General features: G+C 71.7%; 53 protein-coding genes (2 of these 53 only partly in view). 34 read left to right on the forward strand and 19 right to left on the reverse strand.

Translation table 11 applies throughout. From position 1 onward, the window contains the following. Nucleotides 1–27 carry the beginning of an MFS transporter gene (locus BLR90_RS11270; RefSeq protein ID WP_218029450.1) on the reverse strand. The gene continues 1245 nt to the left of window position 1, outside the view, so only the first 27 of its 1272 coding nucleotides appear in the window; the start codon lies at nt 25–27; the stop codon falls past the left edge of the window. A 54-nt stretch (nt 28–81) separates the two neighbouring features. On the opposite strand from BLR90_RS11270, the gene BLR90_RS11275 reads away from it, so the two are divergent. Next, the gene (locus tag BLR90_RS11275) at nt 82–579 is read left to right on the forward strand and encodes a DUF427 domain-containing protein (RefSeq protein WP_091025317.1); all 498 of its coding nucleotides are present in this window, start codon (nt 82–84) and stop codon (nt 577–579) included. A 3-nt stretch (nt 580–582) separates the two neighbouring features. Here the strand turns inward: BLR90_RS11275 and BLR90_RS11280 are convergent, their stop codons facing one another. Continuing rightward, the gene (locus BLR90_RS11280; RefSeq protein ID WP_091025318.1) at nt 583–1623 is read right to left on the reverse strand and encodes a glycoside hydrolase family 6 protein; all 1041 of its coding nucleotides are present in this window, start codon (nt 1621–1623) and stop codon (nt 583–585) included. 134 nt (nt 1624–1757) lie between these two features. On the opposite strand from BLR90_RS11280, the gene BLR90_RS11285 reads away from it, so the two are divergent. From BLR90_RS11285 to BLR90_RS11310, 6 genes are all read left to right on the forward strand, one after another. After that, entirely contained in the window at nt 1758–2168 is a 411-nt protein-coding gene (locus BLR90_RS11285) for a YciI family protein (RefSeq protein WP_091025319.1), read from the forward strand. 17 nt (nt 2169–2185) lie between these two features. Next, complete coding sequence (locus BLR90_RS11290) at nt 2186–3436, forward strand: RNA polymerase sigma factor (RefSeq protein WP_091025320.1); 1251 nt, start codon at nt 2186–2188, stop codon at nt 3434–3436. 35 nt (nt 3437–3471) lie between these two features. Then, complete coding sequence (locus BLR90_RS11295) at nt 3472–5382, forward strand: M3 family metallopeptidase (protein WP_218029453.1); 1911 nt, start codon at nt 3472–3474, stop codon at nt 5380–5382. Between the two features lie 162 nt (nt 5383–5544). Then, nucleotides 5545–6279 carry a PadR family transcriptional regulator gene (locus BLR90_RS11300; protein ID WP_091025321.1) on the forward strand — a complete coding sequence of 245 codons (735 nt, stop codon included), beginning with the start codon at nt 5545–5547 and terminating at the stop codon, nt 6277–6279. Nucleotides 6280–6412: 133 nt separating this feature from the next. Continuing rightward, a complete protein-coding gene (locus tag BLR90_RS11305) occupies nt 6413–7393 on the forward strand; it encodes a hypothetical protein (RefSeq protein WP_143016193.1) in 981 nt (326 codons plus the stop codon). 84 nt (nt 7394–7477) lie between these two features. Next, nucleotides 7478–8692, forward strand: a complete 1215-nt coding sequence (locus tag BLR90_RS11310) for an acyl-CoA dehydrogenase family protein (RefSeq protein WP_091025323.1) — start codon at nt 7478–7480, stop codon at nt 8690–8692. Here the strand turns inward: BLR90_RS11310 and BLR90_RS11315 are convergent, their stop codons facing one another. After that, complete coding sequence (locus BLR90_RS11315) at nt 8693–10324, reverse strand: LamG domain-containing protein (RefSeq protein WP_091025324.1); 1632 nt, start codon at nt 10322–10324, stop codon at nt 8693–8695. Nucleotides 10325–10475: 151 nt separating this feature from the next. On the opposite strand from BLR90_RS11315, the gene BLR90_RS11320 reads away from it, so the two are divergent. Beyond that, complete coding sequence (locus tag BLR90_RS11320) at nt 10476–11084, forward strand: hypothetical protein (RefSeq protein ID WP_174812382.1); 609 nt, start codon at nt 10476–10478, stop codon at nt 11082–11084. 53 nt (nt 11085–11137) lie between these two features. On the opposite strand, the gene BLR90_RS11325 is transcribed toward BLR90_RS11320, so the two are convergent. The 4 genes from BLR90_RS11325 to BLR90_RS21020 all read right to left on the reverse strand — a co-directional run bounded on the left by BLR90_RS11325 (nt 11138) and on the right by BLR90_RS21020 (nt 13989). Continuing rightward, entirely contained in the window at nt 11138–12127 is a 990-nt protein-coding gene (locus BLR90_RS11325) for an LLM class flavin-dependent oxidoreductase (RefSeq protein ID WP_091025326.1), read from the reverse strand. A gap of 46 nt (nt 12128–12173) precedes the next feature. Continuing rightward, complete coding sequence (locus BLR90_RS11330) at nt 12174–13103, reverse strand: GNAT family N-acetyltransferase (protein WP_091025327.1); 930 nt, start codon at nt 13101–13103, stop codon at nt 12174–12176. Nucleotides 13104–13182: 79 nt separating this feature from the next. Beyond that, nucleotides 13183–13755 carry a YceI family protein gene (locus tag BLR90_RS11335; protein ID WP_091025328.1) on the reverse strand — a complete coding sequence of 191 codons (573 nt, stop codon included), beginning with the start codon at nt 13753–13755 and terminating at the stop codon, nt 13183–13185. Nucleotides 13756–13842: 87 nt separating this feature from the next. After that, complete coding sequence (locus BLR90_RS21020) at nt 13843–13989, reverse strand: hypothetical protein (RefSeq protein WP_170254368.1); 147 nt, start codon at nt 13987–13989, stop codon at nt 13843–13845. 270 nt (nt 13990–14259) lie between these two features. On the opposite strand from BLR90_RS21020, the gene BLR90_RS11340 reads away from it, so the two are divergent. The 3 genes from BLR90_RS11340 (at nt 14260) to BLR90_RS11350 (ending at nt 18221) form a co-directional block, all read left to right on the forward strand. Beyond that, nucleotides 14260–14532: a hypothetical protein gene (locus tag BLR90_RS11340; protein WP_091025329.1), complete on the forward strand. Its 273-nt coding sequence runs from the start codon at nt 14260–14262 to the stop codon at nt 14530–14532. A gap of 10 nt (nt 14533–14542) precedes the next feature. Then, a complete protein-coding gene (glmS, locus tag BLR90_RS11345; RefSeq protein ID WP_091025330.1) occupies nt 14543–16360 on the forward strand; it encodes a glutamine--fructose-6-phosphate transaminase (isomerizing) in 1818 nt (605 codons plus the stop codon). Nucleotides 16361–16436: 76 nt separating this feature from the next. Further along, a complete protein-coding gene (locus BLR90_RS11350) occupies nt 16437–18221 on the forward strand; it encodes a DEAD/DEAH box helicase (RefSeq protein WP_091025331.1) in 1785 nt (594 codons plus the stop codon). Between the two features lie 65 nt (nt 18222–18286). Here BLR90_RS11350 and BLR90_RS11355 read toward each other — a convergent pair whose 3' ends face one another. After that, nucleotides 18287–19246 (reverse strand): NAD(P)/FAD-dependent oxidoreductase, encoded by a 960-nt coding sequence (locus BLR90_RS11355; RefSeq protein WP_091025332.1) that lies wholly within the window; start codon nt 19244–19246, stop codon nt 18287–18289. A 58-nt stretch (nt 19247–19304) separates the two neighbouring features. On the opposite strand from BLR90_RS11355, the gene BLR90_RS11360 reads away from it, so the two are divergent. The 4 genes from BLR90_RS11360 to BLR90_RS11375 all read left to right on the forward strand — a co-directional run bounded on the left by BLR90_RS11360 (nt 19305) and on the right by BLR90_RS11375 (nt 25523). Continuing rightward, nucleotides 19305–19745 carry a helix-turn-helix domain-containing protein gene (locus BLR90_RS11360; protein WP_091025333.1) on the forward strand — a complete coding sequence of 147 codons (441 nt, stop codon included), beginning with the start codon at nt 19305–19307 and terminating at the stop codon, nt 19743–19745. 72 nt (nt 19746–19817) lie between these two features. Next, nucleotides 19818–20828, forward strand: a complete 1011-nt coding sequence (locus BLR90_RS11365; RefSeq protein WP_245715264.1) for an SGNH/GDSL hydrolase family protein — start codon at nt 19818–19820, stop codon at nt 20826–20828. Between the two features lie 25 nt (nt 20829–20853). After that, the gene (locus BLR90_RS11370; RefSeq protein WP_091025334.1) at nt 20854–22737 is read left to right on the forward strand and encodes a penicillin-binding transpeptidase domain-containing protein; all 1884 of its coding nucleotides are present in this window, start codon (nt 20854–20856) and stop codon (nt 22735–22737) included. Nucleotides 22738–22808: 71 nt separating this feature from the next. Continuing rightward, nucleotides 22809–25523 (forward strand): helix-turn-helix transcriptional regulator, encoded by a 2715-nt coding sequence (locus tag BLR90_RS11375; protein ID WP_091025335.1) that lies wholly within the window; start codon nt 22809–22811, stop codon nt 25521–25523. A gap of 7 nt (nt 25524–25530) precedes the next feature. Here BLR90_RS11375 and BLR90_RS11380 read toward each other — a convergent pair whose 3' ends face one another. Then, entirely contained in the window at nt 25531–25899 is a 369-nt protein-coding gene (locus BLR90_RS11380) for a DUF1622 domain-containing protein (RefSeq protein ID WP_091025336.1), read from the reverse strand. Nucleotides 25900–26035: 136 nt separating this feature from the next. Here BLR90_RS11380 and BLR90_RS11385 point away from each other — a divergent pair, with 136 nt between their 5' ends. Together BLR90_RS11385 and BLR90_RS11390 are read left to right on the forward strand one after the other, a co-directional pair. Next, complete coding sequence (locus tag BLR90_RS11385) at nt 26036–27940, forward strand: M4 family metallopeptidase (protein WP_091025337.1); 1905 nt, start codon at nt 26036–26038, stop codon at nt 27938–27940. A gap of 232 nt (nt 27941–28172) precedes the next feature. After that, complete coding sequence (locus BLR90_RS11390; RefSeq protein ID WP_091025338.1) at nt 28173–29630, forward strand: NAD-dependent succinate-semialdehyde dehydrogenase; 1458 nt, start codon at nt 28173–28175, stop codon at nt 29628–29630. A 7-nt stretch (nt 29631–29637) separates the two neighbouring features. On the opposite strand, the gene BLR90_RS11395 is transcribed toward BLR90_RS11390, so the two are convergent. Next, entirely contained in the window at nt 29638–30606 is a 969-nt protein-coding gene (locus BLR90_RS11395; RefSeq protein ID WP_091025339.1) for a hypothetical protein, read from the reverse strand. Between the two features lie 163 nt (nt 30607–30769). Here BLR90_RS11395 and BLR90_RS11400 point away from each other — a divergent pair, with 163 nt between their 5' ends. Next, nucleotides 30770–32077, forward strand: coding sequence for an MFS transporter (locus tag BLR90_RS11400; RefSeq protein WP_091025340.1), 1308 nt, complete (start codon nt 30770–30772; stop codon nt 32075–32077). A 122-nt stretch (nt 32078–32199) separates the two neighbouring features. Beyond that, the gene (locus BLR90_RS11405) at nt 32200–32964 is read left to right on the forward strand and encodes a nucleoside phosphorylase (protein WP_091025341.1); all 765 of its coding nucleotides are present in this window, start codon (nt 32200–32202) and stop codon (nt 32962–32964) included. A 3-nt stretch (nt 32965–32967) separates the two neighbouring features. Here the strand turns inward: BLR90_RS11405 and BLR90_RS11410 are convergent, their stop codons facing one another. From BLR90_RS11410 to BLR90_RS11430, 5 genes are all read right to left on the reverse strand, one after another. After that, entirely contained in the window at nt 32968–33969 is a 1002-nt protein-coding gene (locus BLR90_RS11410; RefSeq protein ID WP_091025342.1) for a LuxR C-terminal-related transcriptional regulator, read from the reverse strand. A gap of 10 nt (nt 33970–33979) precedes the next feature. Then, entirely contained in the window at nt 33980–34594 is a 615-nt protein-coding gene (locus BLR90_RS11415) for a TIGR03086 family metal-binding protein (protein WP_091025343.1), read from the reverse strand. After that, nucleotides 34591–35619, reverse strand: a complete 1029-nt coding sequence (locus BLR90_RS11420) for a sigma-70 family RNA polymerase sigma factor (protein WP_245715265.1) — start codon at nt 35617–35619, stop codon at nt 34591–34593. Before BLR90_RS11420 ends, BLR90_RS11415 begins: the two co-directional genes overlap by 4 nt. A gap of 173 nt (nt 35620–35792) precedes the next feature. Next, the gene (locus BLR90_RS11425) at nt 35793–37349 is read right to left on the reverse strand and encodes a glycerol-3-phosphate dehydrogenase/oxidase (RefSeq protein ID WP_091025345.1); all 1557 of its coding nucleotides are present in this window, start codon (nt 37347–37349) and stop codon (nt 35793–35795) included. Continuing rightward, the gene (locus BLR90_RS11430; protein ID WP_091025346.1) at nt 37346–37945 is read right to left on the reverse strand and encodes a TetR/AcrR family transcriptional regulator; all 600 of its coding nucleotides are present in this window, start codon (nt 37943–37945) and stop codon (nt 37346–37348) included. Before BLR90_RS11430 ends, BLR90_RS11425 begins: the two co-directional genes overlap by 4 nt. A 17-nt stretch (nt 37946–37962) precedes the next feature. Between BLR90_RS11430 and BLR90_RS11435 the strand changes: the two genes are divergently transcribed. From BLR90_RS11435 to BLR90_RS11445, 3 genes are read left to right on the forward strand one after another with little or no spacing between them, the layout of a single operon-like run. Then, nucleotides 37963–39543: an FAD-binding oxidoreductase gene (locus BLR90_RS11435; protein ID WP_245715266.1), complete on the forward strand. Its 1581-nt coding sequence runs from the start codon at nt 37963–37965 to the stop codon at nt 39541–39543. Next, a complete protein-coding gene (locus tag BLR90_RS11440) occupies nt 39540–40460 on the forward strand; it encodes a diacylglycerol/lipid kinase family protein (RefSeq protein WP_091025347.1) in 921 nt (306 codons plus the stop codon). The genes BLR90_RS11435 and BLR90_RS11440 overlap by 4 nt, the downstream gene beginning before the upstream one ends. Before the next feature lie 33 nt (nt 40461–40493). Next, nucleotides 40494–40679 carry a hypothetical protein gene (locus BLR90_RS11445; RefSeq protein WP_091025348.1) on the forward strand — a complete coding sequence of 62 codons (186 nt, stop codon included), beginning with the start codon at nt 40494–40496 and terminating at the stop codon, nt 40677–40679. Nucleotides 40680–40716: 37 nt separating this feature from the next. On the opposite strand, the gene BLR90_RS11450 is transcribed toward BLR90_RS11445, so the two are convergent. Next, entirely contained in the window at nt 40717–41325 is a 609-nt protein-coding gene (locus tag BLR90_RS11450; RefSeq protein ID WP_091025349.1) for a helix-turn-helix domain-containing protein, read from the reverse strand. Nucleotides 41326–41496: 171 nt separating this feature from the next. Between BLR90_RS11450 and BLR90_RS11455 the strand changes: the two genes are divergently transcribed. The 4 genes from BLR90_RS11455 to BLR90_RS11470 all read left to right on the forward strand — a co-directional run bounded on the left by BLR90_RS11455 (nt 41497) and on the right by BLR90_RS11470 (nt 44455). Then, the gene (locus BLR90_RS11455) at nt 41497–42219 is read left to right on the forward strand and encodes a GAF and ANTAR domain-containing protein (protein WP_143016194.1); all 723 of its coding nucleotides are present in this window, start codon (nt 41497–41499) and stop codon (nt 42217–42219) included. 42 nt (nt 42220–42261) lie between these two features. Then, a complete protein-coding gene (locus BLR90_RS11460; RefSeq protein WP_091025351.1) occupies nt 42262–42975 on the forward strand; it encodes a GAF and ANTAR domain-containing protein in 714 nt (237 codons plus the stop codon). A gap of 112 nt (nt 42976–43087) precedes the next feature. Further along, complete coding sequence (gene trhA, locus BLR90_RS11465; protein ID WP_245715267.1) at nt 43088–43858, forward strand: PAQR family membrane homeostasis protein TrhA; 771 nt, start codon at nt 43088–43090, stop codon at nt 43856–43858. Nucleotides 43859–43864: 6 nt separating this feature from the next. Next, complete coding sequence (locus tag BLR90_RS11470; protein ID WP_091025562.1) at nt 43865–44455, forward strand: sigma-70 family RNA polymerase sigma factor; 591 nt, start codon at nt 43865–43867, stop codon at nt 44453–44455. A gap of 22 nt (nt 44456–44477) precedes the next feature. Here BLR90_RS11470 and BLR90_RS11475 read toward each other — a convergent pair whose 3' ends face one another. Continuing rightward, nucleotides 44478–45146 carry a pirin family protein gene (locus BLR90_RS11475; protein WP_170254369.1) on the reverse strand — a complete coding sequence of 223 codons (669 nt, stop codon included), beginning with the start codon at nt 45144–45146 and terminating at the stop codon, nt 44478–44480. Between the two features lie 15 nt (nt 45147–45161). Here BLR90_RS11475 and BLR90_RS11480 point away from each other — a divergent pair, with 15 nt between their 5' ends. The 6 genes from BLR90_RS11480 to BLR90_RS11505 all read left to right on the forward strand — a co-directional run bounded on the left by BLR90_RS11480 (nt 45162) and on the right by BLR90_RS11505 (nt 53565). Further along, nucleotides 45162–46508 carry a GH1 family beta-glucosidase gene (locus tag BLR90_RS11480; protein WP_091025354.1) on the forward strand — a complete coding sequence of 449 codons (1347 nt, stop codon included), beginning with the start codon at nt 45162–45164 and terminating at the stop codon, nt 46506–46508. Nucleotides 46509–46584: 76 nt separating this feature from the next. Continuing rightward, nucleotides 46585–48321, forward strand: coding sequence for a hypothetical protein (locus BLR90_RS11485; RefSeq protein WP_091025355.1), 1737 nt, complete (start codon nt 46585–46587; stop codon nt 48319–48321). After that, entirely contained in the window at nt 48318–49949 is a 1632-nt protein-coding gene (locus BLR90_RS11490; RefSeq protein WP_170254370.1) for a glycosyltransferase, read from the forward strand. The genes BLR90_RS11485 and BLR90_RS11490 overlap by 4 nt, the downstream gene beginning before the upstream one ends. Before the next feature lie 34 nt (nt 49950–49983). Further along, a complete protein-coding gene (locus BLR90_RS11495) occupies nt 49984–51054 on the forward strand; it encodes a sulfotransferase family protein (protein WP_091025357.1) in 1071 nt (356 codons plus the stop codon). Then, nucleotides 51051–51971: a glycosyltransferase family protein gene (locus tag BLR90_RS11500; protein WP_091025358.1), complete on the forward strand. Its 921-nt coding sequence runs from the start codon at nt 51051–51053 to the stop codon at nt 51969–51971. Before BLR90_RS11495 ends, BLR90_RS11500 begins: the two co-directional genes overlap by 4 nt. Before the next feature lie 103 nt (nt 51972–52074). Continuing rightward, nucleotides 52075–53565, forward strand: coding sequence for a glycosyltransferase family 2 protein (locus BLR90_RS11505; protein ID WP_143016195.1), 1491 nt, complete (start codon nt 52075–52077; stop codon nt 53563–53565). Between the two features lie 25 nt (nt 53566–53590). Here the strand turns inward: BLR90_RS11505 and BLR90_RS11510 are convergent, their stop codons facing one another. Next, complete coding sequence (locus tag BLR90_RS11510) at nt 53591–53899, reverse strand: hypothetical protein (protein ID WP_091025360.1); 309 nt, start codon at nt 53897–53899, stop codon at nt 53591–53593. Nucleotides 53900–54124: 225 nt separating this feature from the next. Between BLR90_RS11510 and BLR90_RS11515 the strand changes: the two genes are divergently transcribed. Next, nucleotides 54125–55351: an HNH endonuclease signature motif containing protein gene (locus BLR90_RS11515; RefSeq protein ID WP_091025361.1), complete on the forward strand. Its 1227-nt coding sequence runs from the start codon at nt 54125–54127 to the stop codon at nt 55349–55351. A 39-nt stretch (nt 55352–55390) separates the two neighbouring features. Continuing rightward, a complete protein-coding gene (locus tag BLR90_RS11520; protein WP_281245391.1) occupies nt 55391–55924 on the forward strand; it encodes a GNAT family N-acetyltransferase in 534 nt (177 codons plus the stop codon). Between the two features lie 16 nt (nt 55925–55940). Here the strand turns inward: BLR90_RS11520 and BLR90_RS11525 are convergent, their stop codons facing one another. Continuing rightward, nucleotides 55941–56812, reverse strand: the 3' portion of a protein-coding gene (locus tag BLR90_RS11525) for a UDP-glucose dehydrogenase family protein (RefSeq protein WP_218029506.1). 442 nt of this gene lie beyond the right edge of the window; the window shows 872 of its 1314 coding nt (coding positions 443–1314); its start codon lies beyond the right edge, outside the window; the stop codon is at nt 55941–55943.

Raw genomic sequence — 56812 nt, forward strand, 5'->3', positions numbered from 1 at the left:
GTCGGCCACCAACCCCCGGATCTGCACTCGGAGAACCTACGTCGCGAGGAGTCGCCTTGGTCCTCCGGCTTGACTGGTGGCATGACGAGGCCACAGCCGATCGCGCCACAGCCCGGCCAGGAGTCGGTCTGGGACTACCCCCGCCCGCCCCGCCTGGAGACCAGCACCGAGCTCGTCGAGGTCGTGCTCGGCGGCGTCGTCGTGGCTCGCACGCAGCAGTCGTGGCGGGTGCTCGAGACCAGCCACCCGCCGACCTACTACCTGCCCCGCGAGGCGTTCGAGCCCGGCGTGCTGCGGGACGCGGCCGGCTCCACGTGGTGCGAGTGGAAGGGGCAGGCGGCGTACTTCGACCTGGTCGCCGCCGGCGTCGTCGCGCCCTCGGCCGCCTGGACCTACCCCGCGCCCACCACGGGTTTCGAGACGATCGCAGGCGCCGTCGCCGTGATGCCCGGTGCGGTCGACCGCTGCACCGTCGACGGCGAGGTCGTCGAGCCGCAGCCCGGTGGCTTCTACGGCGGCTGGATCACCAGCAAGGTGGTCGGACCCTTCAAGGGGACGCCGGGCACGCGCGGCTGGTAGGCCTCAGCAGCTACCGGACTCGGGGTCGCCCTGCAGCCGGTCGGCGAGGAAGTCGCACCACTGGCCCGACGACGGTCCACCGTTGACAGGGCCGTCGGACTCACCGGGGTGCTTGACCCAGAGCGTGCCGTCCAGGGCGCCCTTGAACACCAGCCGGGGCCGCGCGCCGAGCCGGGCCCACGTCGGGTTGATGACGTCGCCGGCGACCGGGTCGGCGGCACCGTTGCGGGAGGTGTCGATGACGTACTTGACGCTCCGCACGTTGAGCTTGCGGAGCTGGCGCAGCAACAGGGCGGCGTAGGCCTGCTCGGAGCCCGTCCGCCGGAAGTTCGAGACATTGGTGCTGAAGCCGCGGGCGTAGCCGATGCCGGCCTTCTTGAGCAGCAGCGCCCGCCCGTCGTACGGCGTCCAGCCCGAGTGGCCGGCGTCGAGGTAGACCCAGGCGCCGGCCCGCGCCAGGGTGCGCGTCGCGTAGCGGAGCAGGGAGAGCCGACCGGTGGAGTTCGCACACTCGCTGTGGCCGTAGAAGGGGATCGCGTCGGGCTCGAGGATGACCATCGACTTGCTGCCCTTGATGCCCTTCGCCAGCTGCGCGATCCAGGTCTTGTAGGCGCGCGCGCCGGGCAGCCCGCCGGAGGAGTACTGGCCGCAGTCGCGGTCCGGGATCGAGTAGACGACCAGCATCGGCGTCTTGCGCGCCAGGGCGGCCCGCCTGACGTACTCGCGGGCGACGGCCTGGACCTTCTTGGTGGGGTAGTACTCGTTGGAGAACCACAGGGCCTGCGGCTTCTTCGCGATCGCGGCGTAGGCCGGCCCCTGCTGGGCGGCCGGCATCTTGTTGTCCACGAACAGGCCGCGGGTGCGCCGTACGTCGACCCCTCGTTGGTGCGTCGTGCCTGCGGCCGCCGCGTCGGCGCGGCCGCCGCCGCCGCCGCCGCCGCCGGCGCCGGCACCGGCACCCGCACCGGCCACGGGCCCGCCCAGGGTCAGCAGGCCGGCGACGAGCGCGAGAAGGACGGTGCGTACCGGAAGGGGGGAGGCCACCGGTCCAGGGTAGGGCCCGGTCGCGAGGGCGATGCGGGAAAGGAAGTTCTGCCAAGGTTGTCGTATTACGCGCAGCCCCTTCGTAGCGAGGGTGTGAGGCAGCCGCGAGGGCAGCCCGACCAAGGAGGATCACCATGACCGAGTACCTGCTGGCCGTGAACGGCAACCTCGACGAGGACGCGGCCGACACCCGCACGATGGAGGACTACCAGCCGGTCTTCGAGGCCGTCGCCCAGTTCAACCAGAATCTCAGGGCCGAGGGCGCCTGGGTCTTCGCCGGCGGCCTGCTCCCCGTCGAGACCACCACCACGGTCGACAACACCGGGAGCGCCCCGGTCGTGACCGACGGGCCGTTCGTCGAGAGCAAGGAGTACCTCGGCGGCTTCTGGGTGATCGAGGCCCCCGACCTCGACGCGGCGCTGGAGTGGGCCAAGGAGGGCTCCCAGGCGTGCGGCGGCCGGGTCGAGGTGCGCCCCTTCCAGGGCGAGGCCGACGACGCCGCCCAGCGCGCCGGAACCGCCGCGACCGCCGACATCGCCGGCTGAGCGACGGTCAAGGACCCTTGAGCGACGCAGTCGCGCACGCCGCGATCGAACGGATCTTCCGCGAGGAGTACGGCCGGGTGGTCGCCTCCCTGGTCCGCCGCTTCGGTGACATCGACGTCGCCGAGGAGGCCGCCGGTGAGGCGCTCCTGGTCGCCCTCGAGCGGTGGCCGGTCGACGGCACGCCACCCAACCCGGGCGGCTGGCTGACGACGACCGCCGCCCGCAAGGGCATCGACCGGATCCGGCGCGAGCAGCAGCGCGACGCCAAGCACCAGGCCTCGCTGATGCTGAACTCAAACTTCTGGGGCGACGACACGCCCCACGAGCCCACGGGCGTCGTGGACGACGACCGGCTCCGGCTGGTCTTCACCTGCTGCCACCCCGCCCTCGCCCCCGAGGCGCGGGTGGCCCTGACCCTGCGGCTCCTCGGCGGCCTCACCGTCGCCGAGATCGCGCAGGCGTTCCTCGTGCCGGAGACCACGATGGCCCAGCGGATCACCCGCGCGAAGGCCAAGATCAAGGCCGCCAACATCCCCTACCGGGTGCCCGACGAGGCCGACCTCCAGGAGCGCGTCGCCGCGGTGATGGCGGTGATCTACCTCGTCTTCAACGAGGGCTACCTGTCCAGCTCCGCCGAGCACTCCGTGCGCGAGGAGCTCACCGCCGAGGCGATCCGGCTGGGCCGGGTGCTGCGCTCGCTGCTGCCCGACGTACCGGAGGTCGCCGGTCTGCTGGCCCTCATGCTGCTCACCGAGTCGCGCCGGACGTCGCGCTTCGCCGACGGTGAGCTGGTGCCGCTGCCCGACCAGGACCGCGGCGGCTGGGACCGCGCGCTGATCGCGGAGGGGCACGCCCTCGTGCGGGAGTGCCTCGCGATCGGCCGGGCAGGGCACTACCAGCTGCTCGCCGCCATCAACGCCGTCCACACCGACGCCCCCACCCTGGCCGCCACCGACTGGGAACAGGTCGCGGCGCTCTACGACCAGCTGTACGCCGTGACGCCGAGCCCGATCGTGGCCCTCAACCGCGCGGTCGCGATCGCCGAGCTCGACGGGCCCGAGGTCGCGCTGGCCGAGGTCGACCGGCTCCCCGAGCTCCAGCCCGGCCTCACGTCGTACCACGCCTGGCACGTGACCCGGGCCGAGCTGCTGCGCCGGCTCGGGCGCAGCGCCGAGGCCCGCGCGGCGTACGACGCGGCGATCGCGGCGACCGACAACGCGGCGGAGCGGGCCTACCTCACCAGGCGCCGCAACCAGCTCGCCGGCTGACACCACCGTCGTGGCAGGCTGAGCGGGTGACTCTCATGCCGCTCGCCCTGCCCGCCGCCGCCGACGCCCTCGCCTGGGTCGAGGCCCGAGCCACCGACGGGATGGCCAGCGCGCGCGCGCTCGTGCAGCGGCTGCGCGAGACCCCGCCGACCGACGCGCTCGACGCCCTCGGCCAGTGGGACGAGGTCAGCCTCCAGCTCAGCAACGTGGCGGCGATGGGCTCGCTGCTCAGCAACGTCCACCCGCTCGAGGACGTGCGCGACGCCGCCGAGAAGGCCGAGCAGGACGTCATGAAGCTGATCACCGAGCTCAGCCTCGACCGCGGTCTGTACGACGTGTTCTCCGCGCTCGACCCGGCGGGGCCCGACGAGCAGGCGACCCGGCTGCTGGACAAGGTGCTCGAGGACTTCCGGCGCGCCGGTGTCGACCGCGACGACGAGACCCGGGCGCGGATCACCGCGATCAACGAGCGGGGCACCGAGCTCGACCAGGAGTTCTCCAAGGTGGTGCGCGATGACGTACGCAGCATCCGGGTCACCCCCGACCGGCTGGACGGGCTGCCCGGTGACTGGCTCGAGGCCCACCCGGCCGACGACGACGGCCTGGTCACGGTGACCACCGACTACCCCGACGTCGTACCGACCCGGATGTTCGCCCACGACGCGCAGGTGCGCCGCGACATCACGATGGCGTTCCTCAACCGGGGCTGGCCGGCCAGCGACGCCCTCCTCAAGGAGATGTTCGCGCTGCGCCACGAGCTGGCCGAGCTGGTCGGCTACGACGACTGGGCGTCGTACGACGCCGGCGTGAAGATGATCAAGACCGGGCCGGCGATCCCCGAGTTCATCGACAAGATCGCCGCGGCGGCCGAGCAGCCGATGCAGCGCGACCTGGCCACCCTGCTGGAGCGCTTCCGCCAGGACCACCCCGACGCGACCTCGATCACCGGCGCCGACGCGACCTACTACGAGGAGCTGGTCCGCAAGGAGCAGCTCGAGGTCGACGCGCAGGAGGTGCGCACCTACTTCGATTTCACCAAGGTGCGCCAGGGCCTGCTCGACGTGACCGGGCGGCTCTTCGGGCTGCGCTACGAGCCGGCCCCCGACGCCGTGCTGTGGGCCGACGACGTCACGGCCTACGACGTCTTCGACCTGGAAGGTGACGAGTCGTTCGGCCGGATCTACCTCGACCTGCACCCGCGCGAGGGCAAGTTCAAGCACGCGGCGCAGTTCACGCTGACCGAGGGGGTGAGTGGCCGCCAGCTCTCCGAGGGCGTCCTGGTCTGCAACTTCGCGCGGGGGCTGATGGAGCACGACCACGTGGTGACGCTCTTCCACGAGTTCGGCCACCTGGTGCACCACGTGCTCGGGGGCCGCGGCCGGTGGACCCGCTTCGCCGGGGTGTCGACCGAGTGGGACTTCGTCGAGGCCCCGAGCCAGATGCTCGAGGAGTGGGCGTGGGACGCCGACGTGCTGGCCACCTTCGCCACCAACGCGGCCGGCGAGCCGATCCCGGCCGACCTGGTGGCGCGGATGCGTCGCGGCGACGACTTCGGCAAGGGCTACCTCGCGCGCCAGCAGATGTTCTACGCGTCGATGTCCTACTGGTTCCACACCGACCGTCCCGACGACCTGACCGCGCGCACCCGCGAGCTCCAGGCCAGGTACTCGCCGTTCCCCTACATCGAGGGCACCCACATGTTCGCCAGCTTCGGTCACCTCGGTGGCTACAGCTCGGCCTACTACACCTACGCGTGGTCGCTGGTGATCGCCAAGGACCTCTTCAGCGCCTTCGACCCCGCCGACCTGTTCGACGCCACGACCGCCCGGCGCTACCGCGACCGGGTGCTGACGCCGGGCGGCAGCAAGGACGCCGCCGACCTGGTCGAGGACTTCCTCGGGCGGCCCTACACGTTCGACTCCTACGCCGCCTGGCTGGCCGACTGACCCACCGGCCGACTGACCCACGGCCGGCCGGCGTGCCGGCAGCGAGAGAGGCCCCCACTTGTGTGGGGGCCTTCTTTTGCGTACGATCACGATATATCGCGAACAGTCACCGACAGTCACGCGGACGTCGAGTCGACCGCGATGGACGAAAGGACGTGCGTGATGGGAAACCCGCGACGCAACCGAGGCCCCCAGGGGCCCTTCCAGGCCTGGGCCGACGGCCCCGACAGCATCTGGCAGCAGCACCGCGGCCGCGGTCCCGGCGGGCCGGTCGGCCCCGAGGGTCACCGCGGAGGCTGGTCCGGCGGAGGCTGGGGCGGCCGCTCGAGTCACCAGGGCCCGCCGCCCTGGCTGGCCGGCCTGTTCGGCATGGGCCAGCCCGACCAGCGCCGCGGCCCGCGAGTACGCCGCGGCGACGTGCGCACCGCGATCCTCGACGTGCTGCGCGAGGCCGGCATGGCCGAGGAGCCGGTCAACGGCTACCAGGTCATCCAGCAGATCGAGGACAAGAGCGGGGGCGTCTGGCGCCCCAGCCCCGGCTCGGTCTACCCGACCATCCAGCAGCTCGAGGACGAGGGTCTCGTCGAGGCCGACGACGAGCGCGGCCGCCGCACCCTCCGGCTCACGGCGCAGGGTGCGACGTACGCGGAGGAGAACGCCGCCGAGCTGGCCGCGGTGTGGGCCCCGTTCGAGCGCGAAGGCGCCGCCGACGAGGGGTCTAGCCCGGGCTACGACCTGAAGGCCGAGATCGGCCAGGTCATGGGCGGGGTGTGGCAGATTGTCAGCTCCGGATCCGAGCAGCAGCGGCGCGCGGCCGTCGACGTACTGGTCGAGACGCGGCGCAAGCTCTACGGGATCCTGGCCGACGGCGCGGACCCGGAGGTCGACGAGTCCTGAATTTTGGTGGTCCAGTCCAGGGCATCGTTTCGCTTCCTCTGGGGATGCCCTGCGCTTACCGTTCTATGTGTCGCAGGTCATGGGGATGACGCTGGGGGGCGTTTGATCTCGGTCGACACAGGGGGAGCACCGCATGACCACCAGACGAACGCGCCTAGGGATGATCGGCACGGCCATCGCCGCACTGATCGCACCACTCACCGTCGCGGTGCTGGCGACGCCGGCAGAGGCCGCGGTCGACCGCCGTGCCCACCACCTCGAGACCTACCGCCTCGAGAAGACGATCGAGCTCGAGGGCGGCGAGGAAGCCTGGACGTACCTGGGCTGCCGCGCCGGCGACATCGCCGTGGACGGGATGTGGCGCGTCGACAACGTTGACGACCCGAACCCCCAGCTCGGCATGTTCGGCGACGAGCGCGACGTGCTCGCGCTGGCGTCGTACGGCGACACCGACGCGCGCTACTGGCTCTTCCGCTTCCTCAACGGCGCCGACGGCCGGGCGCAGCTCAAGATCTTCGTGGTCTGCCTCGAGGGGCAGACCGTGACCCAGTGGGGTCACTCCCACAACCTGGTTCTCGACCCCAGGCAGAGCGGCACCCTGTCCGATGTGGGCGTTGGCGCGATGGACTACGGCTGGGTCGACAGGTGCGGCACCGACCAGATCCTGGTGGCGCCGGGCTTCAGCATCAACGACGGCACGGCGCGCAGCTACGGAAGCTGGCCGGAGCCCAACTATCGGGGCTGGCACTGGGGCTTCGTCAGCCACCACGCGACCACTGACATCAACCTCTACGCCCGCTGCCTGGACGTGAAGACCGGTAGCACCCTGGGCCACCGCCACAACATCCTGTCCTACTTCACCCATGGCTCGGCCGGCTCTTTCCTTAACCTGCCGGTCACTGACCGCACCGAGCGTCAGCTCACCTGTGACACCCACTACTGGGGCGCGGTGGGTGCCTGGTGGGTCAGCGACCCGCACCACGTCTGGCACCTGGGATCGGACCCGCGGCCGGTTACCCGTGCGCATTCCTTCTGGAACGACGGCGGCGGCGGTCACGGGAGCTACCTGACCCTGCGCTGCCTCGGCAAGCGCACGTCACACGGCTTCAGCTAGCCGCTGGCCAACGACGAAAGGCCCGCTGGCCCGTCACCCGAGAGGGGGGCGGGCCAGTGGTCCGTTCTCGTCTACCCTCGTCCCGTGACCGACCCCTCCTTCGAGCTCGGACCCGACCACGTCGAGCTGCGCGACTGGCTCCACACGTTCGCTGCCGACGTCATCCGGCCGGCGGCCCACGAGTGGGACGAGCGTGAGGAGTTCCCCTGGCCGATCGTCGAGGAGGCGGCCAAGGCCGGCATCTACTCCCTCGACTTCTTCGCCACGCAGAGCTTCGACGAGACGGGCCTCGGGATCCCGGTCGCGATGGAGGAGCTGTTCTGGGGTGACGCCGGGATCGGCCTCGCGATCGTCGGTACGGCGCTCGCGGCCGCCGGCGTCCGGGCCAACGGCACCGACGAGCAGGTCGGCGAGTGGGTGCCGCAGATGTTCGGCGAGCCCGGTGACCTCAAGCTCGGGGCGTTCTGCTCCTCGGAGCCCGACGCCGGCAGCGACGTCGGCGCGATGCGCACCCGCGCCCGCTACGACCAGGCCACCGACGAGTGGGTCCTCACCGGCACCAAGACCTGGGCCACCAACGGCGGGCTCGCCGACGTCCACGTGGTGACGGCCGTGGTCGACCCGGACCTGCGCACCCGCGGCCAGGCCTCCTTCGTGGTGCCCCCGGGCAGCAAGGGACTGAGCCAGGGCCAGAAGTTCGCGAAGCACGGCATCCGCGCCTCCCACACCGCCGAGGTGGTCCTCGACGACGTGCGGGTCCCGGGCCGGTGCCTGCTCGGCGGCAAGGAGAAGCTCGACGCCCGGCTGGCCAAGGCGCGCGATGGCGCCAGGTCGTCGGGCAACGCGTCCATGGCGACGTTCGAGCGCACCCGCCCCGCGGTGGGCGCGCAGGCGATCGGCATCGCCCGGGCGGCGTACGAGGTGGCGCTGGACTACGCCAAGACGCGCGAGCAGTTCGGCAAGCCGATCATCGAGAACCAGGCGATCGCCTTCATGCTCGCCGACATGGCGACCTCGATCGAGGCGTCGCGGCTGCTGGTGTGGCGGGCGGCGTGGATGGCGCGGCAGGGCAAGCGGTTCGACAAGGCCGAGGGCTCGATGTCCAAGCTCTTCGCCGGCGAGACCGCGGTGCGGGTCACCGAGAAGGCGATGCAGATCCTCGGCGGCAACGGCTTCACCCGGGAGTACCCCGTCGAGCGGATGGCGCGCGACGCCAAGATCTACACGATCTTCGAGGGGACCTCGGAGATCCAGCGCCTGGTCATCGCGCGGACGGTCTCGGGCGCCCCGATCAGGTAGTCAGCAGGTCGGCGAGAACGCCTTCTTGGCAAGAGGGCGGCTGTTCTTGGCCTGCCGGCCGGTCTCGAGCGTCCAGGACCGTACCCAGTCGACCGAGAACTGGCTCCCGTTGTGCTCGGTGGCGTCCTCCAGCCCGACCATGCTCACCCGCGGGGTCAGCGTCCTGCCCGAGAGCGCTCCCTTGCTCTTCACCGTGGCGAACGCCTTGCCGTCGAAGAACCAGGTGATGTGGTCCGTGGCCACCTCCACCGCGAAGTTGTGCAGGCCGCTATAGGCCGGGGTCGACGGGTTGGTGTAGCTCCACTCCGCGTTGGCCTTCGCCGACCGAACCCCCACGGAGTAGGACTTCTCGCCGAGCTGCATGTCGGCGACCCGGATGGCCTCGGGGGAGCACGCCCCCGGGCCGGTGCCCTCGGGGACCAGCTCCACCCGCATCCGGAAGTCGCGTCCGTCCTGCTCGCGTACGTTCTGCCAGATCCGGAACTCCCAGCGGCCGTACTTCTGGGCGTTGCCGGTCAGTGCGGCGGAGGTGGTGCCCCGGTCGCCCGGTCCCTTGTTGATGAGCTTGCTCTGGAAGGCGAGCGCGCCGTTGAAGGTCACCACGCGTCCGCTGCCGCTGGACGACTCCAGCCACCGGCCCTTCAGGGCGGTTCCCTTGGTGGGCGGCGACGACAGCGACTGCCCGTACTCCCAGGCGAAGTCGTAGACGGGGCGGTACCAGCCGTACTGGCTGCTGGCGTCCGTGGCGCCGGTCGAGTCGGTCACCGGGGGTGTCGTCGTCCGGCCGAAAGCTGGCCCGGCCCACGAGTCGGCCGGCTCCCGGGGGAACTCGGGGAACTCCGGGAACTCGGGGAAGAGGTTGAACTCCACGTAGGTCGGCCAGGAGGCGGTCCACCCGATGCGGTTGCCGTTCGTGGAGACGTCCTCGGCGCGGGCCCGGAGGACCTGCTCGCCCGACAGCGCTCCCGTGAGGGTGAAGCTCGCGAACCCGCCGGAGTCGGCCTTGGCCGTGTCGATGGTCTCCCACTGGCTGCCGTTGACCCGCTGCTGGAGGTTGATCACCCGGCCGGGAAAGGGGGGAGGCTCCAGCTTGCGGTCGGGGTAGAGGTCCGCCGCGGAGTCCACCTCCACCGTGAACGGCGCCAGGGGCAGGACGGTGACGAACTGGTTCGTCTGGTCCTCCCCGTTGACCGACAGCGTCACGGCCTGCGGCTTGGCGTAGAAGAGGTACGGCTTGGTCGCCATGCCGCCGCCCACCACGCGGTAGCTGATGTTGAACATGGCCGGGGCCGGGAAGCGGAACTTGAACGCGCCGGAGGCCGTGGTGGTGCGGCTGCTCTTCTTGACGTCGGTCCACTTGTCGCCGGGACGGTTCATGTGGAACTGGAGGTGGATCCCGCGCTTCCCGGGCTTGGGGAGGGCGCCCTTGAAGGTGACCGCCTGGCCGGCCACGTGAAGCGCGGGCGAGACGGTGAGCGACCCCACGCCCGCAGCGCGGCTCGGTGTCGCGGCGCTGGTCGGCGCGACCGACCCGGTGACCGCGGTGGCGCCCGGGGTCACGATCGCGGCGGCCGCCAGCGCGGACAGGGTGACAGCGGAGGTGAGGGCTGCGGCCCGAAGACGCAGGAGCATGGGCGTTCCGTCTGAGGGAAGGGGTCGTCGTACGCCGAGTCGGCGCACTCCGCAAATGTAGGTCGCGTTCTGTCGTGGCAACCATCAAACGCCGGATCCCCGCTCGGCGCAGCACCCCCCGGGGTATCCACCCGGTCGCTAGGTTCGCATCATGCGCAGCCGGTTCGAGGGCCAGATCGCCGGCGTGGGCAGCACCAGTGGCACCCGGATCGTCGTGGGGAACTGGCGCTCGACCCCGCTCGGACCCTTCTCCGACGCGATGGTCGAGCTCGCCGACGGCCACCGGGTGCTGCTCGCCGACCACGCCGAGGCGGCCGACTTCATCGCCGCGACCTACACCTTCGACGAGATCCGGGTCGAGCCGGTGGTCGTGAGCGTCGCCGGCGGCACGTGGCGCCTGCGGTCGACGTCGCTGGACCTCGACCTCACCGTCGGGCGCCGCACCTCGCTCGGCTGGGCGCTGCGCGCCGTGCCCGGCCCGGTCGCCTCGGCGCCGTGGTGGTGCTCGGTCACCGACGCGGTCGCGCGTCGGCTGCTGACCGGGGTCCGCACGAAGGGGACGGCGGGCAACGGGCGGCGGGAGTGGTACGGCGCCACCGACAGCCGGCGGGTCGTGGCGATGACCGGCTCGTTCGAGGGGCAGGACCTCGGCGCGCTCGCACCGGTCGACCCGCCCGCGACGTTCGGCTTCTCGTCGACCCCGAAGCGACCCTGCGTGACGACCGTGGTCACGACCGTCGAGGCGCCATCACAGGGATAGTAGGTCCCGCCATCTACCCGAATCGGCCCAGACCGGGTCGATAGCGGGTCCTACTACCCGGCCGCGAGTGCCGGACGCACGACCTCACTGACCAGCCGCACGCTCTCCCAGGACGGCTCCGCGGGGAGGCCGCCGCACATCGGGTGGCTGGTGACCAGCCGGATCTCCCGGCTGCGGCAGCGCTCGACGAGGTCGTCGGGTGACAGCACGACGTACACGCCGGCGGCCCGCATCTCCGCCACGGTCGTGGAGTCGTCCTGCACGTAGGACCTCTGCTCGCTGCCGCGCCAGGCCGCGTAGCTGGTGGCGTCGGCGAGCAGGTGGTGTCCGTACTTTCCCCAGAAGGCGTCCGGGTCCTCGGCGCAGAAGACGTTGGCGGGCCCCTTCGGTGAGCGCAGGATGACGCCCGGCTCCCGGCCGTGGGCCCGGCACTCCTCCTCGTACGCCGCATGCAGCTCCGGGTCGCCGTGCTGGGGCGCGAAGTGGAGACCGAGACGGCCCGCGCGCCGTGCCGCGGCCGGCGAGCCGCCGCCGTAGAAGAGCATCGGGTGCGGCTGGGAGTACGGCGTGGGCGTGACGCGCACTCGTCGGCCGTCGAGCTCGAAGGGCTCGCCGGTCCAGGCCTGTTGCAGCACCTGGATCACCCGCTCGATGTCGGCGCCGCGCGTCGACCAGGGGCGGCCGAAGTGGTCGTACTCCTCGCGCCGGTAGCCCAGGCCGATCGTGTAGCTGACCCGCCCACCGGAGAGGTGGTCGAGCACCGCGATCTCCTCGGCCAGCCGGATCGGGTCGTAGAAGTTGGCGAGCAGCGCCGACACCGTGATCGGGACCCTCGAGGTGACCGCGGCGAAGGCGGAGGCGACCGGGATCGGGCTGGGCAGGTAGCCGTCCTCGGCCGCGTGGTGCTCGGACAGCATCAGGGCGTCCTCGCCGTGCTCGTCGAGGTAGGCCGCCTGCTCCACCGCCCGCCCGAACAGCTCGCGGCGGGTGGCCGGGTCGGCGCCGGGCGCGCGGAAGTCGTAGCGGGTGACGAAGTGGGCCATGCCCGCCAGCCTCGCAGAGAACTGGAACAGGTTCTAGTGCGCGGCCCTAGGTCTCGGAGCCGGTCCGGACGGCGCGGTTGAGCCAGGTGGAGGCCACCTTCATGCCGACCTTCTCGTAGAGGCCGAGCGCACCGGTGCGGGTGTCGGTCGACAGCGCGGACCGGGCCGCACCGTGCGCGCGGGCAGCGGCGAACGCGTCGGCGAGCAGGACCTGGGCCAGTCCGCGCCCGCGCTGGTCGGCGCGGGTGGCGACCTGGTCGACATACCCCTCGGTGGTGCCGTTGCCCTTGAAGAGCACGATGTAGGCGATGGCGACGACCTGACCGTCGGGGTCGGTGACGACGCGGAGGTTCCAGGGCTGGAAGCCGGGTCGCAGCACCACCCGGGCGCGCCAGTCCTCGAAGCTCTGCCGCTCGCGCTCCGACCACTCGAGGAAAGCGTCCTCGGTGACCGTCCAGACGTCCCGGTAGTCGTCGTCGGTGGCCTCGCGCACGGCGTACCCCTCGGGCAGCGGTCGCTCCGCGATGGTGGCGCCCTCGGGCAGCTCGAGCACCCAGCTGGTCCAGCGGACGTGGTACCCGAGGGACTCCAGCAGCCGGTCGCCCGGCGAGCCCTCGGGCACGGGCATGCCGACGATCGGCTTGCCCTGCTCGCGGGCCAGCCCCTGCATCCACTGGGCCAGGGCGGTGCCGATGCAACGGCCCCGGTGGTCCGGGTGCACGGCGGCGTCGCCGCGGTCGCCCCCCGTGATCTCGGCGTACCCGACCATCGTGTCGTCGGCGAACACCCCGACCGAGCTCTGCGTGACGTCGTACGACGGCCGCTGCCAGTCGGCGACGATGTCGGCCTCCTCGATCACGACCTCGCCGACGTCGTGGAGCTCCTGCGCGGCCATCACCGCCGTGACCGCAGCGGCGTCGGTGACGGCGAGCGCCCTCTGGGTGTAGCCCTCGGGCAGAGAAAGTGGTGCAGGCATGCCCCGATTCAACCGCCGACGCCGGTCTGCTCTCACCGGGTCAACGAGCGCGCCGTGGACTGACGGAGTCAGTCCACGGTCAGCTGGCGTTCTGGATGGCGGACACGTCGAACTCGAGCTTGATCTTGTCGGAGACGAGGACGCCGCCGGTCTCGAGGGCGGCGTTCCAGGTGAGGTCCCAGTCCTTGCGCTGGACGGTGACCGCACCCTCGAAGCCGACGCGCAGGTTGCCGAAGGGGTCGCGGGCCGAGCCGGTCTCCTCGAACACGATCGTGACCGGCTTGGTGGTGGACTTGATGGTGAGGTCGCCGGTGATGGACCAGTCGGAGCCGTCGCGGGTCACGTCGGTGGACGTGAAGGTGATCTCGGGGAACGTCTCGGCGTCGAAGAAGTCGGGGGAGACGAGGTGGCCGTCGCGGTCGGGGCTACCGGTGCTGACGCTGGCGGTCTTGATGGCCAGGTCGACCTTGGAGGCGGCGGGGGTGGCGGTGTCGATCCGGGCGGTGCCGGAGAACTCGCTGAACTGGCCGCGGACCTTGGTGACCATCGCGTGGCGCGCGACGAAGCCGAGGCGGGAGTGGCTGGGGTCGATGGTGTAGTCGCCGGCGATGTCGGTGACGGCGGTGGTGCTCGGGTCGAAGTCGATGCTCATGGAATCTCCTGGTGATTGATGGTTGAAGCGTCAATCACTACAAACGGACGCGAGTCCGCTTACATTCCCGGAGCGGTCGAAAATCTGTCAGGCCGCGTGCGTGACGTCGACCTGCGGCGGTGCGGCCTGGGCTGCGGAGATCCAGCAGGACTCCATGCGCGTGCGACCGGACGGGTCGACGACCGGGATCCAGCGCATCACCAGCTGCTGGCCGGACACCTGAGAGTCGTACATGGGACACCTCCTGTTCATCTTATGTTCACCGAGAGTAACACATCCCCACTTGAACAGATAGTCCGAGCGCGCGGATATGGCAGATCGCCCCACCACGGGCTCGCTGGAGGCGTCAGACGGCGACGGTTCCTCCACTTTTCCCACCAGTCACATCCCACCAGCGCGCGGGAGCGCGCTAGAGAGGGGTCGAAGTGGGGTGAAGCGGACGGTCCTGCCCGATATCGGGCAGGAACTTGCGTTTCGGCGTCGCCAGGGGACACGCTTTGCGGCGTGGGAACCGATCCTGAGCTCGTCGAGCTCGTCGAGCGCGTCGTGGCGAGCACGGGGCTCACCCCCGGCGAGGCCGCCCGGCTGGTCGAGGACGTGCTGGCGTTCCACGCCGAGCCGGTCGAGGACTACGTACGGCGCCGGCACGCCGAGCTCAAGACCTACGGCGCCCACAACCCCGAGATCTTCCAACGCATCAGCGGAGAGCTGGCCGACCGGGTGGTCGCCGCGCCCCGCCTCACCGAGCGGCAGCTACGCCGCCTCGTCTACGGATAGGACAACCCCCATGTGCGGCATCGTCGGCTACCTCGGACCCCAGCAGGCGGCCCCCCTGCTCCTCGAGGGGCTCACCCGCCTCGAGCACCGCGGCTACGACTCGGCCGGCCTGGCCGTGCTCGGGACCGGGCTGCGCGTGGCGAAGAAGGCCGGCCGGGTCCGTGACCTCGGCGCCGACCTGCCCAAGCGCTTCACCGGCAAGGTCGGCATCGGCCACACCCGGTGGGCGACCCACGGGCCGGCCAACGACGTCAACGCCCACCCCCACACCGACGCCAAGGGCGACGTGGCCGTGGTGCACAACGGGATCATCGACAACGCCGGCACACTGCGGCAGCGGCTCACCGACGACGGCGTCGACTTCGCGAGCGACACCGACACCGAGGTGCTGAGCCACCTGATCGGCCGCTCCACCGCCGAGACCCTCGAGGAGCGGGTCGCCGAGGCGCTCGCCGCCGTCGAGGGCACGTACGGCGTCGCGGTGTTGCACGCGGACTTCCCCGACCGGATCGTGGTCGCCCGCAACGGCAGCCCGCTGATCATCGGCGTGGGCGAGCGGGAGATGTTCGTGGCCTCCGACCTGGCCGCGATCATCCGCTACACCACGACCGTGGCCCACCTCGAGGACGGCGAGATGGCCACGCTGACGGCGACCGGCTTCACGACCTACCGCCAGGACCTGACCCGCATCCAGCGGTCCGCGACCGAGGTCGACGTCGACCCCGCGTCGTACGACGCCGGCGAGCACGACTCCTTCATGCACAAGGAGATGCTCGAGCAGCCTGCTGCCGCCGAGCGGATCCTGCGGGGCCGGCTCGACGAGCGCTTCGGCACCGCCCACCTCGGCGGCCTCAACATGGACGCCCGCGAGACCCGCGAGATCCGGCGGGTGAAGATCCTCGGCTGCGGCTCGGCCTACTACGTCGGGCAGATGGGCGCCTCGCTGATCGAGGACCTGGCCCGGATCCCGGCGGACGCCGAGGCCGCGAGCGAGTTCCGCTACCGCAACCCGATCATCGAGCACGACACCCTCTACGTCGCGGTGAGCCAGTCCGGCGAGACCATCGACACCCTGCTCGCGGTGCAGGAGATCCGGCGCAAGGGCGGTCGCGTGATCGGCCTGGTCAACGTCGTCGGCAGCGCGGTCGCGCGTGAGTGCGACGGCGGCATCTACCTGCACGCGGGGCCGGAGGTCGCGGTCGCCAGCACCAAGGCGCTGACCAACATGTTCGTCGGCTTCGCGCTGCTGGCGCTCCAGCTCGGCCGGGTGCGTGACCTGTCGATCGCCGACGGCCAGCGGCTGATCGCCGGCCTCACCCGGCTTCCCGGGCAGATCGAGGAGATCCTGGCCGGCGAGGACGCGCTGGCCGAGATGGCGACCGGGCTGGCGGGTGCCGAGTCGTTGTTCTTCGTCGGCCGCGTGCGTGGCTTCCCGGTCGCGCGGGAGGGGGCCCAGAAGTTCAAGGAGATCAGCTACCGGCACGCGGAGGCCTACCAGACCTCCGAGCTCAAGCACGGTCCGCTCGCCCTGATCTCGACCGAGGTCCCGACCGTCGCGATCGTGCCCGACGACGAGCTGACCGACCGGAACATCGCCGCCCTGCACGAGATCGCCGCTCGCCGGGGTCCGCTGGTGGTGGTCACGCATGCGGGCGTCGACCTCGGCGACCTTGACGTACGCCGCATCGACGTGCCCCGCAACGAGCGCGAGCTGGACCCCATCCTGCTGACGATTCCCCTGCAGGTGCTGGCCTATCACGCCGCGCTGACCCTCGGCCACGACATCGACAAGCCGCGCAACCTGGCCAAGAGCGTCACCGTCGAGTGAGCCCAGACGACGGCGTGACCCAGCGCACCGCGACGCAAAATCGGGACACAGGTCACATAACCACTACCGTCGTGGGGTGAGTACAGAAGACACCGGGCCCGTCGACGCGCCGACCTTTGCCGACCTCGGCCTCGGCGACGCCGTACTGAAGGCCCTGAACGACGTCGGCTACGAGAGCCCGTCGGCCATCCAGGCCGCCACCATCCCGCCGCTCCTGGCCGGCAAGGACATGGTCGGCCTCGCGCAGACCGGCACCGGCAAGACGGCTGCGTTCGCGCTGCCGATCCTCGACCAGCTCGACATGAAGCAGAAGAAGCCGCAGGCCCTGGTGCTCGCGCCGACCCGTGAGCTCGCGCTCCAGGTGTGCGAGGCGTTCGAGAAGTACGCCGCCCACACCCGCGGCGTCCACGTCCTCCCGGTCTACGGCGGCCAGGCGTACGGCGTACAGCTCAGCGCGCTGCGCCGTGGCGTGCACATCGTCGTCGGCACCCCCGGCCGGATCATGGACCACCTCGAGAAGGGCACGCTCGACCTGAGCGAGCTGCGCTTCCTGGTGCTCGACGAGGCCGACGAGATGCTCAACATGGGCTTCGCCGACGACGTCGAGACGATCCTCGCCGACACCCCGGACACCAAGCAGGTCGCCCTGTTCTCGGCGACCATGCCCGCGCAGATCCGCCGGCTGTCGAAGAAGTACCTCAACGACCCCGTCGAGATCACGGTCAAGAACAAGACCACCACCTCGGCCAACACGACGCAGCGCTACCTCATCTGCTCCTACCCGCAGAAGGTCGACGCCCTCACGCGCATCCTCGAGGTCGAGAACTTCGAGGGCATGATCGTCTTCGTCCGCACCAAGAACGAGACCGAGACCCTGGCCGAGAAGCTGCGGGCCCGTGGCTTCTCCGCGATGGCCATCAACGGCGACATCGCCCAGGTGCAGCGCGAGCGCACCGTCAACCAGCTCAAGTCCGGCAAGCTCGACATCCTCGTCGCGACCGACGTCGCGGCGCGCGGGCTCGACGTCGACCGGATCAGCCACGTCGTCAACTACGACATCCCGACCGACACCGAGTCCTACGTGCACCGCATCGGCCGCACCGGCCGGGCCGGACGCAAGGGCGACGCGATCTCGTTCGTGACGCCGCGCGAGCAGTACCTGCTCAAGCACATCGAGAAGGCCACCCGCCAGCCGCTCACCAAGATGGCGCTGCCGACCGCCGAGGACGTCAACGTCACCCGGCTCGCGCGCTTCGACGACCAGATCACCCAGGCGCTGAGCTCGGAGTCGATCGGCTTCTTCCGCGACGTCGTCACCCATTACATCCGCGAGCACGACGTACCCGAGGTGGACGTGGCCGCCGCGCTGGCGATCGCGATGCAGGGCGAGACGCCGCTGCTGCTCGACCCCGCCGCCGAGCGCCGTGCTGCCCAGAAGGAGCGCGAGACCCGCGCGGAGCGGGGTCCCCGCAAGGACCGCCCCGAGCGCGGCGGCGACCGCGGCGAACGGCCGGGGGGCCGCCAGCGTGGCAACTCGGACATCCCGATGGCGCAGTACCGCATCAACGTCGGCAAGCGCCACAAGATCGAGCCCCGCCAGATCGTCGGCGCCATCGCCAACGAGGGCGGCCTCAGCCGTGGCGACTTCGGGCACATCCAGATCCGGCCCGATTTCTCGCTGGTCGAGCTGCCTGCCGAGCTGCCCTCCGAGGTCTGGAAGAAGCTCGAGAACACCCGCATCAGCGGCAAGCTCATCGAGCTGACCGAGGACAAGGGGCCCAAGATGTCCCGCACCCGGGCGCCCGAGGGCGCCGGTGGGGACGACCGCCCGTTCAAGAAGCCGCGCCACAAGAAGGACTGACCCACCCTCCGGCGTCGAGTGACGCGCACGGCCGGCTTTTCGGGCCTCTGGACCGGCCCCGCACGTCACTCGACGCGTGACAGCTCCGGCATCGGGTGGTCGATCGCGAGCAGATCGGCGACACAGGTGGCGCCGGCGACCAGGCCGGCGGCGGCGGCGGTGAGGACCGAGGCGAACGCCATGGGCAGGGCCGCGACGTGGGCCAGGTCGCCGGCGGCGTAGACCCCCGGGACGCTGGTGCGGCCCATGACGTCGACCTCGATGCCGCCGGAGGGCAGCATCGCCAGGCCGAGCCGCTCGGCGAACGGCGCCGACTGGGTCAGCACGGTCGAGACGAAGATCCCGGCGACCTCCTCCGCTGGCCCGTCGGCGAACGCGACGCGCGCGCCGTCCCCGCTGGGGGACAGGCCGCTGACGCGGTCGGTGCGTACGACGATCCCGGCGCGTTCCAGCTGGCTCACGGTCGGCGCGTCCAGCGTGGCGCCGCCGGTGAGGACGCTGACCCGGTCCGCGATCGGCAGGACCATGAGTGCGATCCGTGAGACGTGCGGCCCGTCGCCCAGCACGGCGACGTGGCCGCCGGCGAACTCGTGGCCGTGGCAGAAGGGACAGTGCGCGGCCACACCGCCGAACAGCTCTCCGAGACCCGGTACGTCGGGCAGGGTGTCGCGGACCCCGGTGGCGAGGACCACGCGACGGCCGAGCGCCTGCGACCCGTCCTGGAGGGTCACGGTGAACCCGTCGCCCAGGGAGTTGTCGCCGGCAGGCTCGACCGAGGCGGCCGTGGCCGACCGGCGCTCGACCGTGGCGTAGCCGTCCAGCTCCCGGTGTGCCAGGGCGCGGAACTCGGCCGGCGGCGTGCCGTCACGGGTCACGAAGTTGTGCAGGTGCCCAGTCGGGTCGTTGCGGTAGCTGCCCGAGTCGAGCAGCAGCACCGAGCGGTGCATCCGTCCGAGGGTCAGCGCCGCCTGCAGGCCGGCGGGGCCGCCGCCGACCACGATCACGTCGTACTCATTGGTCTTCATCGTGTGTCTCCTGACGTCGAAACTTGTGTCAGGACTGAGGATGTGTCTTCATGTTGACATGAAGTCAAGCGCTGATGTCGACCTGTCTGTCGGTGAGCTCGCGACCAGGTTCGGGTTGGCCACGCACGTGCTGCGCCACTGGGAGGACGTCGGTCTGCTGGCGCCGGCCAGGGACAGTGGTGGCCGGCGCCGCTACGGCCGGGACGACGTCTACCGGGTCGCGGTGATCCTGCGGAGCAAGGCGGCCGGGATGACCCTCGACCAGATCCTGGTGCTGCTCGACGCGGAGGCGTGGGACCGGCACCGGGTACTCGAGGAGCACGTTGCCGACCTCGACCGGCGGATGCAGGAGATGCAGCGCTCGCGTGAGATGACCGAGCACGCACTGCGCTGCCGGGCGCACGACATCGCGACCTGCCCGCGGTTCCGCGACCACGTCGAGGACCTCGTCGCCGGCACGACAGACGGAAGTTCCCTCTGGTCGACCCCTTCCTGGTGACCGCCTCCGAGTGGCAAGGTGTGTGACCCGCGCCACATCGGAGTGGTGCTCGGGTTCTCGGAGGTCTCGGAAGTGCTCACACGTCTGTCTCGCCCGGCCCGCGCCGGACTGCTCGCCATCTCGGCCCTGGCCACCACCGCCGCGCTGCTCACCGCTGCGCCGGCCCAGGCCGCCGGCCCGTCGTACGTCGCCCTCGGTGACTCCTACTCCTCGGGCACCGGCACCAAGTCCTACGTCGACGACGGCACGTCGTGCCAGCGCTCGACCTACGCCTACCCGAGCCTGCTGGCCGCGCAGAAGGGCTACACCCTCAACTTCCGCGCGTGCTCCGGCGCCAAGATCGCCGACGTCACCAACACCCAGCTCAGCGCCCTGAGCAGCACCACGCGCTACGTCACGATCTCGGTCGGCGGCAACGACGCGGGCTTCGCCGACGTGCTCACCGAGTGTGCGACCCCGTGGTGGGCGGGCGACTGCGACGGCGCGATCAACACCGCGCAGGCGTTCATCAACAACACGCTGCCCGGGCGCCTCTCCACCCTCTACTCCTCGATCCGCTCGCGCGCGGTCAACGCCAAGGTGGTCGTGGTCGGCTACCCGCGGATCTTCATGGGCGAGGACTGCAACGCCGCCACCTGGTTCTCCCCGGCCGAGGAGACCCGCCTCAACCAGACCGCCGACCTGCTCAACAGCAAGCTGTCCGCCGCCGCGTCCGCGCGCAGCTTCTCCTTCGCCAACCCCACGAGCCGCTTCATCGGCCACGCCGTCTGTGACAACCCCGAGTGGCTCAACGGCCTGTCCAACCCGGTCAGCGAGAGCTACCACCCCAACCGGCTCGGCCACTCCTCCGGCTACGCCCCGCTGATCAGTCCGCTCCTGACCGGCGCCGTCGCCAAGACGACCACGTCCTACGCCGCGCGCGTGCCGGCCTCCGAGATCGCGGAGTCGCAGCAGCAGTACGCCGCCCAGGACGCGTCGATCCGGCCCGCGGAGTTCCGCCTCCCGGACCTGACGTCGCCCGCCGCGCGAGCCGCGGCGCGCCGCCACGGCATCGACGTACAGCGGTGGCTGGCACGGCACTGACGGACCCGGCTGGTAGAAGGGAGGCATGCGCTCTCGACTCGCCGGCCTGACCGCGCTCCTGCTGCTGATGGTGGGCTGCACCTCGCAGGACGACCCCGGGCAGGACGACCCGGCTGCTCCCGACGAGGAGGTGACGGCACTCGCCGGCGCCCTGGCGTCGGGTGAGCTCACCGGCGTGGCCTTCACGCAGGTGACCGCCGCGGAGGCGGCCGCCGACTACCAGAAGACCGTCGAGGGCATGGGTGACGTCACGCCGACCGTCGACGCCGGTGACGTCGAGGTCGAGGGTGAGACCGCCACGGCGACGCTCTCCTGGTCGTGGCCGATCGCCGGCGAGGACAGCTGGGCCTACGAGAGCCAGGCGACGCTCAACCTGGCGGACGACGAGTGGCAGGTGGTCTGGGACCGCGACGTCGTCGAGCCCTCGCTTCAGGCCGCCACCACGCTCGACCTGACCCCGATCCGCGCCGCGCGTGGCGACGTCGTCGGCGCCCGGGGGCTCAAGCTGGTCACCCCGCGCGACGTCGTCCGGCTCGGCATCGACCGCGGCCTGGTGCCCAAGGCCCGGGCGGCCGACTCCGCACGCCGGCTGGCCCAGCTGGTCGGCATCGACGTCGCCCCCTACGCCAAGGAGGTGACGGGGGCGGGCGAGCTCGCCTTCGTCGAGGCGATCGTCTACCGCCAGGACGAGGTGCCGTCCGGTGTCGGCCAGGCCTTCGACCAGATCGTGGGCGCCCGCGCGCTGGGCGACGACCTGCCGCTCGCGCCCACCCGCGAGTTCGCGGCCCCGATCCTCGGCTCCGTCGGCGAGGTCACGGCCGAGATGATCGAGGCCGACCCCGACCGCTACCAGGTCGGCGACCAGGCGGGGCTGTCCGGGCTCCAGGCCAGGTACGACGAGCAGCTCCAGGGCACCCCCGGCGCGGTCGTCAACGCCGTGGGCTCCGACGACGTCGAGCGCGAGCTCTTCCGCATCGACGCCACGACCGGAAAGCCGCTCGAGCTGACCCTCGACCTCGACCTGCAGATCGAGGCCGAGCTGTTGCTGCGCGACATCGCGCCCTCCAGTGCCCTGGTCGCGATCCGGCCCAGCACCGGCGCCATCGTCGCCGCCGCCAACGGGCCGGGCACCGAGGGCTACAACGTCGCCACCTTCGGGCAGTTCGCCCCCGGGTCGACGTTCAAGAGCGCCAGCGCGCTGGCCCTGCTCCGCGCCGGCCTCACGCCCGACACCACGGTGCCGTGCACCTCGACGATCGTGGTCGATGGCAAGAGCTTCAAGAACTACTCCGACTACCCCGCCTCCGGCATCGGGCAGATCCCGCTGCGCACGGCGCTGGCCAACTCCTGCAACACCGCCTTCATCTCCCAGGCGCCCAAGCTCGGTGAGCTCGACCTGTTCGACGCCGCCGCCTCGCTCGGCATGGGCATCGACCACGACCTCGGCTTCCCCGCCTACTTCGGCCAGGTCGAGCCGGCCGCCTCCAAGACCGAGAAGGCCGCCAACCTGATCGGCCAGGGCAGGGTCCTCGCCTCGCCGATGGTGATGGCCACGGTCATCGCGTCGGTCCAGAAGGGCTCGATCGTGGTCCCGCGCCTGGTCACCTCGGTCGAGGTCAGCCCGCCCGACGTGGACCCGTTGACCGGCGGGGAGGCAGCAGCGCTCAAGGGCATGCTCCGCGGCGTCGTCACCAACGGCAGTGGCAGCGGGCTGCTCGACCTGCCCGGACCCGAGGTGATCGCCAAGACCGGCACCGCCGAGTTCGCCCGCAACGGCCGGATCGAGACCCACGCCTGGATGATCGCGGCGCAGGGTGACCTCGCCGTCGCGGTGTTCGTCGAGGTCGGCGCGTCCGGCTCGCGCACCGCCGGCCCGATCCTGGAGGCCTTCCTGCGCGCCGCGCGCTAGACCGTGGAATCTTCCGCCGAGGCGGCTCGGAGGGCTGTCCGTGCCGCTGACCGAGCCGTAGCCTGAGCGCAGTGTCTCGGGTAGTCGGTCGTCACACCCTGCTCGCGGAGGTTCGGGACCTCCTCGAGCGGGGCGACTCCGTTGCGCTCCACGGACCCGTCGGGGTCGGCAAGAGCGCGCTGCTCGACGACCTCGAGGCGGGCTACGTCGTCCAGGGAGCGGTGTCGCTGCGGGCCGGCGGTGCCGCCGACGAGAGGGCCCTGCCGTTCGCTGCGCTGCGCGACCTGATGGCCCAGGTGCCAGGCTTCCTGGTCGCCGACCTGCCCGACCACGTGCGCGGGTGCGTCGAGGCCGGGCTGGTGGGCCTCACCGCGACCGACGAGCTGCGCTCCGACCTGGCCGCCGCCTTCCACGCCGTGCTCGACGCGTGGGCGGGCGACCAACGGGTGCTGCTCCTGCTCGACGACGTGCAGTGGCTCGACAACGAGTCGTCGCGGATCGTGGGCTATGCCCGGCGCCGGCTGCGAGGCCGGGTCTCGGTGGTGGCGACCGTCGGACCGGGCGAGGGCGACGACATCGACGTCAGCGGCCTGCACCCGGTCGAGGTCGCGCCGCTGCCGGCCGACGACATGGTCGACCTCCTGTGCGCCCACGGCCTGCCGGCCGACGTCGCCCACAAGATCTACGTCGAGTCCGGCGGCATCCCCTCGCTCGCGCTGTCCCTCGCCGGTGCGCTCGGCGCGACCCCGTCGCTGCTCGGCCGGCCGACCCCACTGCCGACCAGTCTCGAGCGCGTCCTTCGCGAGCGGTTCCTGAGCCAGCCCGCCGACGTGCGCGAGACGCTGCGGTACGCCGCCCTGGTGCACCGCCCCTCGGTGCGCGAGCTCGAGCGCGCGGGTCGCCCCGGCGCCGAGGACGACCTGCGCCGGGCCGGTCGCGCGGGGCTGGTGTCGCCGGGTGAGGGTGCGGTGCGGTTCACCCCGACCATGCTGCGCTCGATCGTGGCCGACGCGATCCCGCCCACCGAGCGCGCCGAGCTGCACCGCCGGCTGGCCGCGGTCGCACCCTCCGCGGCGCAGCGGCTGCGCCACCGGGCGCTGGCCGAGCCGAGCCCCGACACCGAGCTCGCCCACGACCTGGGCCTCGCCGCCCGTGACGCGGCCGAGGGCGGCGCACGCGAGCTGGCCGCCGAGCTCTACCTGTTGGCCGCCGACCGGGCCCCGTGCGAGCTCTCCGAGGAACGGGTGGAGTGGCTGGCGACGGCGGTCGAGACCGCGGCGCCCGGCAACCACGTCGAGCTGCTCAACCGGGGGCTGACCGACTTCCTCGAGACCCGGCCCACGCCGGCTCAGGCGGTGCGGGTGCGGCTCGCCGTACCCGAGCTGGCCGGCGCGGGGCCGGCGGTCCTCGACGAGGTCCTCACCGCCGCCCTCGCCGACGCCGGCGACGATGACCGGTTGGTCGCGATGGTGCTGCTGCAGCGCGCGCGGATGGCCCTGATGGAGTCGCGCCCCACGGCCGCGGCGCGTGCGGCGGAGCGGGCGGTGACGCTGCTCGAGGACGTCGGGGCCGACGACGACCTCGCGGTCGGGCTCACGGCGCTGGCGGTGGCGCGGCGCTGGCTGGGGCTCGACCACGCCCACTACCTCGCCCGCGCGGTCGACCTCGACGTCCCCGTGCCGACCGGCTTCCTGCACACCTCGCCCGACTACATGGCCGCGCGGTTCGCCTTCTACAACGACCAGCTCGACGAGGCGTGGGCCGGCTTCCTCGCGCTGCTCGCCCACGTCGAGCGCGGTGCCGGGATGGACCACGTCCACGTGCTCCGCTGCCTGGTGGAGGTCGGGGCCCGGGCCGGACGGTGCCGCGAGGCCAACGACTTCGCCGCCCGCGCGATGCGCGTCGGCGAGGAGTACGGGCTCACCGCGCACACCGGGTGGTTCATCACCGCGCAGGCCGAGCTGGCCGGCGGCGACCTCGCCCGGGCGCGGACCCTCGCCAGGCGCGGAGCAGAGGCCGCCGCGGAGCGTGGCGACACCCGCTACCTCCAGCGCCACCTGGTGCTGCTCGGCCAGGCCCTCCTGCGCACGGGCGATGCGAGCGGGGCCCGCTGCGCGCTCACCCGGATCCGCGACATCGAGCGGGAGCAGGGCATCGCCGACCCGACCGTCAACCGGTGGCAGGCCGACCTGGTCAGCGCCCTCGTCCTGCTGGGCCGGCTGGACGAGGCCGAGGAGTTGCTGGGCGAGGCCCGGCGGGTGCTCGACGGCCGGGGCGGCACCGACGGCGTCGCCGCCCAGCTCGACCGGGCCGAGGCCGAGCTGCTGATCGCGCGCGGCGACCTCCCCGGCGCCGAGCTGGTGCTCGACCGGTCCGCCAAGGTGTGCGCCGACGTCGGCATGCGCATCGACCTGGGACGCAGCCTGGTCGTCCGCGGCCACCTCGAACGCCGCCGGCGCCGGGTGTCCGCGGCCCGGACGGCGCTCCAGTCGGCGCACGAGCTCTTCGTGTCGCTGCATGCCGCGTCCTGGGTCGAGCAGGTGCGCGCCGAGCTCGAGCCGGGCCGCACCCCCGTCGCCGACGACCCGCTGCTCGAGCGCCTCACCGACGGCGAGGCGCGGGTGGCGCGGGAGGTCGCGCAGGGAGCCAGCAACCGCGAGATCGCCGAACGCACCTTCGTCAGCGTCAAGACCGTCGAGGCGACCCTCACCCGGATCTACCGCAAGCTCGACGTCCGCTCGCGCACCCAGCTCGCCACGCTGCTGGTCCCGCAGCCTCCCGAGTAGGAGCGCCTCAGGCGACGTCGGCCGCGGCGGGCTTCCGCCGCCAGGGCAGCGAGCCCTCCAGCTCGACCTCCAGGGAGAAGCTGAGGAAGGTCCGGACCAGCACGATCAGGCCGAGCGCGGCGGCGCTCTCGAGGGTGGGATCCACGGTGATCGTCATGACGATGTCGGCGATGATCAGGAACTCCAGCCCGAGCAGGATGGCGCGCCCGACGTTGCGACGGGTCTCCTCGTAGGTCCGCTTCCAGCCACCGGCTCGGTAGGACAGCGCGGCCTTCAGGAACGCCGCCAGCGACCCCACGGTCAGGATCGCGACGCCGCCGATCTCGAAGCCGTGCACGACCATCTCCATCAGCTCGTCGAAGCTCACGTCGCTCATGGCCCCAGCATGGTGGGGGAGTCAAGGGTTTCCCCCCTTATCCGGTAGGGGGTGGCGTTCCTAGGTTCAGTCGGGGGCGAGGCGTCACCACGGCTCGTCCCTGCGGTCCCACACCCACCACCCCCCAGGGAGAACCATGAAATCCAGGACGCTGCTCGGAGCGGCACTGGCGAGCATGATGTCCGGCGCCCTCGCGCTGAGCATCCAGGTGCCGTCGTACACCGCCCCGGCCTTGCCCTCCGGCAAGACCTCCGCGCCCAGCGCGGAGACCGAGGGCCAGGCCCGTGACCGGGCCATCGACGCCGCCACCGACTACCTCGCCGAGCACGGCTCGGTCTTCCGCCGCAGCGCCGGCGACGCGTTCCACCGTGCCGCCGCGACCCCCGGCAGCAAGGGCACGTTCTACGTGTCCTACGAACGCAGCTACCGCGGCCTCTCGGTCTACGGCGGCGACTTCGTGCTGGCCGTCGACAAGTCCGGCAAGGTCACCGGCTCGACCTCCGGCCAGGAGCGCGCGATCTCGCTGCGCTCGACCAAGCCCACCGTCTCGGCCGCCAGCGCGCGCCGCAAGGCGGCCGCCCAGGTCGACCGCGTCGCGCGGGTCACCAAGCCCAAGCTCACCGTCTACGCCGAGGGCACGCCCCGCCTGGCCTGGGTGACGAAGGTGACCGGCACCAAGGACGGCATCCCGTCGAAGCAGACCGTCTGGACCAACGCCCGCACCGGCAAGCTGCTGCTCGCCTGGGACCAGGTCGTCCACGGCACCGGCACCGGCTACTACAACGGCAGCGTCACCATCGGCACCTCCGGCTCCGGTACGTCGTACTCCATGACCGACACCGGCCACCCCGGCCTCAAGTGCGGCGGCCAGAACGGCTCGGCCTACACCGGCACCGACAACGTGTGGGGCAACGGCTCCGGCACCAACCTCGAGACCGCCTGCGTCGACGTCCTGTACGCCGCCGGCAAGGAGACCGACATGCTGTCGGCCTGGCTCGGCCGCAACGGCATCAAGGGTGACGGCACCAACTACCCGGCCCGGGTGGGCCTGGCCGACGTCAACGCCTACTACAACGGCTCGATCATCAACTTCGGCCACAGCCAGGACAACGCGCGCCAGCTGACCGCCATCGACATCGTGGCCCACGAGAACGGCCACGGCATCTTCCAGACCACGCCCGGCGGCTCCACCGGCGGCAACGAGACCGGCGGGATCAACGAGGCGGCCGGTGACATCTTCGGTGCCCTCACGGAGGCCTACGCCGCCAACCCCAACGACCCGGCCGACTTCATGGTCGGGGAGGAGGCGGACCTGGTCGGTGACGGCCCGATCCGCTACATGTACGACCCGAGCATCGTGGGCGACCCCAACTGCTACTCCTCGAGCATCCCCAACACCGAGGTGCACGCAGCCGCCGGGCCGCTCAACCACTGGTTCTACCTGCTGTCGCAGGGCTCGAACGCCTCGCCGGCGTCGCCCACCTGCAACGGCTCGACGGTCACCGGGGTGGGCATCCAGACCGCCGGCAAGATCTTCTACAACGGCCTGCTGCTCAAGACCTCGTCGTGGACCCACGCCAAGGCCCGGGTCGCGACGCTGACGGCCACCAAGAACCTCTACGGCTCGACCGACTGCTCCACGTACAACTTGGTCAAGGCCGCCTGGGACGCCGTCTCGGTGCCGGCCCAGTCGGGTGAGCCCACCTGCGGCGGCACCACGCCTCCCGGTGGCGGTACCTGTTCCGAGGTCACCGCCACCGGATCGGTGACGTCCGGGACGTCGTCGTACAAGCCGTCCACGTCGGGCTTCGCCGCCGCGGCCGGCACGATCAACGCCTGCCTCACAGGGCCGTCCGGCACCGACTTCGACCTCTACCTGCAGAAGCGCAGCAGCAGCGGGACGTGGTCGGACGTGGCGGCGAGCGAGAGCGCGTCGTCGACGGAGTCGATCGTCTACACCGCCGCGGCCGGTACCTACCGGCTGGAGGTGTACGCGTACTCGGGTTCGGGCTCCTACACCCTGAAGTACGACGTGCCGTAAGGCGCGACGGCACACAGCTCCACCACCCGCAGGGGGTTCGGCCGGTCGGCCGGGCCCCCTGCGGTCACACCCGGTGCCGGAACGTGAAGAACCCCTCGCCGCATGGGGTCGGCAAGGGGTTCAGTGTCTACTTCTCGGTGCTCCCTCCGAAGTCGACATAGGAATGCTAACCCCGGGCGAAAGTGGTCGTCCTGGATTTCGCCGCACTCGCGGAGATGACAGAGTAATTGCCATGAGTGGACTGGACCTGTTGGGATCGGACAAGCGCAACCTCTTCATCGGCGGCACCTGGCGGGAGGCCGACAGCGGTGCCCGGATCGAGGTGATCGACCCCGCCGACGGGTCCGTCCTCACCGACGTCGCCGACGCCTCGCCGGACGAGGCGGTCGAGGCCCTGGACGCCGCGGTCGCCGCCCAGGCCGACTGGGCGCGCACCCCTCCGCGCGAGCGCAGCGAGATCCTGCGCCGGGCCTTCGACCTGCTGACCGAGCGCGCCGGCGACGTCGCGCACCTGATGAGCCTCGAGATGGGCAAGCCGGTGGCCGAGGCCAAGGGCGAGGTCACCTACGGTGCGGAGTTCTTCCGCTGGTACGCCGAGGAGGCCGTGCGCATCCATGGTCGCTGGATGCAGGCGCCGGCCGGTGGCAGCCGGCTGCTGACGATCAAGAAGCCGGTCGGTCCCTGCCTGTTCATCACCCCGTGGAACTTCCCGCTGGCGATGGGCACCCGCAAGATCGGGCCGGCGATCGCGGCCGGTTGCACGATGGTGGTCAAGCCGGCCTCCCAGACGCCGCTGACGATGCTCGCCCTCGCCTCGTTCCTCGAGGAGGTCGGACTGCCGCCGGGCGTGCTCAACGTCGTGACGACGTCGTCGACCGGCGAGCTGAGCAGCACGCTCCAGGCCGACGACCGGCTGCGCAAGGTGAGCTTCACCGGCTCGACCGGGGTGGGGCGCAAGCTCGTCGCCCAGTCCGCCGACCGGCTCCAGAGGCTGAGCATGGAGCTCGGCGGCAACGCGCCCTTCGTGGTCTTCGAGGACGCCGACGTCGACGCGGCGGTCGACGGCGCCATGATCGCCAAGATGCGCAACATGGGCGAGGCCTGCACGTCGGCCAACCGCTTCCTCGTGCACAGCAGCGTGGCGACCGAGTTCGCCGAGAAGCTCGGTGCGCGGATGGGTGCGCTCACCCTGGGGCGCGGCCAGGACGAGGGTGTCGACGTCGGGCCCCTGATCGACGAGAAGGCGCTCGAGACCGTCAGCCAGCTGGTCACCGACGCCGTGCACGACGGCGCTCGCGTGGTGACCGGAGGCTCCGCCCAGGACGGGCCGGGGTTCTTCTACCGGCCGACCGTGCTGGTCGACGTTCCCGTCGACTCCGCGATCAACGTGGAGGAGATCTTCGGCCCGGTCGCGCCGATCACCACGTTCGAGACCGAGGACGAGGCGATCGGCCGGGCCAACGACACCGAGTACGGCCTGGCCTCCTACGTCTACACCCGTGACCTGGCGCGCACGATCCGGCTGGCGGAGGCTCTGGAGTTCGGGATGATCGGCGTCAACACCGGCCTGGTCTCCAACCCCGCCGCTCCGTTCGGTGGCATGAAGTCCAGCGGCTTCGGACGCGAGGGCGGCTTCGAGGGCATCGAGGAGTACCTCGAGACGACGTACGTCGCGCTGCCGGCCGGCTGAGCAGAGCTCAAGCGCCGGCGACGCCCTCCAGCCACGTGTCCCAGCCGCGGTGCAGCGGGTCCCGGCCGGGCAACGGAGGCTGGTCGGAGGCCCACCAGCCGAAGACGTCGTCGTCGTCGTCGCCGTCCACTGCGCGTTGGTGAAGCCGCAGCCAGGTTGGCCTGCTGCTCACCGACAACGCGTCGAAGGCGCCGAGGGCCAGGCTCTGCAGGGGCAGTTCGTACGTCGGGACGGTCAGTGCCGCCGCCGCCACCGAGCCCTGGGGCAGCACCACCGGCAGGTCGAGCAGGACGTGGTCGGCGCGGGTCTCGAGGCGCCAGTCGGGCGCGGGGACCGGGAGCGACGGGGAGGCGACGGTGCGCTGGACCCGCTGCACCAGCAGCACGTCCTCCGGCTGGAGCCGGCCGCTGTCGACGTACACGCTGCCGCCGTCGGCGAACCGCCAGGTCGTGGCCGTGCTGCCGTAGCCGATCCGGCCCGCCTCCTCGACGTCGTGCACGAGGCTGCCGACCGTCTCGACCTCCACGATCTCGGCGTCGGGCTGGTAGCGGTAGGTGATCTCGCCGAGGATCGCGCTGGCCAGCCGCTGCCAGTGCCAAACCACCGCGGCCGCCCGAGGGTCCGTGCCGAAGTCGTCGTCGACCACCAGTGCGTCGGTGGGCGTGCCGGCCTCGCGGAGCGTCAGCCGGTAGGCGAGGTAGTCCTCGTCGATGGCGGTCTCGGCCACGTCGGCGGCCAGCGCCACGACCTGGGCCGGGGTCAGCCCGGCCTGGACGTCGAGCGCGATCTCGGCGCCCCGGTCGGCGGTGGGCAACGTGACGTCGGAGGCGACGACGTGGTCGGTCCGGCCGAGGCGGGTCTGGACGGCGTGGGCCTGGTCGACGTCCTCGGAGCACCCGGTCAGCAGGACCAGGAGGAGGGCGGGCAGCAGCGCCGGCGCGCACGCTCGCGCGCGGAACCCCCCCAGGACCGCCATGCCTGGATTCTCCCACGGCGGCCGCGGTCGCGGAGCCGTCTGGTTTGACTTGAACAGAACTTGAACTTGTCCACTGAAGGGCATGCACACGAGGGGCCACCACCGATGAATCCGTTAGCGACTGTCGGTCGGTCCAGGCAGACTGGTCGCGAAGGGGTCCGGGATGACTGAGCAGATGACGACGACGGAGGAGACTCCGCCGCAGCGGTCCCTGCCGCGCGCCCTCACACCGTTCCGCCACGCCGCCTACCGCCGGCTGGCGGTGGCGCTGATGCTCAGCACGTTCGCGAGCGGCGTCTGGATCGTCGGGCTGGTGTGGGAGGTCATCCGCATCGGCGGCGGCCCGGGCCAGCTGTCGTTCGTCACGACCGCCGGAGCGGTCGGGGTGATGCTGCCGGCGCTGCTCGCCGGGGTCGTGGCCGACCGGGTCCCGCAGAAGTCGATCCTGATCGGCGTCGCCGCGCTCGAGTGCGCCGGGATGGGGCTGGTCGCGGTCCTGTCGTTCCTCGACCTGACCCAGGTCTGGCACCTCGCCGCGGTCACCTTCGCCGCCGGCGCCGGCATGGCGTTCTACTACCCCGCCTACTCCGCGTGGCTGCCCGCGCTGGTGCCCGAGTCCGACCTGATGGCCGTCAACGGCTTCGAGGGGATGGTCCGCCCGACCATCGGCCAGGCGGTCGGCCCCGGCGTCGCCGGCGTCGTCGTGGGACTGGCCAGCTCGGGGTCGGCCGTCGCGGTCGCCGCGGTGGCGTCGGGCCTCGGGCTGTTCGCCCTGACCTTCGTGCCCAAGACCGCCGTACGCCGTGAGCTCCCGGCCGAGGGCGAGGGTGGCCCGGCGGTGGCCAGTGCCCTGGCCGACATGCGTGAGGGCTTCGTCTACATGGTGCGCACGCCGTGGCTGCTCGCCACGCTGCTGTTCGCCTCGGTCATGATCCTGGTGCTGATGGGCCCGCTCGAGGTCCTGGTGCCGTTCCTGATCAAGGACCGCCTCGGGGGCGGACCGAGCGACCACGCGCTGGTGCTGGCGGCGTTCGGCATCGGCGGCGCCGTGGGCTCGCTGGCGATGGCGTCGTTCCGGATGCCGCGGCGCTACCTCACCGTGATGAACCTGATGTGGGGCCTCGGCTGCCTGCCCCTGGCGGTGATGGGCGTGGCCACCGCGGTGTGGCAGGTCGTAGCCGCCGCCCTGGTGCTCGGTGCGATGTTCTCGGCCCCCATGGTCATCTGGGGCACGCTGCTCCAGCGCCGGGTGCCCGCCCACATGCTCGGCCGTGTGGCGTCGCTCGACTTCTTCGTGTCGATCAGCCTGATGCCGGTCTCGATGGCGCTCGCCGGGCCGGTCTCCGAGCTGATCGGCCTGCGCATGACCTTCTTCATCGCAGCGGTCGTGCCCGGGGTCGCCGCCGTCGTCGCGACCGTGTGGGCCAAGCTGCCCGCCGACGAGCTCGCGCACCCGCTGCGCGACTGGTGAAGGGACTTCGTCCCTCCATTGGGAGTACTCGCTGCGCTCGTACTCCCGTCGACGAGGCCAGAACAACCGGGCGGCGCGGTAACCCCCTTGCTGAGCAGGGTTCACGCCCACGAGGATTCGGCATGGCCTGGGACATTCCACTCACCGAGTACGACGCCGACTCCGCGGCGCTGATCGAGCCGGCAGCGGGGTCCACGTCGGGTGAAGTCCCAGAGCTTGCGGTGATCTGCTTCTTCCGCGACGTCATCGACGAGGTGTGCGGGGATGGCCGGGCCGAGGTCGTCGCGACCTTCACCTGGGAGCACGGAAGCCACCAGCTGTTCAGCCTCCAGGTGGGCGAGCGCCGGGTGGCGGTGTTCCATCCCGGTGTCGGTGCGCCGCTCGCCTGCGGCCTGTTCGAGCAGGTGATCGCGACCGGCTGCCGCACGTTCGTGGCGTGCGGTGGTGCAGGTGCCGTGGTCCCCGGCCTGGCGCTGGGGCACGTCGTCGTCCCGGACGCCGCGGTCCGTGACGAGGGAACGTCGTACCACTACCTGCCACCCAGTCGCGAGGTCAGCGCGGACCCGGCGGTGACGGCCGTGCTCTGTGACGTGCTCGACGAGCGAGCTGTGCCCTATGTGGTCGGCAAGACCTGGACCACCGACGCGCCCTACCGCGAGACACAGGCGAAGGTTGCCGCGCGACGTGGCGAGGGTTGCCTCACGGTCGAGATGGAGACGGCAGCCTTCCTCGCCGTCGCCCGCCATCGCGGCGTGACGTTCGGGCAGTACCTCTACGCCGGGGACGACGTCAGCGGCGAGACGTGGGACCACCGCCACTGGCAGACGTCCTCGGCCCGCCGCGACCTGTTCTGGCTGTCGGTCGAAGCCGTCCTTCGGTTGCCGTGACCGTCAGGCGGGCACGCCGAAGGCCAGGGTGAGGCCGGAGCGCGAGGAGATGCCGAGCTTGCGGTAGGTGCGCGACAGGTGCCACTCGACGGCCTTGACCGAGACCCGCAGCTCCTCGGCGACCTGCCGGTTGGTGAGGCCGGCCGCCGCGAGCGCGGAGACCCGGCGCTCGGCGTTGGTGAGCAGGGCCAGCGCCTCGGAGCTGACCCGCAGCGGCGCCTCGCCGCACCGGTCGAGCAGCCTGCGGACCCGGCTCTGCAACGGCCACAGCTCCTGCCGTCCGGCGTAGACCTCCGCGTCCCGGAGGAGCTGGACCGCCTCGGCCAGGTGCTGCGGGTCGTTGGTGAGCACCAGCAGCCCGGCCAGGTCGGCGGCGACTTGCGCGGCGAGCCGCTCTGCCTCGAGCCCGGCCAGGACGGCCCGGGCCTCGCGCAGCAGCGTGACCCGCTGGCCGCCGGCGTCGGAGGCGGCGAGGGTACGCAGGGCATTGGCCACGGCGTACGGCGAGCCGTGGGCGACGGCGATGCGGTGGTGCTCGGCGGCCAGGTCGGCGGCCTGGCGGTGCGCGCCGGTCCGGACCAGGACCAGGGCGGCGCTGGCCCGCCAGGGCAGTAGCTCGGGGGTCTCGGGGAGCTCGGCCGCCGCGGCACCGGCCGCCAGGAAGTGGTCGGCGGCCAGCTCGGGGTTGCCGAGCGCCGCGGCCAGCTCGCCCTTGGCGTGGTGGGCCAGGGCCGCGGTGAATCCCTCGCTCCCGAGGTGGGCCGTGATCTCGTCGCCGAGCGTCATGGCCTCGGCGAGGTCGCCGCGCGCGAGGCGGCAGTCGACCAGGAGCGCCAGCAGCCGGGCGTCGTCGGTGGCGCCGAGCAGGTACCGGGTGAACCCGTCCTCGGTCATCGTCTGGAGCTCGCTCAACGCGGTGGCGATCGCACCCGAGCGGACCTTGGCGGACGCGTCGTCGAGCCGAGCCACGGCGGTGGCGGCCGGGTTCGCCTCGGGGGACTGCATGGGAGCAACGCTAGGAAGCGATCTGCGGCCCCGTACTCCGATTGCCGTTTATTTGTCCATGTGGACCAGTCAGGTCCCGACCGAGGAACCCCAACAACCGGGCAGTGTCCGAGGCCACCCCGACCGGACGGGCGGGTGCGAACCGGCGGCCGCGGTCGGCGTCGGTGACCAGGCCCTCGGCCACCGGCAGCAGTCGCCGGGACAGCGCCTCGGGCAGCGGGTGCTCGAGGTCCAGCGCCTGGGCCACGTCCCAGCCGTGGACCGCGATCTCGAGTGCCGCGACCTCGGCCACCAGGCCGGTGTCGACGACGTACGGGCCGACCCGGACGCGCGCGGGCGGGTGGCTCCACGCGCCGAGCAGGGCGCACGCCTTCTGCTGCAGCGACCCGACCCGTACGGCGGACGGCACGGTTCGTGGGCCGGTGCCGGCGAGCCCGACGCGGCCCCGGGCTCCCTCGCCGAACGCGTCGAGGGAGTCCTCCATGTGCTGAAGGAGGCGGGCGAGGTCCCAGCCGGCGCACGGCGTGGGGGCGGAGAGCCGCTCGTCGCGGACACCGGCGAGCGCGACCCGGGTGTAGGCCAGCGACCGGTCGAGCAGCTCGACGGCGCCGTCGAGCGCGGTCATGAGCTGGTGCCCGCTCCGTTGCCTGCATGGTCGGGCGAGTAGTCGGCGGGCAGCCGCGCGGGCAGGCCGAAGGCCGTGAAGTCGACGTTGAAGAACGCCCTCACATGACGCACGCGGTCGCCGTCGAGCTCGAGCACCTGGAGGTGGAAGGGCTCGAAGCCGCTGCCGTCCTGGGTGCGCATGTAGAGGCCGAAGGCGGGCTGGCCGTTGGCGGACGTGGCCAGCATCGGCATGTCGAAGGTCCCGCCCGGGCACTGCGTGCCGATCAGGTCGCCGATGTTGGTGGCGCCGACGTACCAGCCGGTGAACGGCGGCATCTCCCAGACCGCCTCGGCGGTGAGCAGCTGGACGATGGTGTCGACGTCCTTGCGCCAGAACGCGTCGACGTACTTCTCCAGCAGCTGCTGCTGGCCCGAGGTGAGCGCCGGCTCGACGGTGTCCTCGGTGAGGCCGCGGTTGTTCATCTGGGCGTGCGCGCGCTGGAGCGCGGAGTTGACCGCGGCGGAGGTGGTCTCGAGCGCCTCGGCGACCTCGGCGGCCGACCAGCGCAGCACGTCGCGCAGGATCAGTACGGCGCGCTGGCGGGCCGGGAGATGCTGAAGAGCGGCGACGAACGCGAGCCGGATCGACTCGCGCTCGGCGACGACGACCGCGGCGTCGGGCACCGGCTCGAGCCAGGCGATCTCGTGGTCCTGCTCGAGTGCGTCGCCGGCCATCTGGTCCGGCGTCCCGAGCCCGGCAGGGAGCGGGCGGCGCGGCCGGCCCTCGAGGTTGGTCAGGCAGACGTTGGTGGCGATCCGGTAGAGCCAGGTGCGCACCGACGACCGGCCCTGGAAGTCGGCCGACGCCTTCCACGCCCGCAGGAAGGTCTCCTGCACCAGGTCCTCGGCCTCGTGCACCGACCCGCTCATCCGGTAGCAGTGGGCCAGCAGCTCGCGCTGGTAGCGCTCGGTCAGGGTGTCGAAGTCCGCCAGCTCACCCGTGCCAGTGCCCTTGGTGGTGGGGCTCGCCTCGTCGGTCGTCAAGCTCTCAGTCCCTAGCGCCGTCATGAGTGGTGCTCCTCGCGTCGTCCAGTCTGCCTCGTGGGCAGACCGGCGTCGACGCCGAAACTCATCGGTTGCGACTCATGAGGGAAAGTACGGAACGTTCTCGACCCGTTTCCGGCGCGGGGAGGTCGATTACGTTCCGTACTTTCCGGCTAGGACGGGCAGACGGTGCGGCCGGCGAGGGCGAGAGCGCGTTCGGCGGCGGGTACGGCGAGGGGTCGGTCGGCGGGGACGAGGCCGATGCGGGTACGACGGTCGAGGAGGTCGTCGACGTCGGCGGCGCCCTCGTGGGTCACCCCGAACAGCAGCTCGGCGAGCGTGACCGGGATGCCGGCGGCGATCGGCGCGAGCAGCTCGTCATCGCTGAGTCCGGAGACCTCGCGGGCGCTGGTGAGCACCAGCTCGGCGTCGGTGCCGAAGCGGCGTACGAGCCGGGCGGGCAGCTCCAGCGCGGCCAGCACCGGCCGCGGGGCGGCGCCGAGCAGGGGCAGCGTGCGGGTGCGGCACTCGCCGGCGCCGAGGCCGGCCGCGGTCACCGCGGCGTCGACGGCGTCCTCGGCCATCTGGCGGTAGGTGGTCAGTTTGCCCCCGACGACGGTGATCACGCCGGTCTTGCTGGTGAGCACGGCGTGCTTGCGCGAGAGGTCGGCGGTCGAGCCAGGCTCGCCGCCCTCGGTCGAGGTGTCGAGCAGCGGCCGCAGGCCGGCGTAGGCGCCGACGACGTCGGAGCGGCGCAGCTGGCGCTCGAACGCAGCCGAGACCACGTCGAGCAGGAAGCCGATCTCGGGGTCGGTCGGCAGGGGTACGTCGGGGATCTCGCCCTCGGCCGGCTCGTCGGTGAGGCCGACGTAGATCGTGCCGTCGGGCTGGGGAAGCACGAGCACGAACCGGCTGGTCGAGCCCGGGATCGGCGCGAACACCGAGACCGTCAGCCCGGGCAGCGCGTCGCCGCGCAGCACGAGGTGGGTGCCGCGGCTGGGCCGCAGCCGCACCTCGTCGACCAGGTCGCCGGCCCACACGCCGGTGGCGTTGACGACGGCCCGCGCGGAGACGGTGTGGGTTGCGCCGGTGAGCTCGTCGCGCAGCTCCACGGACGTCCCGGTCGCCGTGAGCACGCGGGCATGCGTGCGCACGTGGGCACCGTACGCCGCGGCGGTGCGGGCGATCGTCGTGACCAGGCGGGCGTCGTCCTCGAGCTGACCGTCCCACGACAGCAGGCCACCCCGGAGGCCGGCGACGCGCAGCGGCGGCGCCAGCACCATCACCTCGGTGGTGGTGAGGCGGCGTGGGCGCGGCAGCGTCTCCTCGTCGGTGCCGGCGCTGCGGCGCAGGCCGTCGCCGGCGAGCAGGCCGGCGTGGGTGAGCCGCTCCTGCACCTTGGAGACTGAGGAGTTGAGGGGCACCAGCATCGGCAGCGCGTGGGTCAGGTGCGGGGCGGTGACCTCCATCAGGATGCCGCGCTCGATGGCGCTCTCGCGGGCGACGCCGACCTGCCCCTGGGCGAGGTAGCGCAGGCCGCCGTGCACGAGCTTGGAGGACCAGCGCGACGTACCGAACGCGAGGTCGTGGGCGTCGACGGCGAGCACGGTGAGGCCGCGGGTGACGGCGTCGAGCGCGACACCGGTGCCGGTGACGCCGAGGCCGATGACGACCACGTCGACGTCGGTGGGGACCTCGGCGAGGCCGGGGGTGATGAGAGTGGGAGTCATGGCTGCAGCGTCCTGGTGAGCAGGGTGGCCAGCTCGGCGTCGAGCTCGGCCTCGGAGACCTCGTCGTCGACCATCGTGTGGGCCGACAGGACGAAGCCGTGAGCGGCGAGCAGCAGCCCGCGCGCGAGGGCGACGGGGTTGCCGTCGCGGACGTCGCCGGTGGCCTGCCCGGCGCGGATGGCGTCTGAGGTGATGGCGAGGATCAGGTCCTGCGACCGGCCGCGACGCGACAGCACGTAGGGGAGGATCAGCTCCGGGTCGAGCTCGATGATCCGCACGAACAGCTCGTTGTCGCGCAGCTTGCGCACGGTGCCGACGATCCCCTCGACCATCCGCTCGACGGCGCCCAGGCCGGGGTCCTCCGCCGCGACCGCGGCCTGCACGACGCCGCCCCACTCGCGGGTCATCAGGTCGCCGAGCAGGGTCTCCATGTCGGTCCAGGTGCGGTAGATGGTCATCCGCGAGACCCCGGCCCGCCGGGCGACCTCGGTGAGCGTCGTACGCCGCCAGCCGACGTCGAGGATGCAGTCGCGCGCCGCGTCGAGATAGGTGTCGCTCGGGTCGCCCGCTCGGGGGTTGTTACGAAGTGACGACATGTGTCACACTGTAACACATGACCGCATACGTGCAGCACGAGATGCACCCCACACGGTGGGGCAACCCCGACGGCGCCACCGACCTGCCCGAGTCGGCCCGCGGCCTGATCGAGATGGTGTTCGGGCTCGACGAGCGACCGACCGTCGTCGACGCGCCCCTGCCCACTCCGGGCATCGCTCCTGAGCTGGTCGACGTCCTGCGGGGCATGCTCGGTGAGGGCAACGTGCTCACCGACGACGACGCCCGACGCCTGCGCACCCGCGGCAAGTCGACGCCCGACCTGCTGCGCGCCCGCGCCGGTGACCTCAGCGACGCGCCCGACGCCGTCGTCCGGCCCGAGAGCCACGAGCAGGTCCAGGCCGTCCTCGACTACGCCGTCGAGCACCACCTCGCGGTCGTCCCGTTCGGCGGTGGCACCTGTGTCACCGGCGGCCTGGTCGCGCGGCGCGAGGGCTACGCCGGACTGATCTCCCTCGACCTGGTGCGGATGAAGCGGCTGCTCGCCGTCGACCACGAGTCCATGACCGCGACCCTCGAGCCCGGGCTGCGCGGCCCCGAGGCGGAGGCGCTGCTCGCCGAGGAGGGCCTGACCCTCGGGCACTACCCGCAGTCCTTCGAGTACGCCACCATCGGCGGCTTCGCCGCGACCCGCTCCAGCGGCCAGTCGAGCGCCGGCTACGGCCGCTTCGACGCGCTCGTCGTCGGCCTCCGGGTCGCCACCCCGCGCGGCGAGGTCCGGCTCGGCACCTCGCCGGCCAACGCCGCCGGCCCCGACCTGCGCCAGCTGTTCCTCGGCTCCGAGGGCGCGTACGGCGTCCTCACCGCCGTCACCGTCCGGGTGCGCAGGCTCCCGGCCGAGAAGGTCTACGAGGGGTGGCACTGGCCGTCCTTCGACGCCGGTGCCGACGCGATGCGCACGCTCGCGCAGTCCGGCCTGCTGCCCACCGTGCTGCGGCTCTCCGACGAGGCCGAGACCGGGCTCAACCTGGCCCGCCCCGACGAGATCGGAGCCGAGTCCACCGGTGGCTGCATGATGATCACCGGCTACGAGGGTGAGCCCGCGGCCAACGCCGCCAAGCGCGCCGCGGTCACCGGCCTGCTCGAGAGCCTCGGCGGCACCTGCCTCGGTGAGGAGCCGGGCCGCTCCTGGGCGCACGGCCGTTTCCACGCGCCGTACCTCCGCGACTCGCTGCTCGACGTCGGCGTCCTGGTCGAGACCCTCGAGACCGCGACGTTCTGGTCCAACCGCGACCGTCTCTACCGCTCGGTCAAGCAGGCGCTGGAGACCTCGCTCGGCGAGGGCACGATCGTGCTGTGCCACATCTCGCACGTCTACGAGACCGGCTGCTCCCTCTACTACACCGTCGCCACCAAGGAGTCGGCCGACCCGCTGCCGCAGTGGCTCACCGCCAAGGCCGCGGCCAGCGAGGCGATGATGGACGCCGGTGCGACGATCACCCACCACCACGCGGTCGGCACCGACCACAAGCCGTGGCTCACCCGCGAAATCGGCGAGCTCGGCGGCTCGGTGCTCCGTGCGGTCAAGGCCGACCTGGATCCGACCGGGATCCTCAACCCGGGAGTACTGATTCCATGACGACTCAGCGCCGTTCCTTCTCGTTCCTGGTCAACCCGGCCTCCGGTGGCGGTGCCGCACCCGAGGCGGTCGTGCCGGTCGCCCAGCAGCTGCGCTCCGCGGGTGCCACGGTCGACGTGACCTACTCGCCCGGCCCCAAGGCCATGGACGCACTGGTCGAGGCGGCGATCGCGCGCGGCGACGTCGTCGTCTCCGTGGGCGGCGACGGGATGCTCTCGTCGCTGGCCGGCGCCGTCTCCCTGCGCGGCGGCACCCTCGGGCTGCTGCCCGCCGGGCGCGGCAACGACTTCGCCCGGATGCTCGGCATCCCCGACGACCCCGCAGCGCAGGCACAGCTGCTGCTCGACGGCGCCGTACGACGCGTCGACCTGCTGTCGTTCGCAGCGCCCGGTGCGGCCGAGCGCCGCGTCGCCGGATCGGTCTACTCCGGGGTCGACGCCCGCGCGGCCGAGATCGTCGACCAGACGCACTGGCTGCCCAAGAAGCTGCAGTACCCCTACGCCGCCCTGCGCGCCCTCGCGACGTACCAGCCCGCGCGCTACCGGGTCACCGTCGACGGCGAGACCCGGGAGTACGACGCGGCCAACGTCGTCGTCGCCAACTCCGGCTACTACGGCAAGGGCATGCACATCGCCCCCGCCGCCGTCCTCGACGACGGGCTGCTCGACGTGGTCGTCATCGAGGCCGCCTCGAAGCTGGCGCTGATGCGCTCGCTGCCCAAGGTCTACGACGGCGGCCACATCGTGCTCGACGAGGTCACCGTGCTCACCGGCCGCCGGGTCGAGGTCGCCGCCGACGCGCGGCGAGGTCAGGTGCCGGTCGGCGGTGACGGTGAGGCGCTCGGTTCCCTCCCCGGCCTCTCCGAGTCTCCGGCCGTGGTCGAGGTGCTCCCGGGCGCGCTCGCCGTCATCGCCTGACCGGACTGACCTGATTGTCAGTCGCGCACAAACGTGCTCATCGCGCTGGTCGCCCGCGGGCTCGGCGCCTTCTCGGGCGGGTTCGCGCTGCTGCTCTTCGGCGCGGTCGCCGTGGCCGGCGTACCGGGGCTGCCGTTCGCGGCGTCGCTGGGCCTGATCTTTGTCGGCGTCTGGCTCGTGGTGGGGCGCAGCCCGATCGTGGGGGAGGACGCGGCCTGAGAGCTGACGTGGGTGCTCACCGGGCACCGGGTCGAGGTCAGACCGGTCGCGACGGGTCTGTGTGGGTGCCGAGCGGCTGCTCGTGGAGGTGGTCCGCCGAGACGAGCTGCGAGCCGGCGGCGTAGTCGTCGACGATGCGCTGCCCGCACGGGTGGGTGGACAGGTCGATCATCACGGACCGGTCGTCCTTCGGGGAGAGCATCACGAGTACGGCGATCGGCCGGTCCGGTGGTGTCCAGCCGGGATCGCGCTGCTGGTCTGTTGGTTCGGGACTCATGGCAATGCCTCCGCTAGGACGGGACGGCTCCGCCGTCGGGTCCGGGACGACACTCACGTGCACCGTACGCCTGCCCGGGGGCAAACGGCCAGGAGCGACATCACCGTGGGCGGCGACGCTGCTGTCGTGGTTTTCGAGGTACCACCTGATGGCCTGTGCCCGGTGCAACGCGCCGATCTTGCGGTAGGCGGCCCTGACGTAGCTCTTGACCGAGTTGTGGCTGAGCTGCAGCCGGTCGGCGATCTCGCGGTTCAGGCACCCCTCGGCGATGAGCGCCAGCAGCTCGCGCTCGCGCTCCGAGAGCCGGACGCTCTCGTCGGGGGCACGGACGCGTGCTTCCGGTGGATCGCCCAGAAGATGTGAGGACATGTCGAGAGCACTCCCGGTTCGGATCAACTGCGATGAGCCGCCGGGTCCGGGACGACAAGTTGCTTCACCGTACGCGTTGCCGACAAGTGCGACTAGGATGAGTGCGGATCCCTCGTCGCCCCGGACCCCGACGGCGTAGTTACTTTCGCCGTTCTCTGAGAGCCAGGCCCCGTGGCAGATGCCGCATCCCGTCGACGCGTCGACGACCTCGTCGCGCGACAGCAGCCGGGCGATGGTCAGGGCGTGGTGGAGTCGCTCGGCCGCCTGTGCCGCGCCGCGAAAGACGACTTGGACCTCTGGGGAGCCACGGCCACCTTGATGCCGAGCGTCGGCACGCACGCCGTCGTCGCCGCCTCCTCGGAGCAGGCACGTGAGCTCGAGGAGACGCAGTTCGGCGTGGGTGAGGGCCCGTCGACCGACGTGTTCGTCTCGCGGCGTCCCGTCCTGGTCAGCAACCTGGAGAAGAGCGGCCTGTCGCGTTGGCCAGGGTGGGCTCCCGAGGCGGTGGCGGCCGGTGTGCTCTCGTGCTACTCCTTCCCGCTGCATGTGGGCGCCGCCATCTTCGGCGTCCTCGGCCTCTACCCCGCTCGTGCCGCCGGTCTCGACCCGACCGGCCTGGACACCGCTCTCGTCTTCTCCGAGGTGGCCACCGAGCTGCTGCTGGACGGCTCGGCGCCCGGGGACCGACAGCTGGCGCGGAGCCTAGGCGCCGCCCTTGACACGCACGCCCACGTCTATCAGGCCCAAGGCATGGTGATGGTGGAGCTCGGTGTCAGCCTGGCCGAGGCGCTGGCTCGGATGCGCGCCCACGCCTGGGTCACGGGGCAGGACCTCACCGTGCTGGCCGGTGAGATCGTCGCCGGCCGGGCGATGCCTTCGAAAGACGTCTGGTGAAAACGATGGGACAGTTGTGTTGACGAAACGTGAGGCCCGACCATGATCTCTGCACCCGACCTGTCCGAGTTCTTCGTAAGGGTGGCCGACACGCTCGTCGACGACTTCGACGTGGTGGACTTTCTCGACAACCTCACGACCCAGGCCGCCGCGGTCAGCGGAGCCGCCGCCGTAGGACTGGTGCTCTCCGACCATCGGGGGCGGGTGCGCTTCATGGCGGCGAGCAACGAGTCCGGCAAGATGCTGGAGCTCCTGCAGATCCAGAACGAGGAAGGCCCCTGCCTCGACTGCCTGACCACGGGCATCCCCGTCGTCAACGCTGACCTCGCCCATGCGGCGGATCGGTGGCCGCGCTTCGCCCCGCGCGCCATCGAGGCCGGGTTCCAGTCAGTGCACGCCTTCCCGATGCGGCTGCGTCACAAGGTCATCGGGGCGCTCAACCTCTTCGGGACCGAGGACGCGCGCTTCGAGGCCGACGAGGTCCGGGTGGTCCAGGCCCTGGCCGACGTCGCCACCATCGCCCTGTTGCAGGAGCGCAGCCTCACTCAAGCGGAGACTCTGACCGAGCAGCTCCAAGGAGCTCTCAACAGCCGCATCGTGCTCGAGCAGGCCAAGGGGGCACTCGCGCACGCCCACGGGATCTCGATGGGTGAGGCCTTTGACCAGATGCGCTCTCGCGCCCGGTCCGAGGGCCGGCGTCTCGTGGACGTCGCCACCGAGGTGCTGGCCGGCCTCGAGGGCGGCGGACGCCCGTAGGTTTGGGGCGCACGACCGCGGGGTACTTGGGAGCACCACCTGCGCTGGTCGCGAGACCAGCCCTCACCTGAGCCACGCCCCGAACCCGAGCGTCGCCGTCGGAGTCCGCGCCATGCATCGTTCCCGTCTCACCGTCCCCCAGATGATCCCGCTCGACGACGCGCGGGTGTCGGCTCACCAGCCGCTGCACGAGCACGTCGCCGCGCAGCTGCGTGAGACAGTCGCAGAGGTCAAGCCGCGCCTTCGAGGCTGGTTGCACCTCGGGATCGTCCCGCTGACTCCTGTGGGTGGAGTCGTGCTGGTCGTGCTGTCGCCGACCGACCTGACGCGGCTGGGTTCGGCGGTCTTCATCCTCTCGGCCCTGCTGCTGTTCGGGGTCTCCGCGGCCTACCACCGCGGCACGTGGGCACCGGGGACCTGGCGGGTCCTGCGCCGGCTCGACCACTGCAACATCTTCGTGCTGATCGCCGGCTCCTGCACGGCGTACGCGCTGCTCCTGCTGGACGGCCGGGACAGCGCCGTCATGACCGTCATCGTCTGGTCCAGTGCCCTGGTCGGCGTGGCAGCGAGGTTCGTCTGGCCCGACGCGCCACGGTGGCTCTCGCCGCCGGTGTACGTCGCCTGCGGGTGGGGCGTGGTCCTGTTCCTGCCCGAGCTGATCGCGGGAGCCCAGCGCCTGAACGGCCACGTCGGCGGGGCGATCGTCCTGCTGCTGGCCGCGGGCGGCGTGCTCTACATCCTTGGAGCGGTGGTCTACGGCTTCCAGCGACCGGACCCGTGGCCGCGGTGGTTCGGCTTCCACGAGGTGTTCCACAGCTTCACCGTGCTCGCGTTCGCCAGCCACTACGCCGGGATCTCGCTCGCGACGTACTCGATGCGCTGAGTGGCCGTGTCCCCCACCGCAGGTCGCTGGACTCCCACCACTCGCGACGCCGAGCTGTCGCAGCTGCTCCACCTCGCCGCGAGTGGTGATGTGCAGGCCTTCGCCGCCTTGTACGACGGCACGGCCGTGCGCGCCTACAGCCTCGCCCAGCGCATCCTTCGTGACCCCGCCCAGGCCGAGGAGGTCACTCAGGAGGCCTACCTCCACCTCTGGCGGCACTCCGCCCGGTTCGACCCCAGCCGGGGCAGCGCGATCTCCTGGATCCTGATGATCGTCCACGGAGAGGCGGTCGGACGGGTCCGCGCGAGCCACTCGCGGATCGCACGCGAGACCACCTACGAACGATCGGACGCCGTGGTCCAGTCGCCTTCGGATGACCGCACCCACGACGCGGTGGCGGCGTCGCTCCAGGCGTCCCGGGTGCAGACGGCGCTGGCCGAGCTGACCCCCCTGCAGCGCGAGGCCGTCGAGCTGGCGTACTTCGGCGGACTCAGCCACTCCGAGGTGGCGCGCCTGCGTCGGATCCCTCTCGGGACTGCCAAGACCCGGATCCGAGACGGCCTGATCAAACTGCGTGACGTGATGCGCGAGCCGTGACCGTTGCCACTGCGGTTGTCGCTCAGGCGTCGAAGGTCCAGACCAGCAGCTCGGTCGGCACCCCGGCGGCGACGGTGTGCTCGGGCTCGTCGGTCATCAGGAACGCGTCACCGGGGTGGAGCGGCTCGGCGAGCGACGAGCGGAGCAGCGCGCCGCTGGCGACGAAGACGTGCACGCGCGGCGCGGAGGGGAGCGTCACCGACGAGCGGCCGTCGAGCCGGACCACCGACAGCACCGCGTCGCTGCGCGGCGCGGCGACCTGGACCAGCTCGTTGGGCGGCAGCGCAGGCCGGTCGACGGCGTACGTCGGGTCGGCGCCGGGGGACTCGGGCGTCAGCCACACCTGGATGAACCGCGCGGGGCCGTCGACGGTGGCGTGCTCGGAGTGCGACGCCCCGGAGCCGGCCGAGAGGACCGCGACCGAGCCCGCCTCCACCACCGTCCGCCCCCCGAAGGAGTCCCGGTGCTCGAGGGCACCGGCCACCACCCAGGTGACGATCTCGAGGTCCGCGTGGCGGTGCTCGTCGAAGCCCCGGCCGGAGCCGAGCAGGTGGTCGTCGTGGCACACCATCGGGCCGAAGGAGACGTGCTCGGCGTCGTAGTGGGACCCGAAAGCGAACGCGTGGTGGGTCACCCGTCCGGCACCCCGATCGACGAAGCGCGCGGAACTCCGGCGGATACTCACAGTCACAGGCATGATTGTGCCGTGTCCGATCAGCGGTTCCCTCAGCTCCCACCCGGCTTCCGTTTCGGGACCAGCACGGCGTCGTACCAGATCGAGGGTGCGGCCACCGAGGACGGCAAGGGCCCGAGCATCTGGGACACGTTCGCGCACACCCCCGGGAAGATCATCGACGGCTCCACGGGCGACGTGGCCTGCGACCACTACCACCGGCACGACGAGGACGTCGCGCTGATGAAGCAGCTCGGGACCCGCGGCTACCGGTTCTCGATCTCGTGGCCGCGCATCCAGCCGACCGGCTCCGGTGCGGCCAACGCGAAGGGCCTCGACTTCTACGACCGGCTGATCGACTCGCTGCTCGCCAGCGGCCAGCAGCCGATGGCGACGCTCTACCACTGGGACCTGCCGCAGGCGCTCGAGGACGACGGCGGCTGGCTCAACCGGTCGACCATCGACCGGTTCGCCGACTACGCCGCCATTCTCGGCGAGCGCTTCGCCGACCGCGTGGAGCACTGGATCCCGATCAACGAGCCCAACGTGGTCTCGATGATGGGCTACAGCATCGGCTTCCACGCGCCGGGCAAGGTCCTCATGTTCGACGGGCTACCGGTCGCCCACCACCTCAACGTCGCGCACGGCCGGGCGGCGATCGCGCTGCGGGCCGCGGGCGCCGCGAGCGTCGGCTGCGCCAACAACCACGCCCCCATGTGGCCGGCCAGCGACGACGCCGCCGACGTCGGCGCGACCAAGCTCTTCGACGCCATGTGGAACGGCATGTTCCTGGAGCCGATGCTGCTCGGGCGCTACCCCGTCGACCTCCAGCCACTGCTAGAGGACGTCATCAAGGACGGCGACCTGGCCACGATCCGCCAGCCGCTCGACTTCTACGGCGTCAACTACTACAACCCGATGCGCATCGGCGCGGCCCCCGAGGACGCCGAGATGCCGTTCGAGTTCCGCGAGCTGCTGGGCTACCCGACGACCGACTTCGGCTGGCCGATCGTGCCCGACGCGCTGCGCGAGTGGCTGATCATGTTCCGCGCCCGGTTCCGCGCGGCGCTGCCGCCGATCATGATCACCGAGTCGGGGTGCGCCTACAACATGGGTCCCGACGCCAACGGCGTCGTCGACGACCAGCAGCGCATCGACTACCTCGACGCCCACCTGCGGGCGATCGCGACCGCGATCGAGCGTGGCGTCGACGTGCGCGGCTACTACACGTGGTCGCTGATGGACAACTTCGAGTGGTCCGAGGGGTTCACCCAGCGCTTCGGCCTGGTGCACATCGACTACGACACCCTGGTCCGCACGCCGAAGCGCAGCTTCCAGTGGTACGCCGACATGATCGCCGCGCAGCCCGCCCACGACTGACGGGTTTCGAGGCTCGTCGCTGACGCTCCTCGCACCTCAACCACCGTGAGCGTGGCGGTGCGAGACTAGGCGGACCATGCTGCCCGCCGTTGCTCCCGCCGTTGCTCCCGCCGTCGACGCTGCCTTCGCGGACCTGATCGAGCGAACGGCGGCCGACCTCAGGGGCCCGGTCCTGATGATCACGGACACGGGGGCGAGCGAGCCGGTCGAGCGGCCGGTGTCCACGCTGGTCGTCGCCCGCGACCCTGCTGCCTTGCGCCGCCTGGTGACCGGGCTCGGTGCGCAGCCGTGGTCGCGCGTGGTGGCGCTGCTGCTCGCGGAGTCCCCCGGCGTCGTGCCGCTGGCCGTCCGGCCCGGCTGGGCGAGCCTGGCCGGCCTCGACGCCCGCACCACCCCCGCCGGCGGGGCGGTCACGATCGCGCGCTTCTCCTCGCGGGTGCCCACTCACGAGGTGCTCGCCGCCCTCGCTCGGGGCTGCGCGCTGCCGGTCACCGCAGGCAACGACGGGGTGTTCACCGCGCTGGCCCCCGGCGCCGCGGTGCCCCCCGCCGACGTCACGGCCGCCACGTCGTACGACGCCGAGGCGAAGACGCCCGCGGAGGTCTGGGTCGGCGGCGACACCGTCGCCGCGCTGGAGGAGTCTCCGGTCACCGGTCGCGGGCCGGTCGTCGTGGCCGAGACCGGCGACCTCGCCGTCGGTCCCGTCGACGAGGCGGTCTTCAACCCGCACGGCTTCCAGCAGACGTGGTCCGAGGGTGTGACCGACCTCGACCTCGCGCGGCCGCTCACCTCCGGCCTGGTCCGCGACCTGCGCCCGCACCAGGGGGTGCGGGTCACCTGGCCCGCCGACCCGCGGACGGTGGCCGGGCTCGCGATGAGCGGCGTCCCGCTGGTCGCCGACCCGCCGCGCCACGAGACCCGGGCCGCGCTCGGCGAGGCCGTCACCGCCGCCCTCACCGCGCCGGTCGACCTCGACGACCCGCTGCGCCGTGAGGAGCACTCGGTGCGGCTGCGCCGCGCCGCCCTGACCGACCACTCCACGCTGGCCTGGCGCGGGCGCCTCGCCGCGCGCGCCGGTGCCCGCCACGCGGCGTACCCCTCGGTGAGCGTGGTGCTCGCGACCCGACGGCCCGACCTCCTGGACTTCGCGGTGGGCCAGGTCGCCAAGCAGCGGCTCACCCTGCCGGGCGCCGAGGTCGAGCTGGTGCTGGCCGCGCACCGCTGGTCACCCGACCCGGGCCGGGTGGCCGAGCTGCTCGGCGGGCGGGCCCACACCGTCCTGACGTTCGCGCCCGACACGGTCTTCGGCGACGTGCTCCGCGCCGCGACCGACGCGGCGTCGGGCGACGTGGTCGTGAAGATGGACGACGACGACTGGTACGGCCCCGACGTCCTCGGTGACCTGCTGCTGGCCCGCCGCTACAGCGGCGCCACGCTGGTCGGGATGCCCGCGGAGTTCGTCTACCTCCAGCCGATCGACACCACCGTGCGCCGCCGTGGGGCGTCCGAGGCGTTCGGCACGTTCACCGCCGGAGGTACGACGATGATCGACCGGTCGGTCTTGCGCGGGATCGGCGGCTTCCGGCGGGTCAGCGCGCACGTCGACCTCCAGCTGTTCGGCTCGGTGCTGGCCGCGGGCGGCACCATCTACCGCACCCACGGGCTCGGCTACACGCTCCGGCGTACCGCCTCCGGGCACACATGGGAGACCGGGTTGGGCTACTTTCTGAGCCGGAAGAGCCTGGTGCACCAGTGGCACGGGTTCCGACCGAGCCAGCTGCTCGAGCACGACGCGTGGGAGGCGCCCCGATGACCGGCCCCATGACTGGACAGCCGCGGGTGCGGCGCAACGACTGGGGCTCGCTGACGCCGCCCGAGCTCGGTGCGTGGACGCCGACGCTGTCGGTGAGCGTGGTGATCCCGGCGTACGACGCCAAGCGGCTGCTGCCCACCGTGCTGGCCGGCCTGGCCGCCCAGACCTACCCGGCCCACCTGCTCGAGGTCGTCGTCGCCGACGACGGTCCGGGCCCGCTCGAGCTGCCGGAGGTGCGCCCCGAGCGCACCCGGATCGTGCCGGTGACCGAGGGCTGGGGGCGGGCCAACGCCTGCCACACCGGTGCCCTGGCCAGCGACGGCGACGTCGTGCACTGGCTGGACGCCGACATGCTCGTCGAGCGCGACCACGTCGAGGCGCAGCTGCGCTGGCACCACCTGCTCGACTACGCCGTCGTGCTCGGCCACAAGTGGTTCGTCGACCCGGCCGCGTTGCTCGCGGCGTCGCCGGCGGAGGTGCGGGCGGCGGTCGCCGAGGGCCGCACCGAGGCCTACTTCGAGGGCCAGGACTGGCTCCCGCACGACTGGGTCGAGCAGGTCCACCAGCGCACCGACGACCTGAAGAGCGCCGGGCCCAGGGCCCAGCGCGCGCACGTCGGGGCGACCGGGTCGCTGCACCGCGCGCTGTACGACGAGTGCGGCGGCATGGGCACCATGCTCAAGCTCGGCGAGGACATCGACCTCGGCTACCGGCTCGCCGAGGTGGGCGCGGTGTTCGTGCCCGACCGCGCCGCCCGCAGCTGGCACCTCGGCTTCACGCACGTGATGGAGCAGCGCGAGAAGGTCAACGACCACAACGACCCCTACCTCTGCGACCGGGTGCCCGACATGCGGCCCAAGCGCCGCCTCGGCCGCCTCTACTCCGTGCCGTACGTCGAGGTCGTGCTCGACGTCCGTGGCGAGACCGACCACCACCGCGTGGTCACGACGGTCGACGCGGTGCTCGCCTCCACGCTCTCCGACCTCTCGGTCGTCCTGCTCGGCGACTGGTCGACGCTGTCCGACGAGCGGCGGTCTCCGCTCACCGACCCGCGGCTGGCCGAGCGGCTGGTCCAGGCGGCCTACCAGGGTGAGCCCCGCGTGCGGCTGCTGTCGGAGCTGCCTCCGGGCCGGTGTGAGGCGATGTTCCGGCTGACGCTCGGCGACGCGTCGTGGTGCCCGCTGCCCGAAGCGCTCACCGCGCTGGTCATGCATGTGGAGCGCACGCACCACGGGCTGCGCCAGGTGATGATGCCCGACGGCTCGTCCGCGCGGCTCGAGCGCACGGCCGCCGTACAACGCGCCCGGCGCGTGGCGGGTGCCGACGAGGACCTGGACGCGGTGATCGACGAGGTCTACGGCACCTGGTGGGTCGAGGCTGGGGAGGCGGGCTTCGTGTCGTCGGCCGACCGCTCTGTCCCGCACTACCGGCAGCAGGGCGGGCCGCGGCTCAGCGTCGACGAGGCGTGGGAGCTGGTCGCCCCCACGTCGTCGGGGCCGCCGGCCGGCAAGCCGAAGAAGCAGGCCCCACGCCCGGCGGGCGCGGGCGAGTCGGCACCCGAGGAGCAGCCCACGGCGCCTGCTGCGGGTCTGCTGGGCCGGCTCGGGTCGCGGCTGCGCGGCGCCTGAACCCTGACCCAGCGTGAGCCGTAGGCTGTCGCCCATGTCGACCACCCCCCAGATCTCGACGGCAGAGGTCCTGCCGGCCAAGCGGCGTGTGGTCTTCGTCGTCGGCTCGGGCCGCAGCGGCACCAGCACGATGAGCGGAGCCCTGCAGACGCTGGGGATGCACGTCCCGCAGCCCGAGGTCGCGGCCGACGAGACCAACCCGAAGGGCTTCGGCGAGCCGCAGTGGGTCGTCGACTTCCACGACGAGCTGCTCCGGCGCTGCAACGTCCAGGTCTCCGACTCGCGGCCGCAGGCGTGGTTCGAGGCCGGCAAGCTGGCCAACCTCGAGCCGCTGCGCGCGCGGCTGCACACGTGGCTGGAGTCGCAGTTCGCCGAGGGCGGGCCTGAGCTTGTCATCAAGGACCCGCGGCTGGCGTGGTTCATGGGGCTGTGGCGCTCGGCCGCGATGCGCTGCGACGCGACGCCGGCGTACGTCACCATGCTGCGCCCGGTCACCGAGGTGGTGGGCAGCAAGCAGAAGTACTACGCGTCCAAGTTCGGCGAGGTCAACCGCACCGCCGCGTGGGTCAACATGATGCTCCACACCGAGCGGGCGACCCGCGGGTCGGCGCGGGCCTTCGTCCGCTACCACGACCTGCTCACCGACTGGACGGTCCCGGTCTTCGGGGTCGGCCAGGCCTTCGACCTCGACGCGGTCAAGGCGGCGTCGGCCAACGACATCCGCGCGGTGCACGCGTTCATCGACCCCTCGCTCCGTCGGGTCCAGCTCACCTGGGACGACGTCGAGGTGCCTCCGCGGCTGCGTGAGATCGCCGAGGAGTCCTGGCAGCACCTCGACCGGCTCGCCGACGACGGGGGCGACAACCCCGACACCCATGCCGCGCTCGACGAGCTGCGCGCCGCCTACGCCGACCTCTACGACGAGGCCGAGGCGATCGCCCAGTCGACCGCGCTGGCGGCCCACCGTGACGGGCTCGCCCAGCAGCCGATGCCGGCCTCCCCGGTCGCCCGTCGAAGCACCGACCGGATCCCCCACGCCGTACGCGCCATGGTGCCGGCCAGCGCCCGCCGCGGTCTCCGCAAGGCGCTCGGCCGCGAACGATGAAGGACGCGGACATCCCTTGTGCTGAAGGGGATCCGTCGTACGACGTGCGGTGGGCGTGGCAGGAGCGGAAGCTGCCGATGGGGCTCACCTGCGTCTTCCGCGTGAAGAACGAGGCACGCAACCTGCCGTGGGTGCTGCCGCCGATGTTCGAGGCGGTGCAGCACGTCGTCGTGGTCGACAACCAGTCCGACGACGGCACCCCCGAGGTCGCGGCGCGGGTGGCCGCGGAGGTCGGCGCGACCGACCGGCTGACGTCGACGACGTACCCCTTCCGGGTCAGCCGGGCCGGCGCCGAGCACCTCGCCACACCGCCCGACTCGGTGCACTCGCTGACGCACTTCTACAACTGGTCGTTCGCGCACGTGCAGACGTCGTACTCGATGAAGTGGGACGGCGACATGGTGCTCACCCGCGAGGGCGTGGCGCTGCTGGCCGACCTGTCGTGGCAGCTCGAGGACTCCAACGCGGTGGTGGCGATACCGCGGCACCCGCTGTCGATCGAGAGCGAGTCGGTGGCCTGGATCGACCTGGGCTTCCGGTTCCTGGAGCCGTGGGTCTACCCGATGGGCCCGGAGTTCACGTTCGTGAAGGCCTTCGAGTGGGAGGTGCGGGAGTTCCCGAGCAGCTCCGAGCGGATCGTCGCGCCGGAGGGGCTGTGCGTCGAGCTGAAGTGGCTCGACTCCGACGAGTTCGCGCACTGGACCAGCCTGGACGACTTCGACGCCTCGCGGGCGCCGCGCAAGCTGCGCGAGCTCGAGGTCTACCGGGCGCTGAAGGAGGGCCGCGGCGAGGACGTGCCCGGCGTGGTGCGGATCGAGGCGCCGGCCGGGGTGCACATCATCGACTACGTCACCAACACGTGGCTGCCCCAGGCGCCGCGGCCGCTCGTGCAGCGCCGCGGCCGGATCGATGTCTGAGGCTCCGGCTCTTCCCGAGGCGGTCCGGAAGTTCCTGGACCAGTCGCCGGACTCGGCGTTGCTGGTCACCTCTTTGTCTGCCTCTGCCTCCGCCTCCGCCTCTGTGTCGTCTGGTCGGTACGACCGCGTGCTGGTGTCGCTTCGTGACCGGGGAGACCTGCGTTCGCTGTCGCTCGCCGTCGGGTTGCGGTCCGCTGTCGTCGGCATCTTCCTGTCGGCGGGCGAGGGGGCCTTGACCCTGGTGCCCCGGCCCGAATGGCCTGCCCTGCAAGGGATTCGTGCCCGGGGCGTTGATGGTGGCTGGCTGACGGTGCTCCGGTTCGAGAAGCCGGTCGACGTCGGCCGCGTGGTGGCCGAGCTGGGGCGTCAGGCCGTGTGGCCGGACCGCGTGGGCAACCGGGGTGTGTGGGTCGCGGGGCTCGACTCGCCTCCCGACGGCGTGGCTCTCGATGTCGTGTCGCCTCCTGGTGCTCGGGTGATCGGGCCGTACGACGAGCGCGTGGTCAACCCGATCGGGTTCGACCCGCTTGCCGACGGGCCGGTCGTGTCGCTGTCGTCGCTGGACCTCGCTGACGGGGTGACGGAGGGGCTGGTCGCTGCGCTGCGCTCCGCTGCTGCGGTGGAGGTGTCGTGGGAGGGCGCCGAGGCGGCCGCTGTCGTCGCCGGGCTGGCGCTGGCGGGGGTGCCGCTGCTGGCATCCGAGGTGCCGGCCGGGCTCTTCGACGCCGACCTCGCTGCGGCTCTCACGGCCTCGGTCGACCTGTCCGATGCGCTCGCGCGTGAGGAGCACAGCATCGTCCAGCGCCGGCTGGCGTTCGACCGGTTCTCCACCCTCGCCGCGCGCCGCACCCTCGGTGACGAGACCGACGTACCTGTGGCGGCGCAGGCTGCGGTCAGCATCGTGCTCGCCACCCGGCGTCCGGAGCAGGTGGAGTTCGCGCTGCGCCAGGTCGCCAAGCAGCGCGGCGTCGAGTCGCTCGAACTGGTGCTCGCGCCGCACGGGTTCTCGCCTGACGGTGATCTGGTGCGCGGGCTGCTGCCTCCTCGCGTGGCACTTCAGGTGCTGCCGCAGCCGGAGAGAGTCGCCTTCGGCGACGTGCTCGACGCGGCGTGCCGCGCCGCCGGTGGCGACGTACTGCTGAAGATGGACGACGACGACTGGTACGGCCCCGACGTCGTCGCGGACCTCCTCCGCGCCCGTGCCTACAGCGGCGCCGAGCTCGTCGGCATGGCCGCCGAGCTGCACTACCTGTCCGGCGAGGACCTGACGGTCAAGCGCGGGCACCCCGTCGAGTGCTACGCGAGCTTCGTCGCCGGCGGCACGATGATGGTCGAGCGGGCCCTGCTGCGCGAGGTCGGTGGCTTCCGCTCGGTACGCAAGTTCGTCGACGCCCAGCTGCTCGCCTCGGTCACGGCCGCCGGTGCTGCCATCTTCCGGACCCAGAGCCTCGGCTACCTGTTGCGCCGCAATCCCACCGGCCACACCTGGGACGCCGACCTCGCCTACCTGCTCGACCCGTCACGCGTCCAGCGCACCTGGGACGGGTTCGTGCCCTCCCGGCTCATGGAGATCGGTCCCGAGGACCTGCCGTAGCGTCCCTCTTCTCGGTGCTGGCGGGTCAGCCAAGGAAGAGCATCGCGATCTGAGCGACGAGAACCACCGCGCCCAAGATGCGCCGGAACGGGCTCGCGCCACGAACGGCCTCGTCGAGTGCCCACACCACCAGCGCTCCGCGATGGATGCCGTCGACCGTGCTCGCGTGCGTGGCCGACAGATCGAACCATCCGAGCACCAGCGTGACCAGCCAGACCCACAGCGCCGGGTTGGGCCACTCCCACAGGGTCAGCCGCCCGTCCGCGGCCCGAAACCACCAGGAGGCGGAGCTCGGACGAGCGGTGACGGGGTCTGTCGTCGCGGTGGAGGTCATGCAGCAAAGCCTGCCCGGCCACGGCTCTGCCAACCGGCTGATGGCTGTGACAAGTGACTCAGCTCGCTTTCATGGCGGACTGTCCGACGGTGGTTGAGGTGCGAGGAGCGCCAGCGACGAGCCTCGAAACCACCAAAGGTAAAGTCTCAGAGAGTTTACGAAACCCTTGTGGATGAGGGGTTCTGAGCCCCGTGACTGTCGGTGCCTGGTGCTTGAGTAGGTGTCATGAGCATCAGCGCCGATCACACACCGAGGCACCCGGTTGCCTCGTTCGTGGCGCGCATGCACGACGAGCTCGATCACATCGGCGAGCGCCCGATGTGGTCGATGGGCGACGACGAAACCCGCCACACTCTGGTCGAGGCGACCCGGCTCCTCGCGCGTCTCAGCGCCCTCGAGCTGAAGGTCGCCGCCCACGCCGACCGCAACCAGGTCGGTGACGCGTCCGGTGCCACCTCGGCGGGGGTGTGGTGGGCCAACCACACCCGGATGACCCAGGCCGAGGCGCACCGCAAGATCAAGCTCGCCAAAGCACTCGAGGCCCACGAACCCGTCGGTGAGGCTCTTGCGGGCGGTGACGTCCTGGTCGACCAGGCCCGGGCAATCACCGACTCCGTCGGCGCGTTGCCCGACACCGTCCAGTCGGACGTCCGCACTCGAGCACGTGACTACCTCCTCGAAGCCGCCGCGCACTACGACGCCCGCGCGCTGCGGATCCAGGGCCGACGGATCCTCGACGTCGTCGCCCCCGAGGTCGGCGAGGACGAAGAAGCCAGACAGCTCGCCGCCGAAGAGAAGACGGCAGAGCAGGCCGCCAGACTCACCATGCACGACGACGGCCACGGCCAGACCCATGGCCGGTTCACCGTGCCCACCGAGGTCGCCGACACCTTGCGCAAAGCGGTCCAGGCGATCGCCTCGCGCAAGGCCGGCGGTGAAGGTCTCTCCCCGCACGGCATGGGGCTCGCGTTCGCCGAGTACGTCCGCCGCTACCCCGAAGACAAGCTCCCCACCGCAGGCGGCGTCTCCGCCACGGTCGTGGTCACCATGACCCTGGAGACGTTGATGGGTGGGCTCAAAGCCGCGCAGCTCGACACCGGCACCAGGATCAGCCCCGGCCTCGCGAGGAAGCTCGCCTGCGAAGCCGGTGTCATCCCCGTCGTCCTCGGCGGCAGGTCCGAGGTCCTCGACGTCGGCCGCAGACGCCGCTTCCACACCAAGGCCCAACGGATCGCGCTCGCGGTCAGGGACAAGGGCTGCGCCGCAATGGGGTGCGAACGCCCCGGCTCCTGGTGCCACGCGCATCACTTGATCCCCTGGATTCAGGGCGGCGGCACCTCAGTCGAGAACGGCGTGCTCCTCTGCCCGCGGCACCACACCCTGGCCCACCACCAGGACTATGAGCTCGCTCACCGCCCCGAAGGCAAAGTTGCCTTCAACAAGCGCGAGTAGGCCGCCAATGATTGTCGTCGTGCCGCTTGGGGTCACGGGGTGGGATCACCCGAACCACCGTTCTTGCCTGCCCTGTTCACCGAACGCGTCGAGCTTCGGGCGGTGCAGGCGACTGACCTCCACCTGATGGTCGCGCTGAACGCGGACCCGAGAGTGATGACCTATATCCGAGGCCGGGCCGCGACGGCGGAGGAGACGCGGGTGGAGTGGCGGCGACGCCTGGAGCGTCAGTCAGACCCGGCGCGAGGGCTCGGCTACTGGGCCGGGTTCGAGCAAGGCACGTTCTTGGGGTGGTGGTCGGCGTCGTCGTTCGAGGGCCGTCCCGAGATCTCCGGGATCGGCCACCGGCTGTTTGCGTCCGCGTGGGGCCGGGGCCTGGCCACCGAGGGCGCACGAGCCATGGTCGCGCAGGCTTTCGGCTGCCCCGACATCCAGCGTGTGTTGGCGTCGACCAACGCGGCCAACGCGGGCTCCCAGCGGGTGCTGGAGAAGCTGGGCATGACCCCGTTGGGCGCTAGTCCCCAGAAGGACGACGTGCGCTACGAGCTGAGCCGGGCGAGTCGAGCGGGGTGACGGACAAGTCGGCGCCTCAGCGGCGCCCGAGGCCCCGGGCGGTCCAGCCGGCCTCACGCCAGGCCGGGAGGTCGAGGAGGTTGCGGCCGTCGAGGATCTGCTTGCGGCGTACGACGGCGCCGACCTCGGCGATGTCGACCGAGCGGAACTCCGGCCACTCAGTGAGGTGCAGCACCAGGTCGGCGTCGCGGACGGCGTCGACGGCGGAGTCGGCGTACTCCAGGGTCGGGAAACGGTCGCGGGCGGTCTCGTTGGCCTTGGGGTCGTAGACGGTGACGGTGGCACCACGCAGGTGCAGCCGGCCGGCGATGTTGAGCGCGGGGGAGTCGCGGACGTCGTCACTGTCGGGCTTGAAGGCGGCACCCCAGACACCGATCCGGGAGCGGGAGACACTGCCGCCGAGCATCGCGGTGGCGATCTGGGCGACGCGCTGGCGCTGACGCTGGTTGATGTCGTCGACCTGGCGCAGGAACGTCATCGCGTCCTCGACGCCGAGCTCGCCGGCGCGGTGCACGAACGCGCGGATGTCCTTGGGCAGGCAGCCGCCGCCGAAGCCGATGCCGGCGTTGAGGAAGCGGCGTCCGATCCGGGCGTCGTGGCCGATCGCGTCGGCGAGGTCGACCACGTCGGCGCCGGAGGCCTCGCACACCTCGGAGACCGCGTTGATGAAGGAGATCTTGGTGGCGAGGAACGCGTTGGCGGAGACCTTCACCAGCTCGGCGGTGGCGTAGTCGGTGACGACCAGCGGCGTGCCGGTGGCGAGGATCGGTGCGTAGAAGTCGCGCAGCACCTTCTCGGAGCGTTCGCTGGCGACGCCGAGGACGATCCGGTCGGGCTCGAGGGTGTCCTTGACGGCGAAGCCCTCGCGCAGGAACTCCGGGTTCCACA

It is taken from the genome of Nocardioides szechwanensis (assembly GCF_900103935.1).
GTDB classification, from domain to species: domain Bacteria; phylum Actinomycetota; class Actinomycetes; order Propionibacteriales; family Nocardioidaceae; genus Nocardioides; species Nocardioides szechwanensis.

Bases quoted from the DNA above. Each gene is read 5' to 3' on its own strand.
- BLR90_RS11275 (WP_091025317.1), top strand. From the start codon at position 82: ATGACGAGGCCACAGCCGATCGCGCCACAGCCCGGCCAGGAGTCGGTC.
- BLR90_RS11285 (WP_091025319.1), top strand. From the start codon at position 1,758: ATGACCGAGTACCTGCTGGCCGTGAACGGCAACCTCGACGAGGACGCG.
- BLR90_RS11295 (WP_218029453.1), top strand. From the start codon at position 3,472: ATGCCGCTCGCCCTGCCCGCCGCCGCCGACGCCCTCGCCTGGGTCGAG.
- BLR90_RS11300 (WP_091025321.1), top strand. From the start codon at position 5,545: ATGGGAAACCCGCGACGCAACCGAGGCCCCCAGGGGCCCTTCCAGGCC.
- BLR90_RS11305 (WP_143016193.1), top strand. From the start codon at position 6,413: ATGACCACCAGACGAACGCGCCTAGGGATGATCGGCACGGCCATCGCC.
- BLR90_RS11315 (WP_091025324.1), bottom strand. From the start codon at position 10,324: ATGCTCCTGCGTCTTCGGGCCGCAGCCCTCACCTCCGCTGTCACCCTG.
- BLR90_RS11320 (WP_174812382.1), top strand. From the start codon at position 10,476: ATGCGCAGCCGGTTCGAGGGCCAGATCGCCGGCGTGGGCAGCACCAGT.
- BLR90_RS11325 (WP_091025326.1), bottom strand. From the start codon at position 12,127: ATGGCCCACTTCGTCACCCGCTACGACTTCCGCGCGCCCGGCGCCGAC.
- BLR90_RS11330 (WP_091025327.1), bottom strand. From the start codon at position 13,103: ATGCCTGCACCACTTTCTCTGCCCGAGGGCTACACCCAGAGGGCGCTC.
- BLR90_RS11335 (WP_091025328.1), bottom strand. From the start codon at position 13,755: ATGAGCATCGACTTCGACCCGAGCACCACCGCCGTCACCGACATCGCC.
- BLR90_RS21020 (WP_170254368.1), bottom strand. From the start codon at position 13,989: ATGTACGACTCTCAGGTGTCCGGCCAGCAGCTGGTGATGCGCTGGATC.
- glmS (WP_091025330.1), top strand. From the start codon at position 14,543: ATGTGCGGCATCGTCGGCTACCTCGGACCCCAGCAGGCGGCCCCCCTG.
- BLR90_RS11355 (WP_091025332.1), bottom strand. From the start codon at position 19,246: ATGAAGACCAATGAGTACGACGTGATCGTGGTCGGCGGCGGCCCCGCC.
- BLR90_RS11360 (WP_091025333.1), top strand. From the start codon at position 19,305: ATGAAGTCAAGCGCTGATGTCGACCTGTCTGTCGGTGAGCTCGCGACC.
- BLR90_RS11370 (WP_091025334.1), top strand. From the start codon at position 20,854: ATGCGCTCTCGACTCGCCGGCCTGACCGCGCTCCTGCTGCTGATGGTG.
- BLR90_RS11380 (WP_091025336.1), bottom strand. From the start codon at position 25,899: ATGAGCGACGTGAGCTTCGACGAGCTGATGGAGATGGTCGTGCACGGC.
- BLR90_RS11385 (WP_091025337.1), top strand. From the start codon at position 26,036: ATGAAATCCAGGACGCTGCTCGGAGCGGCACTGGCGAGCATGATGTCC.
- BLR90_RS11390 (WP_091025338.1), top strand. From the start codon at position 28,173: ATGAGTGGACTGGACCTGTTGGGATCGGACAAGCGCAACCTCTTCATC.
- BLR90_RS11395 (WP_091025339.1), bottom strand. From the start codon at position 30,606: ATGGCGGTCCTGGGGGGGTTCCGCGCGCGAGCGTGCGCGCCGGCGCTG.
- BLR90_RS11400 (WP_091025340.1), top strand. From the start codon at position 30,770: ATGACTGAGCAGATGACGACGACGGAGGAGACTCCGCCGCAGCGGTCC.
- BLR90_RS11405 (WP_091025341.1), top strand. From the start codon at position 32,200: ATGGCCTGGGACATTCCACTCACCGAGTACGACGCCGACTCCGCGGCG.
- BLR90_RS11410 (WP_091025342.1), bottom strand. From the start codon at position 33,969: ATGCAGTCCCCCGAGGCGAACCCGGCCGCCACCGCCGTGGCTCGGCTC.
- BLR90_RS11415 (WP_091025343.1), bottom strand. From the start codon at position 34,594: ATGACCGCGCTCGACGGCGCCGTCGAGCTGCTCGACCGGTCGCTGGCC.
- BLR90_RS11425 (WP_091025345.1), bottom strand. From the start codon at position 37,349: ATGACTCCCACTCTCATCACCCCCGGCCTCGCCGAGGTCCCCACCGAC.
- BLR90_RS11430 (WP_091025346.1), bottom strand. From the start codon at position 37,945: ATGTCGTCACTTCGTAACAACCCCCGAGCGGGCGACCCGAGCGACACC.
- BLR90_RS11435 (WP_245715266.1), top strand. From the start codon at position 37,963: ATGACCGCATACGTGCAGCACGAGATGCACCCCACACGGTGGGGCAAC.
- BLR90_RS11440 (WP_091025347.1), top strand. From the start codon at position 39,540: ATGACGACTCAGCGCCGTTCCTTCTCGTTCCTGGTCAACCCGGCCTCC.
- BLR90_RS11450 (WP_091025349.1), bottom strand. From the start codon at position 41,325: ATGTCCTCACATCTTCTGGGCGATCCACCGGAAGCACGCGTCCGTGCC.
- BLR90_RS11460 (WP_091025351.1), top strand. From the start codon at position 42,262: ATGATCTCTGCACCCGACCTGTCCGAGTTCTTCGTAAGGGTGGCCGAC.
- trhA (WP_245715267.1), top strand. From the start codon at position 43,088: ATGCATCGTTCCCGTCTCACCGTCCCCCAGATGATCCCGCTCGACGAC.
- BLR90_RS11485 (WP_091025355.1), top strand. From the start codon at position 46,585: ATGCTGCCCGCCGTTGCTCCCGCCGTTGCTCCCGCCGTCGACGCTGCC.
- BLR90_RS11490 (WP_170254370.1), top strand. From the start codon at position 48,318: ATGACCGGCCCCATGACTGGACAGCCGCGGGTGCGGCGCAACGACTGG.
- BLR90_RS11495 (WP_091025357.1), top strand. From the start codon at position 49,984: ATGTCGACCACCCCCCAGATCTCGACGGCAGAGGTCCTGCCGGCCAAG.
- BLR90_RS11500 (WP_091025358.1), top strand. From the start codon at position 51,051: ATGAAGGACGCGGACATCCCTTGTGCTGAAGGGGATCCGTCGTACGAC.
- BLR90_RS11510 (WP_091025360.1), bottom strand. From the start codon at position 53,899: ATGACCTCCACCGCGACGACAGACCCCGTCACCGCTCGTCCGAGCTCC.
- BLR90_RS11515 (WP_091025361.1), top strand. From the start codon at position 54,125: ATGAGCATCAGCGCCGATCACACACCGAGGCACCCGGTTGCCTCGTTC.